Raw genomic sequence first — 55,820 nt, 5'->3', positions numbered from 1 at the left:
CGGTCTGGCCGAGATCGAATTTGCAGGCCAGCATACGTGGCCCGACACGCTGGACATCATGGGGTGGAGCGTCGATCCGGAAGGTCTGGGCGTGATCTTCGACCGTGCGATACCGCCGTTCGCCGAAACTCACGTGCTGAAGGGCGTAACATCCATACTCGCCCGATCAGATCTCACTCCTGACGACGTTGACCGGTTTGCGTGCCACCCCGGCGGATCCAAGGTCATCACCGCCTTGGAAGCGGCACTCAAACTGAGCCAGGGAACCCTCGACAAGGAACGTGAGGTTCTCTCGGATTATGGGAACATGTCGTCGCCAACCGCGCTGTTCGTACTCGAGAAGCTTCTTGCGCACGGACTACCCAGGAGAACCGTCCTGACGGCGATGGGACCGGGCTTCACGCTTAGCTGCCTCTCGTTGAGGGCTGCAGCATGATCCCCTCTATCATTCTTCTCGCCGCGGTCACGCTAGAGCGGGTGGTGACGCGGTTGAGATGGGCGTAGATGAAGTTGAGGCCGGGCGTCGTTCCCAATGTCCGAGAAGGCGGGGCTTGATTTGTTCGGGCCGATGCGGCTCGCGCAGAAGTTGGCGGTCGATGAGTTCGAGTTCGCGCTCGGTCGGCGGTGGGCTGCTATGTTCAAACATGTTCGACCCTTAAAGCCTGTGCCGGCTGATGACTGCGATCGCTTCTTCGGCGATGACTTGTTCCTCGTTGGTCGGAATGACAAGGGCGACGATTTCGCTTTCCCTCGCGCTGATTACGGTAGCATTCATCTTGTTCGCGGGCTCGCTCAACGAGAGACCCAGCCAACCCAGATGGTGCGCGACGCCACTGCGTATTTCCGATTGATGCTCGCCGACGCCGGCGGTGAAGACGACGGCGTCCACCCCGCCTAGAGAGACGGCAAGCCTTCCTATCTCGCCGGCGATCCTGAAGCAGAAGAGGTCGAGGGCTTCCCTGGACGCCGGATTGAAGTCCTCCAGCAGGACCCGGACGTCACCGCTTTTCCCGGAGACGCCGAGTAGCCCGCAACGGTGGTGAAGGAAATCCTCGAGGCTGTCTGCGTCGTGGAAATTGTTGCGCAGAAGGTGGACGACAGCGCCGGGATCGAGCGACCCCGGCCGGGTCGACATCGGAACTCCGCCCAGCGGGGAGAAGCCCATGCTGGTGTCTATGCTCACGCCGTCGACCATTCCGCAAAGGCTCGCGTCGCTTCCAAGATGCGCGCAGATGATACGGCCGGCGGCCAGGTCTGGATCGTGTTTCCTGAGCTCGCCGGCGACGTACTTATAGGAAAGTCCGTGGAAGCCGTATCTGCGGACCCCGGCGTCGTGCAGCTCTCTGGGAATGGCGAGCCGCGCGGCAAGACTGCTCTGCGACGAATGGAATGCGGTATCGAACGACGCAGTCTGCGGTATGTCCGGATATGCACTCCGGACGGCGCGAACGATCGCAAGCGCCGGAGGAAGGTGCACCGGCGCGAGATGCGTCAGGTGTTCCATTCTGAGGACGACGTCTGGCTCCAGAAGAACGGGGCCATCGAAGACCTGTCCGCCGTGGACGATTCGATGGCCGGCCACCACGGGGTCGAATCCTCTGCGGACAATGCAATCGACGACCTGCAATACCAGCCGCGCGTCGATCTCTGTACTGGACGGAAGATCGACAGCCTCGTCCCCGCCAGAAAATCGCAAGGTGAACCTTGGCTGGTCCCCGAGCGTGGCAATACCACCTCCCAGCCGGAGTGCTCGACCGTCCTTCAGGCTGAAGACGCCGACCTTGAGGCTGGAGGACCCGGCGTTGAAAGTGACGGCAACCCTATCCATGGCCCGAAGCCCTGGAGCGTGCCGTCCCAGCAGACTTCGCAGCCACCTTCGTTGCGCCTTGCCTGGCTGCCTCCTTGCTTGCCTCTTCGAAGAACTCGCATGCGTACTCGAGGACGGACGTCTCGTCTTCCGACGACAGACCGAACGGCGCGCACTGCTCCTTCATGGCCCGCAAGACCTTCTTCTTTAACGCAGCGACCGCAAAGGCATTCTTCGAAGCGAGAACCTCCCTCAGGCAGGTTATAGCGACGACCTCCAGGACGGTAAGCTTGCCTTGCACCTCACCCTGGGTCGGTATCGCGAAGCGTTCTCCGCCGCGCTTGCAGTCACGATCCATGATCAACATTGCCGTCTCTCCTCCCTTCGGCAGCCGAAACTTCGTCCGGGTCCAGTGCGCGTCGAAGCCTGCGCAGCACGACCGCGCGACCCTTCTCGTCGGCGACGGATTTCAGACGATCGGACAGGTCCAGAACGAACCGCTGATAGTCGTTGTTCCAGTCTGGCTTGCCGGGCACGACCGGCTTGATACGTGCGGGCCTCGTGTCTTCGATGAGGCGTGCACCCGCCGGTGAAAGCTCGTAGGCATCATCCAGCGACGGGCAGACGACCTTTGCCGAAACTTGCTTCGAGAGACGCGCGGACATCGCTTCACGAGCGCGCTCCTCTCCATGGACAAGGAAGACTGCGTTCCGGATCGGCTCCCGCTCGGCAACCCACGCATCCAGTTCGCTTGCATCCGCGTGTCCGCTGTAGGCGTCGAGCGTGGCCATCCTGGCGCAGACGTGAATCTCCTCGCCCTGGATGCGGATATCGGTAGCGCCCTCCTGCAGGATACGGCCAAGCGTCCCCGCCGCCTGGAACCCGACGAACAGCACAGTGCACTCCGGCCGCCAGAGCCAGTTCTTCAGGCGGTGGCGAATCCGCCCTGCCTCGCACATTCCGCTTGCCGCAATGATGATGTGAAAGCCCCGGACGAGATCGAGCGCCTTCGACTGCTCGGCAGTCTCCGTGAAGCGCACGTTTTGAGCGTTAAGCGCGCGAAGGAACGCCTTGCCGTGACCGAGGTCCGCCGCATGCTTCTTGAATGCCTCGGTCGCTCTCGACGCGAGCGGCGAGTCTATCATGATAGGGCACCGTGGCACCTCTCCTTCGTCCATGAGGGCCACGAGGTCAGTCAGCACCTCCTGCGTCCTCTCGACGGCGAAGGAGGGAATCAGAAGAACCCCGCTGGGGCTGTTCGAAGTCGCGACTACTTCGCGCAGCCGGTCCCGTCGATCTTTCAGAGCGTATTCTTCCCTTTCACGGTCTCCGTATGTGCTTTCGCAGATGAGGTAATCGACATCTGAAGGTGCCCGAGGGAGGTTTTCGAACAATTTGTTGCTCGCGCCGACGTCGCCGGAGAACAAAGATCTTGTCGCCCCGTCGGCGCCTGGCGCCTCGACTTCGATCGATGCGGAACCCATCAGGTGTCCAGCATTCCAATAACGGAACTTCACGCCGCCAACGGTCTCCCGCCACTCACCGTACTCGACGGCAATGAACTGCGGCAGCATTCTGCGGGCGTCGTCGGCGGTATAGACGGGCTCCACCGTCTCTCGCGCCCTTCTCCGATTCCTTCGATTGAGCTGCCGGACCTCCGACTCCTGGATGTGACCCGAATCCTGCAGCATGATCGTGCAAAGGTCGATGGTTGCTGCCGTTGCAAAGATTGGCCCGGCATATCCCGCGTTCGCAAGCTTCGGAAGCAGCCCCGAGTGGTCGATGTGCGCGTGTGTGAGTAGCACGGCGTCGATCCGCGACGGCTCGAAGGGAAATGGTTTGTAGTTGAGTTCCTTCTCCGACTTCGAGCCCTGGAACATTCCACAGTCGATGAGAATGCGTGTGTCACCGCTCTCTAAAAGGAAGCACGATCCGGTCACCGACCCAGCGGCGCCATGGAAGTGAAGGATCGGATTGGCCATGACAGCTCCTATGTGTTGTCGGGTACTTTAAGGCATTCCGGACGAAACCACGTTGACGAAGGTCAAAGACCCGTTCGCGGCTCGCCTGATCGGCAATTTGGGGGTGATGCAGGCCACCGCCAGGTTCGATTGACCAAGCGCAAAGCCAATAATTTTGGATGGCGCATCATACCCCACGAGGCCAACGCGCTTCGGAACCCAACAGGAGGTAAAAATGACGGACTTGGCAATCCAACAGGACATACTCGACGAGCTGGCGTTCGAACCCAGCATCGACGCCGCCCATATCGGGGTCTCGGTGGAAGATGGCATTGCGACCCTCTCCGGTCATGTGTCGACCTACGCGGAAAAGCTGACAGCGGAAGACGTCGCGGCGCGGATGAAGGGCGTCCGGGCGGTGGCTGTAGAGATCGAGGTGCGGCGCGTCGGTCACAAGCAGCATGCGGACGACCAGATAGCATCGCGGGCGATCGACATCATCGCCTGGAACACGGCGCTCCCGGAGGGATCGGTGCATGTAAAGGTCGAGAGCGGCTGGGTCACGTTGTCGGGCGAAGTGCGCTGGCGGTTTCAGAGGACTGCCGCCGAACATGCCGTCAGGAAGCTCGGCGGCGTGGTCGGCGTCATCAATCTGCTGACGATACGGCCGTGCCCGACGGTGTCGGACGTCCGCCGTCGGATCGAGGACGCCCTGAAACGGAGTGCCGAAGTCGACGCTGGAGGGATCACGGTCAAGGTTCAGGACGACAAGGTCGTTCTCGAAGGGGGCGTGCGCGCCTGGCACGAGCGCGGCGTCGCCGAGCGGACGGCCTGGTCCGTACCAGGCGTTGCCGCCGTCGAGAACCACATCCGCATCAACTGAAAAAGAGGGAGGGGCCCGCCCCTCCCTCTCCGCGCCCCACCGTACGCGCCACCCCTCGGCGTAGCGGGGGTTGACCGTCAGGCCGCCTTCACCGTGATCTTCTTGCTGTTTTGCTGCCGCTCGGGTGTCTTCGGCAGCGTCACCTTGAGAACGCCGTTGGAGAACTTTGCCTCGATCTTCTCGCTGTCCACGCCGCGCGGCAATTCCAGGCTTCGGTGGAACGACCCGTAGCGCCGTTCGGAGAGGTAATAGTCCTTTTCCTTCTCTTCCTTGGCCTCGTTCTTCTCGCCCTTGATGGTGAGCACACCGTCGGCGAGCGTGATGTCAAGATCCTTGGCGTCGACGCCTGGAAGCTCGGCCGACAGCTCGAAGGCTTTGTCGGATTCAACGAGATCGACGGCGAGCATGCCGCGCGAGAACGCGGCCGGCATCCTGCTGAAGGCCCGGTCGAAAATCGACGGGCTCCCGAAGTCGTTGAACACGCGGTCGATCTCGGACCGGAGGCTGTCGAGGGGCCACCAGCGGTCGGCGGGGGCCGCCGGCCTTGCTTCGGTCTTAACGGAAAGTTTCGTTGAAGAGTCTGCCATTGTCATTCTCCTTCTCTCAAGAATGCCGTCGTTCACAGGCGGCGACGCGTACATAGAACAGTCCATTGCAATCTCAGTCTTTGATCACCATCAAATCACCCTGGCTTTTGTCATTCGAGTTTCCCAAACTGAGGATTGACTTGGGACAAGGTCCTAACTGCCGGACCATGCGAAGATTTCCTCTCGATCGAGGAGGAAAGCCGCCATGACATCGGGATATTGCGTCCACCTGCTCCACTTGGACGATGCGCTGATCGCCTACAGCCTGATTCAGGTGGCGGCTCCGTGCTTTTCTGCCGACGATTGGGCGCGAGTGGTGGCGAGCGCCGATCGGTGGACGCTCGTCTCGTTAAAGGATCCGGCAGGTTATGTGCGTGGGCTGGCCGTCTACCGGATCGGCACGCATCCGATCGCCGGACGATTGATGGACGTGCCGATCTTCGCGGTGGCGAGCGTCATTGACGACGTGACCATCACGGACCTCCTGTTCACCTCGCTGCGAAGGCGATCGGCGGGATGCGACTACATGCGGTTCTGGGCGCAGTTTCCAGGTGATTTCTCAGAGATGGAAAGCGAAGACCGATTTCGCCGGTGGGATCATGGCCTGATGTTCAGGATCGACCAGAAGCCGTCTCCGGCCTTGCTGTAAAGAGATATCCGACGCCGCGGACGGACTTAATCAGGCTAGGATTGGCCGGATCCGTCTCTATCTTGCGCCGCAGCCTCACGATCAGCGCGTCGATAGTTCGGTCGAAGCCGTCGCGGCCACGCTTGTGCGTCAAGTCCATCAGTATGTCACGGGTCATGACGCGCCCGGCATGGGTGGCGAATACATGCAGCATGTCGAACTCCCCCGTCGACATCGCCACTTCGTCCCCGGCCGGGTTGGTCACCGCTCTCCGTTCTACGTCAAGCCGCCATCCCGCGAAACGGAGCACGCCTTCTTCCGGGGGTGCGGGTTCGGTTGAAACTGTTCGTCTTCGCAGAACCGTCCTCACGCGGGCGAGCACCTCCCGGAGATGGAATGGCTTGCCAATATAGTCGTCCGCGCCGACCTCCAGACCGACGACGCGGTCCATCACATCGTCGCGGCCGGACAGCATGATGATGGGGACGTCCGAACCTGAACGGATTTCCCTTGCGAGTTGGAGTCCGTCGCAGTCTCCCGGCAGGACGACGTCGAGCAGGACGGCGTCGAATTTCGCGCCCGCCATTCTCGCGCGCATCTGTGAGCTGCTGCCTGCCACGTCGACGTCGAATCCCTCCTCGCCGAGGTACTGCGCAAGCATTCTCTGAATCCGGACATCGTCGTCCACGACAAGTATGCGGGTCCGCCTGAGAGTTCCGCTCGTCATTCCGGCATTCTTCGCTTGTTACGGATTGTTACACAATCGCACCAAGTCTTACGCTTCTCGCATTCCGGTGTCATCAGGGTTCGGTCAAATCCAGGCCAAGCAACGGCAGATGGAGGCCACGACATGCAAGCGGTATCAAACATCCATTCACTCGAACGGCCGCGGGCGCATGGAATGATCGACTTCGCGCCCCTGTTCATGCGCCAGACCGTCGAGACTGCCCAGTCGGGAACCACGATCTTCTTCGAGGGCGACGCCGCCCGCCATGTGTTTCGCATCGTCCGCGGGAACGTCCGCATATGCCGGTTCCTTCCCGACGGCCGCCGCCTCATCATCGGTTTCCTTGGCGCGGGCGACCTGGTCGGCTTGTCATTTCGCAACCGCTACATGTTTGCAGGCGAGGCCATCGATGACGTGGCCTTCACCCGGATGAACAAGCGGACGCTGGAAGAGGAACTGCAACTCGTGCCTGATTTCCGCCTTCAGCTTCTGTCGCAACTTCGCGACGAAATCTCGGCGGCACAGGACCACATGCTCCTGCTGTCGCATAAGAACGCCGAGCAGCGTGTCTGCACCTTCCTTCTTCATCAGCTGGAGCGGAACGAGGGGCGGGACGGCCGGACGATCAGTCTGCCAATGGTGCGCGCCGACATCGCCGACCATCTCGGCATGACGATCGAGACCGTGTCGAGGACGCTTACCAAGCTGGTGGCCAAGGGCATACTATTGCCTGCGGACAAGCATCAGTTCAAGGTTGCCAGCCGGTCGTCACTGGCCCGCGCCGCCGACGAAGACCCGGACGACGAGTTCGAAGAGACAGACTCTGGAGCACGCTATGCTGGAATACGCTACCAGTGAAACCGACCTGGACCGGATCGTGCGCATATTCGACGGGGCCAACCTCATCGTCCACGGCTTGGACGGCGTCATCCAGCGCTGGACCTCGGGCTGCGAGCAACTCTACGGATGGTCCGCCACGGAGGCTGTAGGAAAGGTGGTGCACGAGCTCCTGGATACGCAATTTCCGGCAGACGTGGCGGAGATTCGAGCCAATGTGCGTACCAAGGGATCTTGGAGCGGTCAGGTGGGTCACCGACGGAAGGACGGTGTCAGGCTGGCCATTGTGACACGGTGGACCCTCCTCGAACTTGGCGATCCTGACACGCTCATCGTCCAGTCCAACAACGACGTGACACTCATGCAGGAGGTCGAGCACGAACTGCGGGAGCGACAGGCTCACCTCCAGTCCATTCTTGATACGGTCCCAGACGCAATGGTCGTCATAGACGACAGAGGTGTCATCGCTTCTTTCAGCGCTGCGGCGGAGAAACTCTTCGGCTACTCCGCGCACGAGACCACCGGGCGGAACGTCTCCATGCTGATGCCCTCGCCCGACCGGGAGGCGCACGACGGATACTTGGATTCATACATCCGGACCGGGCGCCGCCGGATCATCGGCTATGGGCGCGTGGTCGTCGGTCTCAGAAAGAACGGGACCACCTTTCCGATGGAGCTCTCGGTCGGCGAGGCGATCGTGGGCGGCAAGCGGACCTTCACGGGCTTCGTAAGGGATCTCACGAGCCGCCACCGCATAGAAGCCGAGCTCCGGCAGTCGCAGAAGATGGAGGCGGTCGGCCAGTTGACTGGAGGGCTCGCCCACGACTTCAACAATCTGCTCGCCGTCATCAGCGGCAACCTCGAAATGCTGGAGGCCCGTCTGGCCGAGCCGGGGCAGTTGTCCCTGCTGCGCGAGGCGCAGTCCGCGGCCGACGACGGCGCCAGACTGACCTCGCAGCTTCTGGCGTTCGGAAGGCGGCAAGCTCTCGCACCGAAGGTGCTGGACGTCGGCGCCCTGCTTGGAGAGTTTTCAGACCTCGTCCAGCGAACGCTCGGCGACTCCGTCGAGCTCCGGACGATCATTCCTGGACGGCGGCTGAGCGCAATGGCGGACAAGGCGCAGCTCCAGAGCGCGCTTCTCAACCTTTCGCTCAACGCCAGGGACGCGATGCCTGCCGGCGGCCGCCTGGCGATCGAGATATCCGGCGTCGAGATCGACTCCGACTACGCCGGCATGTACCCGGCGATCCGCCCCGGCAAATACGTCCTCATTTCGGTGACAGACACGGGCACTGGAATGACCTCGGAGGTGATGGAACGTGCTTTCGAACCGTTCTTCACAACAAAGCCGACGGGTTCGGGAACGGGACTTGGGCTCAGCATGGTCTACGGTTTCGCCAAGCAATCCGCAGGACACTTGCAGCTCTATAGCGAACCTGGCGAGGGGACGACGGTACGCCTCTTCCTTCCACGCGCCGACGCCGGAAAAGATTCCCTTCCCGGCGAACAGCGGGCCGAGGACGCCCCGTCTCGAGGCACGGAAACCATCCTGGTGGTCGAGGACGACGCGAGAGTTCGCAGAGTGACGGTCGGCCGTCTGGAGACGCTTGGCTATTCAGTGATCGAAGCTACGAACGGGATCGACGCGTTGAAGGAGCTGGAGGCGGCGCATGACGTAGCGCTTCTGTTCACCGATGTTGCCATGCCTGGGATGAACGGCGACGAACTGGCCCGAAGGGTACGCGAGCGCTGGCCGACGGTGAAAATTCTTCTCACGTCGGGCTTTTCGGAGCCTCATGCTGCGGAGAAGGAGATCGAAGCGGGCGCCGGCTGGCTGAAGAAGCCGTATACGGCTTCGGAGATGTCGGCTCGTCTCAGGCTGCTGCTCGACGCGAGGCATGATCGAGATTCTGCTCGACTGCAGGATTTCAATTTAAAAAAATGAACGCGGCGCGGACGGCGTCGAGGCGCATGTCTGTCTTCGCGGAAGATCCCGCGGGCTACGTCCCCGCCCAAGGCCGTTCTCCAAGAACAACAAAGGTTTCCCTGCACTCGCGACGGAGGCTCTGCATTGGCAAGCACGGAATTTCGGAGACGAGATTTGCGCGCAAGTCGATCTCGGAAATTTGAGGCTATGCAAAGGGCGCTCAGCGGCGCCCTTGCTGCTGAATGTAGGCGGAGCGGCTAACGTCTAGCAGCCCACGATATTCGATCACCCGACCGTCAGCCGATCGTCGAGAGTGCTGATCCCCGGAGCGGACCATGCAGCGCGTTCCGCCGCCTGCCGTTCCGACCAGGTCTTCACCTTGCCTGAGAGGATAACCTTTCTGCCTTTCACATCGATCCTAATTGCATCGGCGTCAAGAGCGGCGTCGCGCTGAAACGCATCCTCTATGCGCTTCTTGACATCCACGGCCGTAACGCGGGGCTTCAGCTCCACGAGATTGGATACCCCCACCACGCCGGCGAGATCGCGCACTGCGTCGTAAGCCGCGTTCTTTTGATATTGCCACTCGACCTCGCCCCGCAGGGTCACCCACCCTGTGAGAACCCGCACCTGCACGGAATCCTTTGGCACGGAAACGTTCCAGTCGAGCATTTTGACAGCTCGCCGGGCGATGTCGTCGTCGTCTGTTTCCTTGGGTCCGAAGATCCGCACTTCAATTTCGGCAGCAATTCCGCGCACGCCCTTGACGCGACGAACCACCCGCTCGGCGGCTTCCTTCTCCGCGTAGGTGCGCACATGACCCGTCAGGGTTACAATCCCGCTGTCGACCGCGACGCCGATATCAGCCGCGTCGATGCTGGGCTCGAATTCCATTTCGTCAAGAATGTTCTGTCTGAGTTGAATGTCGTTCATGACAACCTCCTTCAGGTTTGCGACGTGCCGATCGTGCCAGCGCCGTAGAATTCCGTCTTTGATCTTCATCAAGCAGGTGAGCGACCTTGAGATCTCAGCGGACCGAACATCGTCTGCGAACTCGCTACTGAGTCTGCACGTCGGCGGCCAAGAAGACGCGGTGGCCGTTCCTCACGACGGTGATGAGAGCGCGGGCATGCTCCTTCAAGAGAATTGCGAGAAGTTGCCCGACGTCGGTCACCGGCTGCTGGTCGACAGCGACGATAACGTCGTCCGGCTGCAGGCCGGCCTGTGCAGCGACCGAGCCCTCCGTCGCGACGACGACGCGCGCGCCGAGACCGTCGGGGGAGTTCGCCATCTCGACGTCGGCGAGAGGGCCACGGGAGATATGGATGGTACGAGGAGCGGCCGGTTCGGCGACCGGTGCGGCGGATACCTCAGGAAAGACCTCTATCCTTCGGCTGGCGCGATCGATCTGGAAGGATGGCTTGGACTGCAATGGTAGCGATCCCACAAGCCTGCGTACGTCGGACGCGCCGCGCACCGTCCTTCCGTCGACCATTCGGACGACGTCGCCCGGCTGAATTCCTGCATTCGCAGCCGGCGAACCGGGCCGGACTTCGCTGACGAGCGCCCCCGGCCCTTCATCCACGCCGAACGCTTTTGCAAGACCGGGCGTCAGGTCCTGCGTGACCAGTCCCACCTCGCCGCGTACCAGCTTGCCGGTCAGGATGAGCTGCCGCATCACGATGCCGACGGTCTCGGCGGGCACTGCAAAACCAATGCCGATGCTTCCGCCGGCCGGCCCGATGATCGCGCTGTTGATCCCGACGACGACGCCGTCCTCGTTTACAAGTGCGCCGCCCGAGTTGCCGGGATTTGTCGAAGCGTCCGTCTGAATGAATCCTTCGTACCCCTCCGATCCCACGGCCCGGCGTCCAAGCGCGCTGACGATGCCCATAGTGGCGGTCTGGCCCAGGCCGAAGGGATTTCCGATTGCCACGACGACGTCGCCGACATGGAGCGAGGACGCGCTTCCAAAATCGGCATGAACAAGATGATCGGGTGGAATTTGAACGACGGCGACATCCGTCTCGGGATCGGCGCCGACGAGTTTCGCTTTGAAGCGTCGGCCATCGGAGAGCGCCACCTCGATTTTCGAGGCGCTTGCTATGACATGTTGGTTGGTGACGATGTAGCCGTGGACCTCGTCGATGACGACACCCGAGCCAGCCGATTGGAAGCCGTGCTCTGCCGGCGCGGCGTCGTCAGGTAGTCCGAAAAACTTTCTGTAGAAGGGATCGGCAAGCGTCGCATCCGCGTCGTCGAGTTCCTTGCCCTGCACCGAGATGCTGACGACGCTCGGCACGACACGCTGGAGCATGGGCGCGAGCGACAGGCTGTTTGCAACGGCTGGAGCCGACAACAGGCTCTCACCTGCGATGAAGAGCGCCCCCAGGGCTAGCAACGAACGCGACATCTCTGATCTCCTCGCGGAAGCGCCGCCGGTTGTCGACGGACGTCTTGACGAAGAAGCTTCCGTTTTGCCCGATCGATCCGCATTGATCCTCGTCAACGCGGATGGCGGCTATGGCACGATGATGGCTGCGCCGTTGATGCGGCCTGCCCGCAGATCGTCGAGAGCCTCGTTTGCATGTTCAAGCGCGTAGACGATGGTGACGCATCTGACCTCGGCCGCCTTCGCGATCGAGAAGAATTCCGCCCCGTCGCCCCGCGTCAGGTTCGCCACCGAGACGACCCGCCGCTCGCCCCAGAGCAGACGGTAGGGCATGCTCGGGATGTCTGACATGTGGATGCCGCCGCAGACCACCGTTCCGCCCTTCCGCACTACGTCGAGCGCCATCGGCACGAGCTCGCCGGCCGGCGCGAAGATGATGGCGGCGTCGAGGGGCACCGGCGGCCTCTCACCGGAGAACCCGGCCCAGACGGCGCCAAGATCAAGCGCGAACTTCCGCCCAGCCTCGTCTCCAGGACGCACGAACGCATAGACGCTCTGGCCCCGATGCTTGCACACCTGCACGAGGATGTGGGCGGCCGCGCCGAACCCGTAGATGCCGATCGTCCTCCCCTCGCCCGCCATCTTCAAGGATCGCCAGCCGATGAGGCCAGCGCAGAGAAGAGGCGCGGTCGCCACCGAGTCCGTATCGTTAGGCAATTCGAACGCGTAGCCCGCCTCGACGACCGCATGCGTCGCGAAGCCGCCGTCGATCGAGTAGCCGGTGAAGCCGGGGGCGTCGCAAAGATTCTCGCGACCCTGTCGGCAATATGGGCAGTGGCCGCAGGTGTGGCCCAGCCAGGGTACCCCGACTTTTCGACCGATAAGACGACGAGGAATGCCCTCGCCCGCTGCGATCACGGTTCCCACAATCTCATGCCCCGGAACGAGGGGAAGCTTTGGCTGGGAGAGGTCTCCGTCGCAGACGTGAAGGTCCGTCCGGCAGACGCCGCAGGCCTCCACCTTGACGACGACGTGGCCGGGCGACGCTGGCGGGTCCGGCCGCTCCACTAGACGGAGCTGCTGCCCCACCTCTTCCAGTACCATGGCCCTCACGTTTCCCTCCATCGGCATGGGCATCGCTATAGCCGTATCACCACCTACCGGGCCCTGGCTTGATCCCGGTCAAACATCCGGATTGATACTCGTCAAAGACCGATTGTCTTAGAGCAGATAGGCTCGTGGACACAGCGCCACGACCTCATCCAAAGGAGACGGACATGCGCGAACAAGAAGAGGCACGCAAGACAGCAACCGACGTAGCCACGACCATTCCTCCGGTCGAGCGAACGTCCGCAGACCTTGTTCTCGGACGTCGAGACGAGGATCGCTGGGAGGTGACAGCAGTGACGCCGCGAGGCGAGGCGTGGGCGAGAGACCATTTTTGCTGCGCGCTCCGGCAATCCTTCACTGGCACCAGTGTCTCGACATCATGAGCGCCGATCGGCTTCTCAAGGAAGCGCATGACGATGGGCTGACGACCGAGTTCGTCAGCCTATCTGGAAAGGACATATACTGACATGTTCGCCACCATCGTCTTCGCCATCGGCCGAGGATCCCGGCAACGCATGCTACAGCTCGTCGAAACGGCCCGCGCGCAGCTCGCGCCCAACGGAAGCCTCCACCTCATTCACGCGGTTGAGGGTCTGCCTTGTCTGCCGCGCCGGACGATTGGGCGGTCGATGTGATGGCCGCCGCCGAGAGCAGACTTTCGGAAGCTTTGCGGTCGACCAACACTCCTGCTTTGATACACGTCCGCGCGGGCAACCCGTCTCAGGTCATCATCGCCATCGCGAAGGAGATCGCCGCCGATCTCGTTGTGATTGCCTCTCACCGAGACGACGTGCTCGACCGAGTCTTCGGCTCGGTCGTGGACCATGTCGTGCAGCGTGCCCCATGCTCCGTGCTCGTCTTGCGAACGACCCGGTAAGCCCCGCGGTTCACACGACAGTCTTCGCTTCAGCCTCGCTAACCTGACAGGAGGCGGCGTCACAATACAGTTCGGCGGCGCGCGACAACGTTCTTGACCCGGCCTCGCATAGCCGCGCCGCCTCCCTGGGATACTGCTCCAGCTCGCTCTCAACGTCGTCCGAAAGGACCTCGACCGCATCACCGTTGTCGATGCTGCAGACAAGTCGAGCCAGGAATTCACAGTATCGTAGCCCCGTCGCGCGGCGGACGCCGTCAAATCCGTAGTGACCCTGGCCGACGCGGCGCAGATCTCGTCTTGGATCAGGAACCCCTTGCTAACAATGGGCGGGAGGGCGGGAGGTCGGCGTTGAGCGTTTCGCTGCGATGCAGGCTGGGGGAATTGGCATGTGGTGCTCCGTTTGCGGGATGTGGAATCAGCGCGAGGATTGCCGGTCATTCCGTCCTGACTGCGCTTCGACCCGACACGGCCGTTACGACGATCCCGTAGAAGACGTGAGGAGAGCCGTCGAGCATGGGGAGCTCGTGGGGCTTCATGGAGCCGATCTCCCACCAGTCCGAATACTTTTGGAGAAGCGACCATGCATGGAGCCTTTCGCTTCGTCGCGCGTCGCTGTCAGGAAACTCCTCGAACCTGCCTTCGACGACGACGCTCGTCCACCCGCCTGCGCTCGAACGCTGCTCGACGTGAAGGCAGACCTTGTCGTTTCCCCGCATCCAGTCGAGCTTCTTGCCGGGCATGGTGAAGCTATAGGCAACCCCGCTGGAAAAGGCGAAATAGATCGCCGCCACGTAAGGCTGCCCATCCTTGCAGCAGGCGAGATGACCGAAGCGCTCGTTCTCAAGGATCCGGTAGCACTCACCGGGGTTGATCTCCGTCAGCTTGATCGTCATGGCCGTGTCCTCCAGCTTTAATGAAGGCAAGAACATAGGAGCTTCGTTGCGCCGCGGCCTTGACAAAGCGCAATGCGAACTCTCTCCGCGGCAGGCATCATGACGGCTGTTTAACCTCAGGAGGCCAGCATGAAGCCGCAGTTCCATCTCCCGTTATCGACCTATCCCGACCCCAGTTCCTTCACCATAGTCGACAATGCTATCGGCCTCGCTCGGCAGAACGACGCCGATCTCGTCGCCAGCATCCCGCAAGTCCGGATCCCCCAGGTCCATCAGCCCTTTCCCACTTTTATCGATGTCGACACATGGCGGGAACAAGCAGAGGGGAATAGCCGGCACAGCGGGACTTTGTTGCGGGAACATCTCGATCACGCTGTTTCGGAGACTGGCGTCGAAGTGCGAATCCATGGATTCGAGGCCACGGAGCCGTTCGTCTACGAACGTTTTTCCGAAATCGCCAGGTGTCACGACCTCTCCATCGTCGAGGCCTCGGAACTGTCCCGCCAGTTTTCCGAGACGCTGCTGTTCGGGAGCGGCCGTCCTATCGTACTGTTTCCCGCCACCAGCGTCTGCTCTCGCGTGGACACGATCGCCGTTGCCTGGGACGGCAGCGCCACCGCAGCACGTGCCCTATCCTGCGCCCGCTTTTTCATCGAACGCGCGACCAAGGTGCAGGTCATCTCGATCACCGACGACAAGGAGATCGACGAGGCGAACCGCTCGCTACTGATCTCTTCTTTGAAGCACTCGGGATTCGAAGTGGAAGACGTATCGATTCAGGCAGGTGGAGAGACCGCGACCGCTGCCATCCAATCGGCCGCGCTGGAACGAAAAGCGGACCTTCTGGTCGCGGGCGGATTTGGCCATTCCCGGCTTCGTGAATTCATCCTCGGCGGCGTCACTCGGGAACTGCTCGTCAAGGCCGAGCTACCAGTGCTTCTCGCCCATTAGAGGGCGCGAAGGGCGTTGAGGATGACCGCCACGTCGATGGCCTCCTGAAGCAACGCGCCGCCAACCGGCGGAAGGTATCCCGCTCCCGCAAACCCCATCGCGATGAGCGAGAGACCTATACCCGTATAGATGCTCTGAAGCGCGATTTTGCGTGAACGACGCGCGATGCCGATCGCCTTCACTATCTGCGTGAGGTCGTCCCGGACGAGCACGATATCCGCAGCCTCCGCAGCCGCCGCAAGGTTTTCGACGCCCACCGCGATTCCGACTTCGGCTGCCGCCAGCGCTGGCGCGTCGTTCACTCCGTCGCCGACCATCAGAACTCTCCCGTGGACGCGCTCCTTCTCGATGACTGCGACTTTGTCTGCGGGATCGAGCCTCGCCGCGACGTCGTCCAGGCCCAGAGAGCGAGCTATGGCTGTCGCGATAGGCAGCTCGTCCCCGGAAGCGAGGACTATTCGAGAAATCCCTGATGCCCTGAGCTGGTTGACGAGTTGGACGGCGTCTTTGCGAAGCCGGTCTTCGAGCGTGATCGTGCCAGCCGACGCGCCGTCAAAGAGCACCTTCACACGCATTGCGCTGCTTGAACCGTTCGGCCCGGACGGCGGAGCCTCTCCGAAATAGGTGTCTCCTCCGACGTCGACATGCACGCCATCGACGATTCCGGAGATCCCGGATCCCGCAGTCTCGGTCACCCCCGACGGGCGGGTCAACACTAATCCACGCCTATGCGCCTCGTCCACCAGCGCGCGTCCGACCACATGGCCGGACGCCTGGTCCAGCGAGGCGGCCAGCCGCAGGATTCTGTCTGGATGCTCCGGGCCGTCTATCGCGCCGACTTCGGGCTGTCCTGCGGTGAGCGTCCCCGTCTTGTCGAACACTACTACGGTGGCTTGGGCGAGGGCCTCAAGAGGTCCCGCTCCCTTCACCAGAACGCCCTCCTTGGCGGCTTTTGAAGTGCCGGCCGCAAGTGCGACGGGTACGGCTAAAATCAACGGACATGGCGTGGCGACGACCAGCACGGCCACGATCCGTGACATGTCTCCGGACAAGATTGCCGATAGTCCTGCGACCGCGATCGTAGCGAACAGGAACCAGACCGAGAACCGGTCGGCCAGGCGCATCAGCTTCGCCTTGGATCGCTTCGACGCTTCCACGAGTCTGACTATTCCTGCATAGGTGCTGTCCTCGGCACGGCTTAGAACACGGATTTCAACCGCGTCGCCCTCGTTCGTAGCGCCACTCGAAATGCTTCCACCCTTGGCGATGCGCACCGGGAAAGGCTCTCCGGTTAAAACCGCCTGGTCGATCGTTGCGAATTCGCCGACGAGCGCCCCGTCCGCCGGTACGACGTCTCCCTTGCGTATCAGGAGCACGTCGCCGACTGCGACCGTCTCGATCGGAATTTCTTCGAAGCCACTCCCGGCAAGCCGCAGGGCGGTCCGCGGAACTTGCGCCAGCAAAGCCGACATCCCCTCGTCGGCGCGACGATGTGCGTATGCCTCCAGAAACTGACCGCCGGAATACATGAGGCCGACGATCGCTCCGGCGAGATATTCGCCGAACCATAAGGAGGACCCCATGGCCAGGGCCGCGATCAGGTCCAGACCGTATTCCTCTTTCTGCAGCTTCTTGGCGATTTCAACGCAAAGGGACAGCAGACTCAGGCTGGTGCAGCCCACCAGGATTAACCGATATCCAGGGCCGTGACCCGCGAGATAGAAGGCGAATGCGGCCGCCAGCGCAAGCAGCGACGACAGCGCCAGAAGGCCCGACCGGGAGTCTCCTTCCCTCAGTCGCGACAGCCCGCCCTCAGGCCACGTCCACCTACCAGCCCACCAAGCCGCCGCTGTAGCCACCTCTCACCCCCCATCAATCCAGAAGCCTCAGCGGAACGATTTTGCGCAATCGATGCAGAACGGTGTATAGGGGACCGCCGCGAGGCGCTCCTTGCCGATCGAGCGGTGGCATTTGACGCATCGCCCGTATGTGCCGTCGTTCAGCCGGTCGATCGCCGCGTCGATGGCCTCGATCTGGTCGCGCCCCTCGGCTTGCATCTCGCGAAGAACCTCATCGTTTTCAACCTGGGTCGCGCGCTCCTCGCTGTCCTTCTCGAGCGCGACGCAGAGGTCCGCATCGATCGCTCCGAGACGACGGACAAGGTCATCCTTCATCGTCTGCAACACGGCCTGTACTGAGCTTTTATTCATTTTAGTGCCTTCCAATCTTGCCTAATCAATGCGGGTCCACACGCGGCATCGTCCGGAACCAATCCAAGCGCAGCGCGTGGCCGCACAAAGCCGCGGTCCATAAATCGGCTCCAGCATATCTCAGTTCGATGGAAGCTCCTTGATCCCGGTCAATGCCTCTTGCGCGGGAGCACATAGGCTGTCGGGGGAGCCTTCAATGAAATCGTCGCGACAAGCCCGGAGCCCATGATGAATCTGACGGCGCAGACACCCGCCCCCACGACGCCTGCGGTGATAGGACTGACAAGCATCGAGGCCGAGGAACGCCTCGCCGAGCTTGGACCCAACACGCTGCCCGAGCCTGAGCCCCCATCGCCGCTGCGGGTCTTTCTCCTCCAATTTCGCAATCCGATCATCTACATCCTCTTGCTGGCATCGGCGCTCTCGTTTGCGACCGGCAGAATCGAAGACGGCCTGTTCATTCTCGTCGTGCTTCTGATCAATGCCTCCATAGGCACCTACCAGGAGTATTCTGCGGATCGAGCGGCCGCCGCCCTTCGCAAGCTTGAGCAGCCGTCGGCCAGGGTCATACGGGACGGCGTGGCTTGCAGGATCGAGGCCAAGCGGCTGGTCGTGGGCGATCTCGTTCTTCTGGAATCCGGCGACCGAATCCCTGCCGATCTGATGCTTGTCGATGCAAGTGATCTCCGATGCGACGAGTCGCTTCTGACCGGCGAGTCGATGCCGGTTCCCAAAGGGCGAACCGTCGAAGGATCGTCGAATGAAACCGCCAGTTCCATGCTGCTCGCGGGTTCCTTGGTGACGCGCGGGCGAGCCAAGGGCGTCGTGACCGCTACAGGTACCGCGACCATGCTTGGCGGCATCGCCGCCAAGTTGGGAAGAGCCAGTTCGTCGCAGCCCCCGCTTGTTGCCCGTCTGGCGAAGTTCACGAATGCGCTGGCGGTTTTCGTAGGATTGGCAGCTTTGTTGCTGGTCGTCGCGGGCTTCATGCAGGGCCTACCTATGCACGACCTTGTGATGATGTCCGTTGGACTGGCGGTGAGCGCTGTTCCCGAAGGGCTCCCGATCGCGATCTCCGTCGCGCTTGCCGTCAGCATGCGGCGGATGGCCGCCCGCAACGTCATCGTCCGAAGCATGCCGGCCGTTGAGGCCCTGGGTTCGACTACAATCATCGCCACGGACAAAACGGGGACCTTGACCAGCAACGTGCAGACGGTAACCGAAATTCGCCTGCCGGACGGCACGGACATCGCCCTGGACGCCCATGCAGATCTCGACAAGTGCGAGATCAGGGCGAGCGGCCTGGACAGCGACCTTGTCCGCGAGAGGGCGCGCAGGCTGCTACGCGCCGCACTACTCGCAAACGAAGGAACCCTGGCTCGCCGCGACGATCTCTGGGTCGCCGCCGGAGACACGGTCGACGTGGCGCTTCTTGCAGCAGGACGGAAGGCCGGGCTGGGACAGGAAGAGTTGAACGACCGATACCCGCTGGCGGCAAGGATCGCCTACGAGCCCGAGCACAAATACGCTGCATCCTTCCACCACGGCGGTGATCGGATTCATGTCTTCGTCAAGGGGGCGTCGGAGGTGCTCATAGAAATGTCTGATCGCATGGACTCCGCGGGAAACGTAGTCGAAATCGACCGTACGTCGCTTTTGGCGCAGAAGGAAGAAATGGCCGCTCGAGGCCTCAGGGTGCTCGCGTTCGCCGAAGGGGAAATCGGCGCGTCCCTCGCCGGAAGCCTCGGACACGGTCACCTTGTCGATCTCGTGTTCTTGGGGCTGGCCGGACTGCAGGACCCGGTCCGGCCCGAAGTGCCGAACGCTATGAAAGACTGCCACGCGGCGGGCGTGGAGGTCGTGATGGTGACCGGGGACGACCCGCGGACTGCTGCCGCGATTGCCCGAGATGCCGGCCTGGGCTTTCACGCGGGCCAGGTCGTTTCGGGCCACGACATCGATGAAGCCGCTCGAGCGGGCGACCAACGGCTGGACGAGATCACAAGGGAGGCCCGCATCTACGCCCGCGTGCAGCCAACGCAGAAATCGGCGATCGTCGCATCTCTGATCCGCAATGGCCACATCGTCGCCGTCACCGGAGACGGCGTGAACGACGGCCCGGCGTTGAAGAAGGCGCATGTCGGAGTCGCGATGGGACTCAGGGGAACCGAGGTGGCGAAGGAAAGCGCCGATCTTGTCGTCACGAACGACAACTTTGCATCCATCGTCGCGGGGATCGCAGAAGGCAGGGCGGCCTATCGCAACATCCGCAAGGTGGTGCTGATGTCGGTCGCAACGGGCGCCGCCGAGGTCCTGCTCTTCATGCTCGCGCTGCCGTTCGGCCTGCCCATGCCGCTCCTCCCTGTTCAGCTCTTATGGCTCAATCTCGTGACAAACGGCATCCAGGACGTCGCGCTTGCCGGCGGCAGGCCGGAAGGAGACGAACTGGCGGGGCCGCCACGTTCTCCGCTCGAACCTGTCCTCGACGGGACGATGATCCAGCGCGTCGTCCAATCGACGGTCGTGATCGGCGGAGCGGCGTTCCTGGCATTCCAGTGGATGATTGCGCATGGATATGGCGTTCCCGAAGCCCGCAACATAACGCTTCTCATCTTCGTGATGTTCGAGAACGTCCAGACCCTGGCATGCTCCTCCGAAAGACGATCGATATTCTCCGTCGATATCCTTCGAAACCGCTTCCTGCTCCTCAGCGTGCTCGCCGCCCAGACGATCCACATCTCGGCGATGTACGTGCCGTGGCTTAGCGGAACGCTCGGCCTGTCGCCGATCATGCCTCTCGAATGGGGCCTCAGCATGCTGATCGCTAGCTCCCTCGTTCTCGTGACCGAGGTCGACAAGTTCGTCTCCCGGCGACGCCGCGATCGTTCATCCCATGCTTGACGAAGATCAAAGAACGTCGCCGCAAGTGCCGTTATCCTCTCGATATTCAACAAGAGAGGTGATCGAAATGTCCATTCGCACGGTAATGAGCATCCTGACTTCCAAATATTTCGACGAAGACCTGAAGGCGGCCGTGGAGTTTTGCGGGGCCTCCGGAGCACATCTCAGCGCGGTCGTGCTCTGCATGGGAGCGTCGCCGATGATGGGAGAATACAACTCCCTGTCGACCGTCTGGCTGGAAGAACGCCAACGCGAAATCGAGGAACTCGTCAAGAAAGCCGAAGAGATCAAGGCGTATCTCTCGCGCACCGGACTGTCCTACGATGTGCAGGACGTCTATACGGAATATGCCTTTGCGCGGGAGGACATTGCAGAACGGGCGCTCTATGCCGACGTCGTACTTGTCGGTCGCCAAGCCTGCAAGGACGAGGAGCTCCAGAAACGGGTCATGGATGGCGCTCTGTTCCGGACGCCGACGCCGGTGATCATCAACCGCGGGGGGCGGCCGCTCTCTTCTACTTCCAAATCGATCGTGCTGGCGTGGGATTCGAGCGACGAGGCGTCGCGTGCCGCAAGGCAGGCCCTTGACCTGTTGAAGACGGCCGACTGCGTCTACGTGACGATGATCGATCCAGTCTCGCGAGAGCGGGTGAATGGAGAGGAGCCAGGGGCCGACATCGCAAGCTTCCTCTCCCGTCACGGGGTCAAGGTTCAGGTGGATCGTGTGGCCAGCGGCGGAAACAGGGCTGACGAGATCTTGAGGCAGCATGCGACGGATGTGAATGCCGATTTGATCGTCATGGGCGCATACAATCACCCTCGCTGGCAGCAGACACTTTTCGGAGGCGTGACGCGTAACATGATCGAGCAAAGCAGCATGCCAATATTCATGGCGCATTGACGCAGGGAGCCACGGCCGCGCTCCGTGTGCGGCCGTGCCGGAGTGGTAGCATGTCGCTTTCAGAGACTATGGGGACTGAACATCTGGTTCTCCAGCAACGCCGCCGCTGGGCTCTACGAGATGGTCAACGTGTTGGTGTTGAAAGGGTCGCTCGCTCTTCATACGCGAAGGGTCACTTCTGGCCGGAAGTCGCGGCTCGTCCGCTGTCGAGCCCTTCGCTTGGCGCCCTAGCCCGGCACCACCGTCCCCCAGTGCCGATACAAAATATAAGCAGCAACCACGAAGATAAGCGCTGCGAACAGGCGGTTGAGGATGTTCTTGTAGGCGCTGAGCCGCGCAGCGAGCAGCATGCCAAAAACACCGCCGACAATGCCACCGCCAATGAACTCGGAGGCAAGCCACCAATCTACCAAGCCTGAACTGGCATAGCTCAGGGTCGTCGCCAGTCCGAACGCAGCGACGGAGAGGAGAGATGTCCCGATCGCGTTGATCATCGGCATGCCCGTCGCCAGCATGAGGCCGGGAACGATCAGGAAGCCCCCACCGATGCCGAAGAAGCCGGATGCAGCGCCGGCGGCGAGTGCCACGGCCGCGGTGGCAAGGCACATCTTAAGATCGACGGGCCGGCATTCTATCGATACTGGCTTCCTGGGCTTCAGCATCAGGACGCCGACGACGAGCATGAGGATGCCGAACAGGAAAATCAGGCGATCTCCGTCCATCGCTTTGCCGAGACTGGAGCCGCCGAGGGCGCCGACGACGCCGAGTGCAGAGAAGACGGCCGCGCAGCGCCACCAGACGTGGCCCTTGATCGCGTGGCTGGCAAAGTTTGCGAACGCATTCACCGAAACAGCGAGCGCACCCGTTCCGATCGCGATATGCGGCTGCGTCACCCCCACCACATAGAGCAGAAGGGGCGTTGCCAGGATGGACCCGCCGCCGCCGAGCAGGCCGAGCATGAAGCCGACGATTTCGCCGGAGCCAACTGCCGCCCAAATGGAGGTGTTCACGTCCGTCTGCTCCATACTCTGTCATACAAGGTCATCCCGATCAGCATGGCGACGACGAACAAGAACGTTTGCGGAAGGCCGAGCGATAGGGATGCGACTGCCGGACCGGGACAGAAGCCACCGATCCCCCAGCCCAGGCCGAACAAGGCCGAACCAACGACCAGCGGAGCATCGATCCGACGGTTCATCGGCACGTGGAAGCTGTCGTCGAAGGCGGGACGCTTCATCCGTTTCATCACCTGCACTCCGATAAAGGCGACGACGACGGCGCCGCCGAGAACGAAGGCAAGGCTCGGATCCCAGACGCCGAACACGTTGAGGAAGCCTTGGATCCGGACCGGGTTCAGCATGCCGGACAGGGACAGTCCGAAGCCGAAGACGATACCCGAGGCGAGAGCGGCCACGAATTTGTAGATGTTCCGCTTCATAGTCCGAGACCTCGCAGTATTGCGACGGCGACCGCGCCGGCGGTCAGGAACGTGGCGACCGCGACCATCGATCGCGTAGACAGGCGGGCAAGCCCAAGCACGCCGTGTCCGCTGGTGCAGCCCGATCCCATGCGTGAGCCGAAGCCGACAAGCAGTCCGGCCACGATGAGCAGCGGCCCGCCGGTGGTGATCTGCACGACCGGCCAGCCGCCGAACATGAGCAGGTATGCGAGTGGCCCGAGCAGCAGCCCGAGCACGAACGCAAGATTGGTGGTCAGTCCCACGCCTTGGGCGAGACGGCCGACAATTCCGCTGACCCCGGCAATCCGGCCGTTGAGGAGCAGAAGCATGGCAGCCGATGCGCCGATCAGCATGCCCCCGACCAATGAGGGCAGATACGCGTTCATTTGTCATCCTTCACGCAGAAGATGTCATAGAGGGCAGCGACCAGTTGCGCGGCCTTTTCTTCCGTCAGGCGATAGAAGATCTGTTTCCCCTCCCGCCGGGTTTCGACAATCCCGGAGCCACGCAGTACCGTCAGGTGCTGCGACAGATGCGGCTGGTGGACGTCGAGCTTCTCTTCAAGCTCGCCGACCGAATACTCGCCTTCCACGAGCGAGCAGACGATCATCAGGCGCGCCGGATGGGACAGCGTCTTCAGCAGGTTCGCTACCTCTCCGGCCCGGCTGGCCATCTCGGCGGGGGAAAGCCCCGCCCTCATCATCGCCTTTAGATCGGTCGTCATTCCCATGCTGCTCCCTGCAGTGCATCGAGTGGAAACTTGAGGTAACGCCTGCCGTTGGCCTCCGGCTCCGGCAGACGTCCGCCGCGGATGTTCACCTGCAGGGCATGAAGGATGAGCTTCGGCATCGGCAGCGTCTTGTCACGCCTCGTCCTCAGCGTCACGAATTCCTCTTCGGTCACGCCGGAAAGATGCGGGTTGGACTTCATCTGCTCCACCACCGTGCTTTCCCATCGAGGCGCTCGACCGTCCGGCTGGTAGTCGTGGCCCGTGAATATCCGCGTCTCGTACGGGAGCGCGAGGATCTCCTGTATCGACTTCCACAGGACGCGGGCGTCACCGCCGGGGAAATCGGCGCGTGCCGTACCGCTGTCGGGCATGAAGAGCGTGTCGTGCACGAAGGCCGCGTCGCCGATCACATAGGTGATGGAGGCGAGCGTATGTCCCGGAGAGAAAAGCACTTTGGCTTTGATCGAGCCGACCTCGAAGGTCTCGCCATGGGCAAACAGCCGGTCCCATTGGGAGCCGTCGGTGGCAAGCTCAGGCCAGTTGTAGATGCCCTTCCACAGCTTTTGGACGTCCACGACGCGTTCGCCAATCGCTGTCTGCGCGCCAGTCTTCTCCTTCAGATACTCGGCCGCCGAGAAGTGGTCGGCGTGCGGGTGGGTGTCGAGGATCCACTCGACCGTCAGCCCGTTGTCGCGGACGTAGTCGAGGATCGCGTCGGCATTGATGGTCGCCGTCGCACCGGCCCTCTCATCGAAGTCGAGCACCGGGTCAATGATGGCGCACTTACGGGTCGCGGGATCGGACACCACGTACTGGACGCTCCAGGTGCGCTTGTCGAAGAAGCCCTCCACCTGCGGCCTGCGGGCAGCATGTTGCACGAGCCAGGCTGCGGCGGCGCTGGTGTCGAAGCCGCGGCTGCGTCCGAATTCGACGACCTCGTCGGCAGACATGCGGCCGTCAAGGACCTCGCCGATCAAGTAGAGGCTTAGCGACCGAGTGCCGGTCTTGCAGTGGGCGAATACGGGTCCCTCGGATTTGTCGACCGCGCGCTGGAACGCACGCACATCCGCCTCGGTGATCGTGCCAGCCGTGACCGGCACAAACGCATAGGACAGGTGGCAGTGCTTCGCCTCCTGGCTTTCGGCTTGCGTTCCAGGCTGGGCAAGATCCTCGTCGTCCGGTCGGTTGTTGATGAGTGTCTTGAATCCTTTGTCATGAAGCGACTGGATGTCCTCGATGCTCGGCTGCGGCGAGATCGATAGTTTCTCGGATATTATCGTGACAGGCATGACTAGCTCCGCGTCCAATTCATTATACGATCTAATATAATATATATTGATTTATCTTCAAGGTGAGGCACGGAACTTTGTGCTCACCCAATGGCTCCCGCGAAGAGGAGATAGCAACCATGGCCACGACGACGAACCGGGTGAGAACCCAGACATCCGACGAGATCAACCGGCGCCTGCGCTGGCAGATGGAGGAGAGGCTCGCCTAAATCGCCGCAGCGGCGCCGTGGCTGCTGTTGCGCGCTCTGCGCGCCTTCGCTGACGGCGGAGCAGACAGGCTTCTGTTCCCAAACTCACTGATTGGCTTCGGTGGCTGACACGTTCTCGACAGTGCCCTCTCCCACTCCATACTCGGAATCCACTGAATCCGGATGGACGTCGAAAACCAATCATTCTGGGAACTCCTGTGGTTCGCGGTGTTCGGTCTTGTGCCCCTGGCGCTCGGGATGCTAAGGCGCAGAAACGGCAAAGGAGACGGCTGCTGACCTTGCCCCGGCAGGCATATCGATCTAATCGGCGCCTTCACGCCCGATATGCGTGAGGCGGATGACGCGCTGATCGCCGCCGGGCTTGTTTATGTGGATTTCATGGAGACGGTGATGGACCGGATCGGCGAAATGATGCAGCTGATCGCGGCCGGCGCCATCGAACGCTCGCATGTGCGGGGAGATCTCTACGATCTCGTGGCAGCGGGTACTACAAGCCGCCAGTCCGACGACCAGATCACCGTTTTCAAGAATGGCGGCGGCGCGCATCTCGATCTGATGATGGCGAGCTACGTCGTCGATGCGGTCAATGCTTAGGTCTGCAGCGCGGATGGCGGTTTAAACCGGCAGGAAGCCAAACAAGCTTTTGCTTGCGCGTGCCGCCCAGGAGGGCTTCACCGTCCCGGCCGCCAAGGGCGGGCCGGAGGATGGCGCCAGCGGCGATTGATAGAAGCGATTGAGCATCGCGTCGCAGACATAGTGCCCCCAATTCGTCAGAACCTCCGTTTCCCTGGCGCCGAGGAAATGAAGATAGGTGCCGACCTCGGAGGGAACGACCGACGATGGCGGCAGCGTGTAGGAAGCATAGGGCGCGAGTTCGGCATCCCTGCTGTCGATCGACCAATAGACGCCGCGCGTTCTTGCGCGCAGAGCCGATTTCGAGGGAGCATCGAGGCCGAGCAGATCAGCCTTTTTGGCCGCCTTGAAGCCGCCGATCAGGTCTCGCCGCCTCAGCGCCCTCACCTGATTGTCGGTCGTGTGGAGCACGCGCTTGAGCTGGCTGAGATAGTTCCAGTATCCGCGGGTGGAGGAACGCCAGGGCGCGCCGGCATCGCTGACGAGCAGGCAGTCGCAGCGCTTCAGCGCCGGCTCGATGCCGTGATTGTCGTAAACACCGCCGTCGCTCAAGATTGCCCGGCCCGGAGCGACAGCTTCGCCAACCGTATCATCGAGTTTTTCCCGCCTCCACGAAAACTGTGACAGGTCCACACGCAGCGGTGACAACACGGGCGGGAATGCGGCGGAGGCAGCAACCGCGGTCGCGAGCGACAATGCCGGATGAAACGACACGCCGATCCGGTAATCCGCGATATAGCGGTTGGACATGCGGAAGAGCGAGCCGGTGCTGAGATTGCTGGCGCAGAAGACGAACCAGGGCGATCCCGGCAGGTCTTTCAGGCTTGGCGACTTTCCGTCGAACAGATGTCGGTCGTAGAGTTTGGCGGCTTCCTCCGCCGCACTCGAGAAAGGGTTGAACACGCCCTTCAGGAAGCTTGGCCCATCCGCAAAGACCTGGCTGAAGGCCAGGATGCGATCGACATATTCCGTCTTGAAGTTGACGGCGACGTCATTCTCAAAGATTAGCCGCGGCCACACATAGGCGAGCAGGCCGGAGGCGATCGATCCGCCGGAGACCGAGGAGATCATGTCGAGCTTCGCCAGAAGACCGGCCTCGTTCAGCCCTACCAGCGATCCCGCATGGAAAAGCATGGCTCGATAACCGCCGCCGGAAAGGCAGAGGCCGAGTTGGTAACGTTCGGCCGGCTTCTCGGGTTCGTCGGATGCCGGCAGCACGGAGTTCGATTGGGAATGCTCGTTTTCTGACATGCTCGGCCTCGCTCAGGAATGTGAGTTTCCCAACATTTCTTCCTCCGGGCAACGACCGGTCGCGCTACCTGCTCGTATGTCGGCGGGAATTAGCATCGCATTTTTGCCACTCCCAGTTTATTTCGGCTTCGCCTTCATGGCCGTAGCACCAGTCGACACGATTGAGTAGCGGACCGAGCTCGTCGCGCCGTTTGCACGCGCGCTGCGTCTCGGGGGCCTCGCGATCGACACTTGTGCGGCAGATGTCGTCCAGTCCACTGATGGATCAACCGGTCCGGCGCCTTGGCCCCCTTGTCCGTGGTGAGTATCTTTCCGGTCTCGGACTCGATCTGCAGAGAGGCCGTGTTCCACACGAAGGAGAATTCCGCCATGCCGGAGGACGTCTTACCCGTGTCCCTGTTTCCGGCAAACCACTCGACAACTCCCGACATTTCGCATTTTCCCGCACAACTGGCAGTGACGGAGCCCGGCTTGACGCTGTAGATGCGCTGCGGCCAGCGTTGGGCGAAGGTCGCCTTGTCCTTTAGCACGACGTCTTTATCGACCGGGTTTCCGAAGAAGGAGACCTCGTCGGCATAGACGCCCTTCATGAAGGCCAACGCCGAGGCGTTGTCTTTCGACCATTCGTCATTGTATCGGTTGACGAAATCAACCGCTTCCGTGGTCAGGTCGCCGGGTTCGGATGCGGCCGCCTCCTCGGAAGCGCTTGAGTCCGACGGCGTGACGGCGGGTGTTGCGCTCACCTCAGGCGCCGCGTCCTCAGGTGGCGACGCGCTTTCTTGCGGCGCGGGCATGTCCTCGGGCGTGTTGATGTTCCAGTTCCGCATTTCCGCAGCAGTGAGATACCTTATATCGGTGCTGTCGATCGACAGGCTGAGCTGCAGCAGATTGGGGCTTACCCCCATGTCGGTGAGATAGCCGATGATCTCCCCGGTCATCACTTGAACGGTCGAGACTGCCAATTTGTTGTCCATGGGAACATCGTCGGACAGGGAAACGCGATGTACGCCGATGGAGCCCGGCTCGGCAAACCGTTCGACGCCACCGACGAAGGCGAAGGCGCAGGCCGACGCACATTCCAGGGCTCTGATCTGCAGCGTTTTTGCATTAAACGCGCGGATGGCGCGGCCGAACCTGATCGCAGCGACGACGTTTCCGCCGGGCGAGTCAAAGCTGATGTAGTCCGGACGGTACTGCGTATATTCGTCGACAAGCGTCATCGGATCGTCGAAGAATTCAAACACACCCTTTATCACCAGACCACGCTCTCCCGGGGCGCCGTCCAGACGTTGGTAGGAAATGGCTGCATGCCCCTCTCCGGCCATGGCGACGAACGCCAGCAGCATCGATATGAATGAGACGGATCTGCGCATTCTTCCCCACCCCTCGAGCACCTCTACCTGTCCTGTCGTCATTCGCAGCATAGCTTGCCCAGGGTGTGGCCGGATGACCAAATCACCTGCCCCGTGAATCCCGGCGTCCGCGCTCAGCCGACGCCGATTGCGTCTGCAGAACAATAGCTTCGCAGAAATGTTGATAGCGACCCCAGCAGCTTAAGATCAATGCACAACGGGCGATCGTCTGGCAAGTGTCACAATCAGAAGTGTTGAGACAAGGTAAATGCCGGTCCTCGCCGGAAAGGATCACGGTTCGCAAGACATCATAGACCTATTCAATGAATATCGGCTATGTCGCCTGCACCGAAGCAGTTGACCAACGAGGCACTTCGTGACTTCTATTTATGGCAATCACGCCCTTGACCTGAGGAGCGATCCCGATTTCTTCTCCCTCCTCGCCGGCAGCCACCTGCGCATTATCGGTCGTCCTCTTGTTCAGGAGGGGCAAGGGCCGGACTGGCTCTACAACCTCGCGCCTTTCGTGGTCCTCGCGCACAATGCCCTGCCCGACCCGCGCTTCATTTATGCGAACCGCATCGCGCAGACCTGCTTCGAATATAGCTGGGATGAATTCATTACGCTGCCCTCGCGGCTTTCGGCCGAGCAGCCGGATCGCGCCGAGCGTCAGCGGCTGCTGGACAGCGTGACCCGCGATGGTTTTGTCGAGAATGGCCGCGGCCTCCGGATCGCGAAATCGGGGCGGCGTTTCTGGATCGAGGACGTGACCGTCTGGCAGCTTATCGACGAAAGCGGAACGCGACTGGGCCAGGCGGCGACGTTCCCTTCGTGGCGGGACGCGTAGTCTCTCCGCCCAATCGCCGAGCCTCAGCCTGCGTTGTACCCGGGCGGTGACGTCACGGCTTTACGCGATCGGGATGCGCTGCCTGGAAGGCCGGTAGTTCGGCGCATCGGGCGTCGACATCGACGATGCGTTTGAGATGCGTGAGATCAACGCCCCAGCGACGGGCGTTATAGACTTGCGGGACAAGGCAGAGGTCGGCCATCGTTGGCTGATCGCCGAAGCTGAAGGTTCCGCCGGCGTCATCGATCATCGCCTCCAGTTTGCCAAGCCCGTCGGCGATGAAATGCTTCATCCACTCCTCGCGGGCGTCAGCCTTCTCGGTCACCTCAATCAGATGCGCCACGACATTCAGGTTGCAGATCGGATGGATGTCCATGGCGACCGCATAGGCCAACACGCGTACATGCTGACGGTCGGTGATGTCCGATGGTAGCAATCGACATTCCGGGCGCAGCTCGGCCAGGTATTCGATGATGGCCAGCGACTGGGTCAGAACTTGCCCGTCGATCACCAGGGTCGGCACGAACCCCTGCGGATTGAGCGCGAGATAGTCCGGCTTCCGATGCGCTCCCTCCAGAAGGTTGACTGGCACCGTCCTGTAGTCGATCTCCAGCAGGTTGAGCGCGATGCGGACACGATAGCTCGCCGACGATCGCCAGTAGTCGTAAAGAACGACCTCGCTCATTGCGGCCTCGCTCCGCCATAGCGTTCGACGGTCTGCTCGATCGCCCCGAAGATCGAATGGCCGGCACGGTCCTTCATCTCGATGCGGACCTGGTCGCCGAACCGCATGAAGGGCGTAGTCGGCGAACCGGTTTCGATCGTCTCGATCATCCGGATTTCGGCGATGCAGGAATAGCCGTCGCCACCATCTTCGACCGGCCGGCCCGGGCCGCCGTCCCGCTTGTTGGACACCGTTCCCGAGCCGATGATCGTTCCGGCCGCGAGACTGCGGGTCTTGGCGGCATGGGCAATCAGCTGGCCGAAATCGAAGGTCATGTCGATGCCGGCATTGGCCTTGCCGAAGGGTTTGCCGTTCAGGCTGACGAGCAGCGGCAGATGCAGCTTGCCGCCATCCCACGCCTCCCCCAGCTCGTCCGGCGTCACCGCAACAGGCGAAAAGGCCGAGGCCGGCTTGGACTGGAAGAAACCGAATCCCTTGGCCAGTTCCTCGGGGATCAGGCCGCGCAGCGACACGTCGTTGACGAGCATCACTAGGCGGATGGCGTCGCGGGCGGCCTCAGAGCTTGCCCCCATGCCGACGTCGCCGGTGATGACGGCGACCTCGCCCTCCATATCAATGCCATGAGCCTCGTCGGCCGCGACGATCGGATCGCGCGGCGCGAGGAAGACATCCGAGCCGCCCTGGTACATCAGCGGGTCGGTCCAGAAGCTTGCCGGCATCTCGGCTCCGCGGGCCTTGCGCACCAGTTCGACATGGTTGACGTAGGCGGAACCGTCGGCCCATTGATAGGCCCGCGGAAGAGGTGACGTAGCGTCATGCTCGTGAAAACGGAGCGTCGGCTGGGCGCCGGTCTCGATGCCTTCGGCAATCAGCCGGAGTCTCGGCGCCACATGCTCCCAGTCGTCGAGGGCTGCCTGCAGCGTGCGGGCGATGTGGCCGACTTCCGAGCAGCGGGTCAGGTCGCGGGACACGACGACGAGGCGGCCGTCCCTGGTGGAGTCCTTCAAGGTCGCAAGTTTCATGTGTCGATTCCGATGCTATCACTTGATACCGGGGGTTCCGTCGAACTTGCGTTCCAACCCGTCCCAGCACTCGAGATAATCGTCCTGCAGCGTTTCCAGCTCGGCGGCGTATTTCGTCAGTTGCTGCGGGTATCGGGTCTCGAACATGAAGGCCATGGTGTGATCGAGCTTCACCGGTTTGAGCTCGGCATTGGCTGCCTTTTCGAAGGCGAGCGCATCCGGCCCGTGCGGCAGCATCATATTGTGCAGGCTGATGCCGCCGGGCACGAAGCCCTCCTCCTTGGCGTCATACTGGCCATGGATCAGCCCCATGAACTCGCTCATGATGTTGCGATGATACCAGGGCGGACGGAAGGTATGCTCGGCCACCAGCCAGCGCGGCGGAAAGATCACGAAATCGACATTCGCCGTGCCGGCATCTTCGGTCGGCGCGGTCAGCACCGAAAAGATCGACGGATCGGGATGATCGAAGAGGATGGCGCCGACCGGAGAAAATGTCCTGAGATCGTATTTGAACGGGGCATAATTGCCGTGCCAGGCCACGACATCGAGCGGCGAATGGCCGATCTCGGTGACATAGAATTTTCCGCACCACTTCACATGCACGCGGCAAGGCTTCTCCTTGTCCTCGTAGGTGGCGACAGGCGTCTTGAAATCGCGCGGGTTCGCCAGGCAGTTGGCGCCGATCGGGCCACGTTCCGGCAGCGTGAATTTGGCGCCGTAGTTTTCACAGATGTAACCGCGCCAGACCGGCTGCTCGCCGATCCTGAGGACCTTGAACATCATGCCGCGGGGGATGAGGCATATTTCCAGCGGCTCCACATCCATGATGCCCATTTCGGTGAACACCCTGAGGGCGCCGAGCTGCGGCACGATCAGCAGTTCGCCATCGGCGTTGAAGAAGTAATCGTCGACCATGTCCTCATTGAAGACATAGGCATGGGCCGACATGCCGACCTGGGTCACGGCATCGCCTGCCGTCGTGATCGTCCGTACTCCTTCCAGAAAATTCAGTCTTTCGGTCGGCGCGGGGATAGGGTCCCAGCGAAGCTGGCCGAGAGGGAGCGAATGCTCGTCGAGGCAGGGCGCGGTCTTCCAGAGCGGATAGGAAGCGTTGGAGAAGCGGCGGGTGTGACGCACGCTCGGGCGGATGCGGTAAAGCCAGGACCTCTCGTTCGTGCCGCGCGGGGCGGTGAACGGCGAGCCGGAAAGCTGCTCGGCATAGAGGCCGTAATTGCATTTCTGCGGGCTGTTCTGGCCCTGCGGCAAGGCGCCGGGAAGCGACTCGGTTTCGAAGTCGTTGCCGAAACCCGGCATATATTTCAGTGTGTCCGTCGCCGCGGCTTCACCGCCGGACGTCTGGATCGATGTCTGGTCCATGCTCAACTCCTCCCATCACTCTCGCTGCGCCGCGCGTCTTTTCAGACGTGCGAGAGAGTTTACTCCGCCGCCGTCCCGATGACACCACGCTTGATCTGATCGGCCTCGATCGACTCGAACAGCGCCCGGAAATTGCCTTCGCCGAAGCCTTCGTCGCCCTTGCGCTGGATGAATTCGAAGAAGATCGGGCCGATCACGGTTTTCGAGAAGATCTGCAGCAGGATTTTCGTCATGCCGCCATTCACCACGCCCTCCCCGTCGATCAGGATGCCGTGCTTCTTCATGCGCTCGATCGGTTCGCTATGGCCGTTCACCCGTTCATAGGACATGTCGTAATAGGTCTCCGGCGGACCCGGCATGAAGCGCAGGCCGTTGTCGGCAAGCCGGTCGGTGGCGCCGTAAATATCCTCGGTGCCGACGGCGATGTGCTGGATGCCCTCGCCCCGGTACTTCTTCAGATATTCCTCGATCTGGCTGGTGTCGTCCTTCGATTCATTCAGCGGAATGCGAATCTTGCCGCAGGGCGAGGTGATGGCGCGGCTGACCAGACCGGTGATGCGACCGTCAATGTCGAAGAAGTGGATCTGCTTGAAATTGAACAGCTCGCGGTAGAAATCCCACCACTTGTCCATATTGCCGCGGAAGACATTGTGCGTGAGATGGTCGAGATAATAGAAGCCGATCCCCTCAGGACGCGGATTGCGCTCACCAAGCCAATCGAACTCGACATCGTAGGCCGATCCCTTGGCGCCATAGGTCTCGACGAAATAGAGCAGCGAGCCGCCAATGCCGACAATTGCCGGAACATCAAGCATCTTGTCGTCACCTTCATAGGGAACGGCGCCTTTCGACACGGCATGGTCGAAAGCATGTTTGGCGTCGACGACCCGCCAGGCCATCGATGCGGCGCAGGGACCGTGCTTATCGACAAAGTGAGCGGCATGGCTGCCGGGCTCGGCATTGACGACATAGTTGATGTCGCCCTGGCGCCAGACGGTGATGTCTTTCGTCTTGTGCCTGGCAACGGCTACATAGCCCATGCGCGTGAAAAGTTCGCTGAGCTTCTCGGGTTCGGGATGCGCGAACTCAACGAATTCGAAGCCGTCGGTGCCGGCCGGGTTGTCGGCGGTGATTTCGGATGGCGGCGCATCATGCGGGAAAGGACCCATTTTCTCCTCCTGACGAGATGGAGTTTAACTGTGCAAAGTGTGGCGCAAAACACGTGCAAAATCCTTGCATTCTTCATATCAAGAGAAGATATTATGCACGGTTCGTGAGCAATGTGGAGATTTCTTGCAATGGATGAACAGCTCGACAAATTGGATTTGCGCCTGCTCGAGGAACTGCAAAAGGACGGCAGGTTGACGAATAACGAACTGGGGGATCGTATCGCGCTTTCACCGTCGCAATGCTCGCGCCGGCGCACGCGGCTGGAAGCCGAGGGCTATATTCGCAGCTACCGGGCCTATCTCGATCGGGAGAAGCTGGGCCTGGATATGCTGGTGGTCATTTCCGTGACGCTTGCGACCCACAATAGAGACAATGCCCGCCGATTTTCGCAGTTGATCAACGGGCTGCCGGAGGTTCTCGAAGCCTATGCCTTGACGGGTGAAATGGACTACCACCTGAAGGTGGCGGCCCGCGGCCTCGCCGACCTTTCAAAATTCGTCAACGACGTTCTCTTGCCGCACGAGTCGGTCCAGCACGTGAAGACCTCGATCGTGCTCGACACGCTGAAGACATTCGAGGGCTTTCCTGTGCACATGCCGGGCGGCCGGCATGGCGACAGCATGCGATAAGTTTGAAAACATCCCCGCCCCGCCGGCGGCAGGCGTCAGAGCGGCAATTCGGTCGAGAATTTCAGTTCGCGCAGCACGAAGCTCGAGACCACGGTGCGCACGTGCGGGTTGCGCATAAGGTAGCGCGTCATGAAGGCTTCGTAGCTTTCCACGTCCCTCGCCCGGATCTTGAGCATATAGTCGAAGGCGCCCGACAAGGCATAACACTCCATGATCTCCGGCCGCTCCAGCACCACCGTAGCGAAAGAGGCGACTGCCTCTTCATGGTGATCTTCCAGCGTCACATGCGCGATCACGCAGAGCTTGAGATCGAGTTTGCCGGGATCGAGCAGCGTCACCCGCTTGCGGATAACACCGTCGGCTTCAAGTTCCTGGATCTTCCGCCAGGCGGAGCTCTGCGACATGCCGGCCTTCTCAGCAAGATCTGCCAGCGACAGGCTGCCGTCGGCCTGGATGAGCTGCAGAAGGGTGCGGCGAAAATTCCCAGTTTCTTTCATTTCTAGCCCCAGGCTCGGGAAAATTTGCCACCATTATTGCAAGACCCAAGATGAAAGAAAAGAAAATCCGCCGAAGCTGGAGGATAATGGCAACCATATCGTCGTGTTCCGGGAGGATCAGCCTATGACCAAGGAAAGCAGCTACACCGCTAAATTGCCCGGCCCGGACGGCCTTTATGACTACACACCCGAGGAAGACGCGATCTGGGGCGAACTCTACCGGCGCCAGATGAAGATGCTGGCCGATACTGCCTGCCGCGAATATCTAGACGGCGTCACATTGCTGGGGCTCAAGCCGGAGAAAGTGCCGCAGCTTCTCGATGTGAACAGGCGCCTGAACGAGACCACCGGCTTCGGCGTCGAAGGCGTGCCGGCGCTCATCCCGCCCTCGCGCTTTTACGAGCTTCTGTCGCAAGGCAAATTCCCGCTGGCAACCTTCCTGCGCCGCCGCGAGCATATCGACTATATCGAGGAACCTGACCTCTTTCACGAGGTGTTCGGCCATTGCCCGCTGCTGACCAACCAGAGCTATGCCAATTTCGTGCGCCATTTCGGCGAAACCGCCGTCCGTCTCGGCAAAGGTTATTCCTGGCACCTGTTCCGCATCTTCTGGTTCACCGTCGAATTCGGGCTGATCAACACGCCGCAGGGCCGCCGCTGCTTCGGCGCAGGCATTGTCTCGTCGCCAAGCGAAGCGAAAGCGGCAACCGAAGGCACGACCTGCGAGTTTCGGCCGTTCGATCTGCTGAGTGTGCTGAGGACGCCCTACCGCATCGATATTCTCCAGCCGATCTACTACGTCATCGACAGCTTTGCCGATCTGGAGGCGATCGTGGAGCAGGATATCGAGGGCACGATTCTCAAGGCGAAATCGCTCGGTGATTTCGCTCCCGCTTTCGAAGCCAAGGCTTCGTAAACGCCGACGGAGCGAAACGAGGGCGGGGATTTGGCGATCTCTTCCCTCTCACTTCGGAGCGGCTGAACTTCGATCGACGAAATCGACCAGGATGCCCGGCTTGACCATGCCGGCCAGTTCTTCAACGTCCCAGTTCGTCAGCCGCACGCAGCCATGCGAGCCAACCTTGTCGATCAGCTTTGGCTCAGGTGTCCCATGTATGCCATAGGTCGGCTCGGTCAGATCGATCCAGACGGTGCCGACCGGGCCGTTCGGCCCTTTCGGAATGGTCAGGACCTTGTCGTTCTTTCCCTGCTTGAAGTTGCGCTTCGGGTCATAGCGGTAGACCGGCATTCTCGCGACGCCCTTGACCTTGTGTTTGCCCGACGGCGCCGGGTTGTCTTCGCTGCCGATCGTCGCGGGATAGACTGCAAGCAGCGCTCCGTCCTCAGCATAGGCGAGCACCTGGCCCGTCTTCCTGTCGGCCTCGATCCTCTTGACCTTGCCTTTCCTCGGGGGACCGGGATTCACCACCCAAACCGTGTCGCCAGGCGCAAATTGCGAAGCCGGGTTGAGCGCATTGACGAGATCGATACCCATGTGGAACCGCTCGGACAGCTTTTCCGCAACGCTGGTATATCCCAGGCTCTGCATCTTGGCCTTCTCGCCATAATCCTCGGGTATCCGATCGACGAGGCCCTTGGCATCGTCCGCCGAGACGACATAGCTTTCAACGATCGGGATCAGGGCATCCTCTTCCAACCGGGAAACGACGTTCGGATCCGGCCTGCCATCGACGGGCAGGTTGTTCATGGCCTCGAAACCGGCCACCGCCTTGTTGACGTTCTCGCCGGCGAGCCCGTCAATGACGCCAGGAGATGCGCCTGCCCGGTCGAGAAGGACCTGGAGGCGGACGATTGCCGGGTCCGGATCTTCGGACGAGCGCTTTTCTGTTTTGATTGATGCAATCGAAGCGGCGTTGATCGCATCGGGTTTGAGTTCCGCCGCGACACCATCGCCAACGGAGATGATCAAAGCGAGCAGCGACATCGACAGGGCTGTTTTCATAGACGACAAATGGCCATCGCCGAAACTTGTTCCATCGAGCAGAGATCCTCGGACTTTAGGCTTAGCCGCTTATGTCCTCCTTCAAATCACAGGTGCGTCCCACGCCTCCTGGCTTCCCGCGATCTTGCCGCGCGCCGCGCCGGCCTCAGTTCCGCAATCGTCGGCAGCCACCACTCGGCGCCTTGAACGGCAGGCGTTTTCGCAGGCCAGGTGCGGAGGAGTTCTTCGAGCGTGGGCGCCCGCCAATATCCCCAGACGTGATCCTCGGTCACGCCGGGATAGAAATCCGCGACGATATCCGGGTCGGCCAGTTCGCCGGTGATCTCAGTAAAGATGACAATGCCGTAGGAGATGGCGACCGGTCTTCCCAGCGGCGGCAGGTCGTTGCCGGGAAGCGGGTAGCGATGACGCTTTCGTTCCGCAGAGCGCAGCTTGCTGCGCTTTTCCAATTCCGTCCCTTTCCGCTCCTCGGCCCGGCGCCGTCTCTCTTCCGGCTCGTTTCTGCGAGCCGCCGCCTCGATATCGGGCCATCTGCGCCTGAGGTCCTCATAGGATCGGAAAGGAACGTGCCATATTCTGAGATCGCCGTCCCAGCGAGAGAACGGCACCTCGCGCAGTTCGTCGACGACGGTTTTCGAGTATGGCGTGCGGATTCGAAAACCTGCCTTGCCGAGTTGAAGATATGGGCTGTCGATCGGATCGAAGGAAAAAGAGTCGCGCCCCTTGGCATCCGCATGGGCGTCGGCTTCGGCCTCCAGCTCCGCAAGCCATCGGCCGATGCGGCGGGGCGCCGTCCGGCCGGGGACGAACCAGGCCTTGCGAGCGTCGCTCCAGCGGGCACGGGGGAAACGCTTTCGGAACTGCTCGATGGTCATCCTGTCGTAGGGGAAGGACACGTCGGCACCGGACTTGGGATCATCTCCGCCGGCCGGCACCTCGTCACGATCTGCCGGGGATTTTGTTTCGGTCATGGACAGAGAACGTTTGCACGAAGGGATCGGTTTCCAGTGGACGGCCGGAAGCGACCAAATTTGCACTTGGAAAAACGAGGCCGCGAAAAGACTGAGGCCAATTCCTCTTCAGTGAATTGTCTTCAATCGCGTTTCCGCTTGTGAACCATCCTGCAGTGTCGCCATTAGCTTTTCAAATTCGTTCAGGACACGATTGAATTCGGCGTCGGGCATGCCGGTGATCTCCGCTATCGTCGAGGAAACGGAGGCAATGAGCCTGTCGATCCAGATGCAGCGATCGGCCGGTACATGGCCGAGAACCTCACGCCGATGGGTCTGCAGTTCGCGCAGAATGCGGACGATAAGGGCGCCTCGGTCCGTCCTGCTCAGGAACCGGAGCCTTGCCTGCGCCCTCTGAATTTCCGTTATTAGCGTCGTCGCCATCCCCTGATCTCCGACCCTCAATGCAACCGATATCACAACCGTAGCGTTTGAAACACGGACTTAGGTCCGACATTGACGCGGCATGGCGATGATCAATTGCTCGCCGCCACGATGACCGGCGCGTCGCAGTTGCGCCGCGGCCCGCCCCACGGCTGATATGTATTGTCCTCAGGCCGATACGACCTGTAGCGAGCGGCGCACCAGGCCGCCGCCTGCGGGTTCACTTGCGGGCTCGCGCTTTCATCGGCCGCTGCGACATCAAGCTGGTGCGGCGAAGAGCAGGCGCGGATCTCACCGCTATAGGATCGATAGCTGTTGGTCGCAGGATCGAAGGAGCGGTAGCGTTGCGCGCACCAGGCAAGGTGCTCGGCCGAAAATTTTGGTTGCGGCGGCGGGGGTTCGGTTGACGGGCTGGTGGGATCCGGCTTCGCCCTTGCCGTCATGACGGCCGGCGCCTCGGTGACATAGCTGGAATAGACGGGCGCAATCCGTTCATAGCGCTGCCGATGGGGCTCGACTTTCACCGGCCCTGTCGTCCAAAGATCGGGCTCGGCGAGGTTCTGCAAGGCATGCGGTTGGGAATCCGCCACGACGTGGGAGGCAACGGATGCGGCGGCTATGCAGGCCCCGACCGAGCTGACAATGCCGAAAGCGACGGATGCGAGGCCGTTCATTGTCCTGTTCCCTGCTGTTGAACCTGTGGAACCCAGACGCGGCCAGCCGTGCTGCCTTGTCGGCCGCCGGTGACGACAAGTATGGCGAGGATACCGGCGATCGCCAGCAGAATGGCGATCAGCGGCAGAGCCAGGCCAGCGGATTTCTCTTCGGAATAGATCATGTTCCTCTCCTCATCCCGGCTGCGCAAGGCCGCCGGGTGCCGGCTGCTATGCCGAGATGATGTAGACGATCGTCAACGCAGAGGGATCGACGATGACGATCCGGCCGTCGGCGAGGATGAAGAAACGATAGGCCTTGTACTGCGGAACGATTTCCACGATCCGCGGCGGCAGCGGCTCGAGCCTGATCTTCTTCGGGATGGCCGTGCCGACCGAAACCGTGAAATCCGTCTCACGAACCGGCTCGACATGAACGTCCTTCACGACAGTCCGGATTTCCGTCTGCTGCTCGACCGAGATGTTGACGTTGGTCGTGTTGTTCGCCTCGGTCTTGGCGGTGTTCTTGGTGTTGCTGTCGACGGACGTGTTGTTGTTCTCGACGTTCGTCTTGCTGTTGGACTGGGTCTCGGTCGAACTGCCGGAAGACTTCGCGGCATCGCCGGATTTTTGGGTTTCGCCACCGATCGAGGTGCCGGTGGATGTCTGGGAGTCCTGGCTGCCGGCGGGCTTCTGGCTTTCCGTCGAGGACTCTTTCGACTTGGGCGTCTTCGAGCTGTCAGAGCTTCTGGACTGCATCTTTGCGCCCGGCTCGGTTGCCGTCTGACCGGAGGATCCATCGGTGGCGGCCCCAGAGGATGCGCCCGACGAGCTTCCGTCGGAGCCTGAAGGTTGCCGCGTGCCCTGGCTTGTCGATGTGCCCGCACCGCCCGCTTCCGGCTGCTGCGCGGCACCACCGCTGGACTGGTCGTTCTGAGCCGCACCCTTCTTAGGCAGGATCGGCGCATCCTGCGCCGAGGCGGATATGATGCCGATTGGCGAGACGCCGATCGAGAGTGCCGTCATCAGGACGGCGGGTATCCTGGTCTTCATAACAATCTCACTGATTTTGTCCGCACGACGTCGCTACTGCGCGCCGTGCGGCCGTTCTAAACGATGATTTCGGGAGTGAGCCGCGGAACGGGGCCGCGGAGAGGATCAAGTCACTTGATAACCTGGATCACCTTGCGGGATGACGGTTCGACAATGACACGTTCATCATTGACCACCGCGTAGGCATATGTCGGATCATCCGGAATGGGCGTCACGACGACCGTTTCCGGCAGCGGTTGTCCGACGACAACCTTCTCCTTGACAACCACGCGCGCCGATGGGGCCGGAGCCTCGCGGACATAGGTGACAACCTTCTGCGGCGGCGGATCGATCGCGGTGCCCACGACCGCGCCGGCAACCCCGCCGACAGCAGCGCCGACGGGACCGCCGACGATTGCCCCAGTGACCGCACCGCCGGCCGCGCCATTGACGGTCGAGGACTGGGCGAATGCAACGCCTGACATAAGAGCCGCGGCGGTTGCCGCGCCGACAATAAGCTTGGAGAGCATATTTTCCTCCTTCTGTTTTGAAGCGGCCTTGGTGACCGCTGCCAAACCAACCAGTTGGAAGCGGGGTCGTTCCACGCCCCGGACCTCAGTCCGATCGATCCCGGCCTTTGGTCCTAAACGCATTTCAATGTTCGTTGCGGGCGCTACTTTCAGATCAAAAGGCGTTGTCGTTCCGGGCCTAAGCAGGAGAAAGAACGAGATGGCACGATCCAACCGCAGGGAGGCGGGACGCAGACGCCTGGCGATGCGGCTGCCGGAGATGCGGAAGCCGATCATGGAAACGCGCGACCCACGGCTGCTCCAGCTTTTCGAGGCGTACCAGATGGCCGTCGAAGCGCGCGACGCCATTCGCAAGCGGCGGTTCGATTGGAAACTGGTGCGGGAGTACGACGAGACCTGTTTCGAGATCGAAAAACATGTCATCCGCGCCATACACGAACCTCCCCTTGCGAACAGACAGAAGGCCGGCGAGCCGTCATAGCGTGCCGGATAGGCCTTTGAACATAGCGTGTGGAGGGTGATTGGTGCGCAGCCCCCAGGGAACTACGAAACGCTGCCGGCGACGACCAAGGCGCTCATGCCGCCGCTAGGACGAGCTCCGTGACGCGCTTCCACGCGCTCGGCCACCTCATCGACGATCTCGGACATGCGTTCCGGCGCCCGCCATTCGATCTCGCCCCGCAGAAGCGTGCCCTGGCAGAATGCGGCTGCGACGTCCTGGGCGCTGGCCGCGACGGAGGTCAATTCGAGCCGGTTGCAGGTCACTGCCTTAAATCCTGCCGACGACATCTGCGCCTTGATGGCGCCGGGGTCGAAGTAGGAGTACGGCAAGCGCCGGAGAAAATCCGGAGGGTCGGATGGGAAGAGACCTGCCAGACATTCGTCGACACAGCTCGCGAAGTCATTGGCCGAAAGTGAATCCCACGTCGAAAACAGAAAGCGGCCTTTGCTGCGCAACACTCTTTCAGCCTCGCTATAGGCCTTCACCTTGTCGGGAAAGAACATTGCGCCGAACTGGCAGATGACCAGATCGAACATCTCAGGCGCGAAGGGAAGATTTTGCGCATCGGCGTGCATCCAGTGGGTCCGCGACATCGTCACCGTTGGCGCGCCGATATCGATCATCGCCTGGCTGAGGTCGGTGGCAACGATTTCCGTGGGCGGATCAAGCGTTGCGCGCAGAGCGCGCGTCAAGGCGCCCGTCCCCGCAGCGAGTTCGAGAACGCTTCCAGGTTTCGACTGGTCGGCGGCGATCGCCATCTCCGCCGCATAGGGCTCGAAGAGGATGGGCACCAGGAGGGTCTGATATAGCTCGGCCATACCTTCATCGAATGGTGGGGCAGAAGTGGCAAATGCGGCGGCAGCGCCGTTCTCGATGTCAGCAGAAATTGTCACTCGCAAATCTCCAGAACCCCGAACCTTTCAGTGCTGAAATATGACTGAATCTGGTGACGTCCACGGGGGCCGGACCTAGGTCCGAGGCCTGTCAGACCGAAGTCCCGGGGGTGGAACGCGGACAGGACCGCGCCGTTTCGAAGGGGTGAAGGAGATCCTGAAATGGCTCAGACTAACAGATCCCGCGTCAATGACGCCTGCAACGTGTGCGTCGTCGCCCTTGTCGTCGTCATGGCGGCTCTTCTCTACGTTTTCGGTGCAGCCATGTCCGGCGATACGCTCCAGCTGACGAAAAGTATAAGAGGTGCCGAAATCTTCGATACCAGGGATGTCCCCTGACGCCGTCTGGAAAAATTTCGAGGAAGCGATAGGTTAGTCGGCAAGTCTCTTACCGGTATCACAATGAATTGGCTTCGCCGCTGGAATGCCCGCTCACTCGCCTCCCAGTTCTTCATCGCAGGTGGGTTGATCTCGATTGCCGCCATGTTCCTGGTGGGCATTCTCGTTACCCATCTCATCGAGGAGGCGGTCATCCACAATTCCGGTGCGGCAACGGCCCTCTATGTCGACAGCGTAGTCGCGCCGCTGCTTCCAGACATGCAAACGGCATCATTTCTGGATGAAGGCAGCGCGCAGGCTCTGGACGAAACACTTGGTCAGGGCGCGCTCGGCAGGCGGCTTGTTTCGTTCAAGCTGTGGCGAAGCGACGGCACCATCCTCTACTCGAACGAAAAGGAACTGGTCGGCAAGACCTTTGCGGTCAACGACAAGCTCCGAAATGCCTTCGCAGGGTCTCTCGTTGCGCGCTACGAAATCGCCGACGATCCGGAAAGCGAGAAAGAGCGCGCACTCGGCAAGCCGCTGATGGAAATTTACAACCCTGTGCTCCAGCCATGGTCCGGACAGGCCGTCGCCGTCATCGAATTCTACGAGACCGCGGAAGGACTGGGCGACAGTCTGGCAAATGCCAGGCTTCGGAGCTGGGCCGCCGTCGCCGCTCTGACAGCAATCTTTTTCCTGGTTCTCGCCGTCCTGGTGTTTCGGGTCAGCCGCACGATCGAAGCGCAAAGGAAAGATCTCAAGGAACGGGTCAACGACCTGTCTGCGCTGCTGGCGGAAAACCGTGGGCTGCAGCGGCGGCTGCAGCGCGCCTCCCAGCGCGTGGCGGCGCTGAACGAAACATATCTGCGCAGCATCGGCGCCGATCTGCACGACGGCCCGGCCCAGCACATTGCCTATGCCTCACTGCGGCTGGACAGCGATATGTTGATCAATGCCTCGACACCGCCCGAAGCGCGGGAAAAGGAGCTCGCATGGATACGTTCGAGCCTTGCCGAGGCGATGACCGAGATTCGTAATATCTGCAGCGGGCTGGTGCTCCCGCAGATCGAAAAATCCTCGATCAGCGAGATCGTCACCCGGGTGGTCGAAGCGCATCAGCACAAGACCGAGACTCGTGTCGAAACAATTATCGACGACGATGGACCCGAACCCGCACCTGCCGTAAAGATCTGTATCTATCGCTTCGTTCAGGAAGCCTTGAACAATGCCTATCGCCACGGCGGCGGTATTCAGCAGACTGTAAGCGCCGCCTCGCACAATGGACATGTTCATGTCGAGGTCAGCGACCGCGGCGATGGGTTCGACCCGATGGAGGTGAGGCCGACGAGCCTCGGCCTGGTGGGGCTGCGCGAACGGATCGACAGCCTGGGAGGATCCTTCGACGTCAAGACGGGCGAAGGAGGGACGACGGTCACCATGACCTTCGAGCCTATGGAAGTGGGAGATTAGACATGACATCCATCACGATCGGCGTCGTGGACGACCATCCGCTTTTTCGCGAGGGCGTAACCCGGAGCCTATCCGAGATCAGCGACTTTGCCGTCGTTGGGGAAGGCGCCAGCAGCGATGACGCTGCGATGATCGCTGCGAACAACCATCCCGACATCATGCTCCTCGATGTCTCGATGCCCGGCGGCGGGCTGTCGGCGATCAGCGATGTGCTGACGCGGAGTCCGGCAACGAAAGTGCTGATGTTGACGGTATCCGAAGAGGTGGACACGCTGATGGCAGCCCTGCAACGGGGCGCAATGGGCTATGTTCTCAAAGGTGTCGGTTCGCGTGGTCTCGCTGAAGCCATCCAGACTGTCCTGAGCGGATCACGATATATCTCGCCGACGATGTCGACAAAGGTCATGGAGAATTCGCTGAATGGCAGCGCGACCGAGAAGAACGGTCTGACGCCACGGGAACGCGAGGTGATGGATCTCGTCGCTCAAGGCTTGTCAAACAAGCATATCGGCCTGCGTCTCAGCCTGCAGGAAAAGACGGTGAAGCATCATATGACACAGATTCTGAGCAAGCTCGGCGTTTCGAACAGGACTGAAGCGGCTCTACAATGGCGCCAGCAGCGCTAGACCAGATGTCCGCATCCCCGCTTTGGGCTTTTTAGCGAACGTAGCGGCCGAGCCGCCGGGCATCGTTTGCGGTCGCTTGCCGGCTTATGATCGTCCTGCCCTTTCCGTCCTTCATCACGTAGCGGCCACGCCTCAGGGTTTCAGTAATGCCGTTCGCGTGGCGGACGTCGATTGAGCCATCGGACGCTTCGGTCGCTGTTGCCCCCGATTCCTGCGAGGCGCTCGCGGAGGAAGAGGCAGAGGATCCGGCACCATTGCTGGAGCTTCCACCGGCACTATTGCCCGAACCGCTATTGCCGTTGCTGCCACTGTTGCCGCTACCGTTGCCTCCGCCGTTGCCGTTGCCGCCGCCGTTTCCTCCGCCGTTGCCGTTTCCATTGCCATTCCCGTTATTGCCGTCCTTTGCCCGGGCGCTTTCTACCGCCAGAACAGGAAGGAAGCCGTCAAGGTTGAATGTGGCCGGCGATGCGGCTGCGACGAGAGCAATGGCCGCGCTGCCGCCCAATCTCAGAAAATCACGTTTCGAGAACGTCATACCATAGCCTCGTCCGCTCTTCGCCGTCTTACGCAATATAGACGCTGGCCAATTTTCGCCGTTCCGGCGGATAAATGCAACCGGACCTAGGTACTAGATCGGGCCGGACTTTGGTCCCGCCCGCCGGATTGCCGGGGCTATCAGCGAGGAAAAGTCCGAACGACTGTCGCTGGTGCTGGATTGCCCAGCGCGCCATCGGCGATATTCGCCTCCTCGTCAATACATGGCCGCATCAGGCGAATGCATTTTTCTGGAACTTCTTTCCTCGTCACCGATTTGATTGTCGAAGAGCAACAGAGGAAACAGTGATGGCAAACCCGAACGAATCCCCCGCAGTCCAATCCCTGCGAAAAGAGCAGGCAGAGCAGCAAAGAAGGGCTCGAAAGGGTGAGCTCGACAGAGGCATCGAGGGCACCTTCCCGGCCTCCGACCCAGTGTCGGCCACCCATACCTCGATCCCTGCCGGCCGCAGCGATATCGAGGCGGCTGAGCGGGTAAAGCGGGAGCCCGATCCGACCAGGCTCGACGAGGCGTATCCGCTCGTCGACCAAGCGCTGCGCTCGACCGGCGAAACCGGCGGCTTCGCCGAAGCCTCCGATTTCGATCGCGGCGAAAGGCGCACGCTTCAGAGAGAAGCCGGCCGCGTGGCGGAAACCGCTTCGGAGGTGGCTTCCGGGACGGCTCGTCTGGCAAAGGCGGAAGCGCGAAGCTTTGTCCAGGACGTCGAAGATCGGATACGCCAGCAGCCGTTGACGGCGGTCGCGATTGTTGCCGGCATTGCCTTCGTCTTCGGAGCGACGCGTTGAGCGATTAGCGTGAGAATTGCAACCTATAACGTCAACGGGATCAATGGACGGCTGGCCATCCTATTGCGCTGGCTCAAGGAGGATGCGCCTGATGCGGTCTGCCTGCAGGAACTGAAGACAGACGACGCCGGGTTTCCGCGAAAAGAGATCGAACGATCCGGCTACGGCGCCGTCTGGCACGGGCAGAGATCCTGGAACGGGGTTGCCATATTGGCGAAGGGCAAGACGCCGATCCTGACGCGGCGCGGTCTTCCCGGCGATCCCGACGACACCCACAGCCGCTATATCGAAGCCGTCATCGGCGGCACCGTGATCGGATGCCTCTATCTGCCGAACGGCAATCCCTTCCCAGGCGCCAAGTTCGACTACAAGCTTCGCTGGTTCCGTCGCCTGCACGACTACGCCGCCGAACTCCTGGAACTCGGCGTGCCGTCGATCCTGGCCGGCGACTTCAACGTCATGCCGACGGAGATCGACGTCTACAAGCCGGAACGGTGGCTCGACGACGCGCTTTTCAGGCCGGAGGTTCGCAAGGCCTATGCCAATCTCGTCGGCCAGGGCTGGACCGACGCCGTCAGGCATCTGCATCCAGACGAGCGCATTTACACCTTCTGGAAATACTGGCGCAACAGCTTTGAACGCGACGCGGGGCTACGGATCGACCACTTCCTGCTCAGCCCGGCCGTCGCGCCATGGCTTCGATCGGCGACTGTCCGCAGAAAGCCGCGAGGCTGGGAGCATACCAGCGATCATGCGCCCGTCATGATCGAACTCGACGTTCCCAGCGCTGCAGCCATTTGAGCCGCTATGCCGGCTCATTCATCCGCGCCGAGATCATAGATGCGGCCTGTCAGCCAGGCTGGCCAGTCTCGCTCGAAGAAGGATTTGGCATTTTCATCCAAAGTGCGGTTTGCACGCTTGGAAAGCCTGACCTCATCGCCCTCGAGTCGAACGACGATCTGCTCGTGCCTATGCGCGTCGCTTTCCTTCCGGAAGCGATATTCCTCCAACGGGCCTGCCTTCGCATGCGGAAGGGATTCGCCCTCGCCATCGCATACCGCCCGCGCTCCGCGGCTGCCGCCGCCATCGCGGATGAAGAAGTCGAGCGCGGTGAGCACCGCTTCCGAGGCGAGCGCCATATGCCGCCATTGCACGCCCCGGACCGCCTCGGCGGCGCGGCCGTAGGCGATACCTTCCGCGCGAATGTCGGCATTCAGCTTACGCGCTTCGATCAAGGCCCGGCTGACGCTCTCCTGATCACAGATGATGCCGGCCTTCTCGCTCATCCGCGCCTGCACCTCCGAGCGGATCGATTTGACGGTGAGCGGGCTCTCTGAGCGAAGAGCGGCCAGCAGTTTTGTGATGCCTGCTTCTGCTATAGCTGAGATCTCACCCGCGGCGGCCCGCTTCGCTCTTCCGCTTGCGCTGATATGCTCGGCCGCCCGGGTGCCGAAGACTTGCCCCGCATTCAGCGCCGCTCCACCGGGCCTTGTTACCCCATGTGTGCCCGCCGCTTCGCCGACCGCGTAACAGCCTGCAAGATTGCTGCGGCCCCAGGTGTCGACCATGATGCCGCCGTTCATGTGCTGGTTGTTGACGGCGAATTCCAGCGGCTCGGCGGCAATGTCGATTTTGTAGCGGCGGTAGAGCTCGATCGCGAGCGGGTTCATGTGCTTCAGTCGATCGATCGGCATGTCCTGGCCGGCGCCGGCTTTGCCGAGATAGAGGCGGACGTCTTCGTCAACTCTTTCCAAACTGAACGGCAAGTCGCCCGGCACCGGCGGCGGATTGCGGTTGAAGTCCATGAAGACACGCCGTCCCGCGGCCGTCTCGCAGTGGATGGCGAGGTCTACCAAGCTCGAGCCGAAATCGAGCATGCGCGTTGCATGAAACGGCCATTGATAGCCCTTGCGGAAGACGTTCGACGCCAATTCCTGCGTGCTGCGGTAATATTGCACCAGGAAATGATGTTCGACGCCTTCGGCATCGACCGAGTAGAGATGCGGGATTGCCTGGACGTAAGTGCCCGACAGATTCCACGGGAAGCCTTCTCTGCGCGTTCCGATGCCGAACTGGCTTTCGGTCAGGTTAACGAGCTCGACGCCTGCCTCGAGCGCCAGCCCGAGCGAACCGAAGCAGCCATTGGGATAGACGCTGTCGCGGTAAAGCTCGCCCGGCCCGCCCGCTGCAAGCACGATCACGTCGCTGACGAACAAGGCGATGCCCAGCGGGTTTTCTTCCGTGCGGTCGCCGGCGCGCATGGCGAGTATGCCGACGCCATGGCGGCCCGCTCCCTCACCCTCGGTGAGGATTTTGACTGCGGTGGTCTGGTTGTAGAAGGGCACATTGAGACGGAGCGCCTCCTCGGCCAGCACTTTGACCATCAGGCGCGAGGTGCGCGGGCCGCAGCTGGTGGCGCGGCCGACCTCGTCATGGTCGGTCTGATATCGCAGCGTTCCGCCAAGCGGATCCTGCGGCAGCGGCAGGCCCAGGAACTGCAGCGATGCCATCATCCGCGACGAGCCGATCGCTTCGACATAGGCCGTGTCCTCGTCCATGGCACCGCCGCTGCGGATGGCGCGGGCCATCGCCTTGTAATTGTCGCCCTGATCCGCCGTGTTGGCCGTGTGCAGGGTCTGCTTGTCCGAACCGGAGCAGGCCGAGGTTCCGCCCCAGGCGCTTTGACTGACGATGACGACATCATCGCCGCGCCGCTTCATTTCCACGGCCGCACGCAGACCTGCCGCACCGGATCCAACGACGACACAGCCGGCTCGATAGATCGGCACGTCGACACCGGCGAGCCGAGCCATTGCCGGGGGACCGGCTTCAAGCGGAAGCCTGGGCATATCGACATCGGTCAGCGCGTCGAGAATTTCCTGCGGGACGTCTATGGTCATCGGCATTTATCCGAGCGGGATGTCGACCCAGCGCTTCTGCCGGGAGGACTCCATGCATGCGTCGACGATCTGGCAGATGTGGTGGCCCGTATCGAAGGTCGGCCACATCGGCTTGTCTGCAACGATCGAGCGGATCACCTCGGCCACCTCGATGATCTTGCTTTCGTTATAGCCGATGCCGAAATTCGGCAGCGGCAGGAAAGCGCGGAAGGTGGCATTTTCCGGGCCGACGTCGATCTCCCGGAAGCCACGCCGCCCCGTGCGGTCGTCGTTGGAGTAGAAGAGCAGCCGGTTTATCTCGTCATAGGTATAGGCGATGCTGCCTTTGGTTCCGTAGACCTCGTAGGTCTGCATGAATTTGCGCCCGGTCGCGACACGGCTGAAATCGACGATGCCGCCGGCGCCGTTGGCAAACCGGCACAAGAGGTTCGTCGCGTCCGGGTTGGTGATATCGGCCCAGGATTCGTTGCCTGTCAGTTTCACCTGCTCGCCATAGGCAAGGCCCTCGACGACGGGCCGGCGCGGCGTGACGATCAGATTGTCGGCAATCAGCGAACTGACGCGGCCGACCAGGAAATCCATGAAGCTGAAGATATGCGAGCCCGTGTCTCCAACGATCCCGGTCGGCGCCAGCTTGCCGTCGGCGCGCCACATGAAGGGGGCCAGGGGATCGCCGTACATGTCGACGTGCTGGCAGCCGCGGAACAGCTTGATCTCGCCGATTTCGCCGGATTCTATGATGTCTTTTGCCAGGTCATGGACGGGATTGCGGGGAAAGGCGTGTCCGACACGGGTGATTACACCCTTCTCTCTGGCGATGTCGGCAAGTTCCCGCGCCTCATCGGCGCTGTTGGCCAATGGCTTCTCGCAATAGACATGTTTGCCGGCGAGCAGAGCCGCCTTCGCCACCTGATAGTGCAGGTGATCGGGCAGGCAGATATCGATCAGGTCGACCTCGGAATCGGCGACCGCCAGCTTCCAATCCTGATAGATCCTGGCGCCCGGCGCCCTGTTGCCAATATCCTGCGCTACGTCAGGGTTGCTGTCGACCAGCGCCACGATCCGCGCCGTTCCCTCCGAGACGCCGAAGAAATGCGGAAAGGTCTGATAGGCCATCGTGTGGACCTTACCCATCCAGCCCGAGGCGCCAAGCACTGCAACTCTCACTTCAGACATCGTCATTCTCCTTAGCGGATTTCTGCGCGGGCTCGAGGCCTGATATCGTTGCGCTCATACGCGAAGATCGCCGACGGCAGCGCAGGCAAGCCCTTGATAATATCCGATCCCTTTTCGCCGACCATGATCGTTGGCGCGTTGGTATTGCAGGACGGCACGCGGGGCATGACCGAGGAATCGCAGACCCTCAGGCCATCAAGGCCGTGGACCTTGAGATCCAGCCCGACGACCGCGTCCGGCCCCGTTCCCATCTTGCAGGTGCCCACGGGATGATGGTCGGTCTTTGCGTTGGCGCAGCCATAGTCGAACAGCTGCTCGTCGGTCATGACTTTCGGCCCGGGAAGCCGTTCGGCCATGACAAAGGGCTTCAGCGCCGCCTGCTGCATGATCTCGCGCGCAATCTTCAACCCCTCCAGCGACATCTTCCGGTCGTGCGGATCGGACCAGTAGTTGGGATCGATCAAGGGCGCGGCACCTGGGTCGGCGGATGACAGACGCACCGTCCCGCGCGAGCGCGGATGCAGGTAGGCGGAGTTCAGCGTCACGCCCGCATTTTTCAGCCGCTCGACGCCGGCTTCGATGCCCGATCCCAAGCCGAGATGAAACTGGATATCGGGAGAGCGGGCATCGGGATCGGCATACCAGAAGCCGCCGGTCTCGAAGAGCGACGAGGCGACCGGACCGGTGCGGAACAGGACATATTGAACCCCGGCCCAGAGTGTGCGGTGAAACTTCGCGACGCCGTCATAGGTGTGATCGCCGGTGCATTCGGCGATGACGAAAAGATCCAGGTGATCCTGCAGATTGCCGCCGACGCCGGGCAGATCGTGGTTCACCTTGACGCCCGCCGATTTCAGATGATCGGCCGGCCCGATGCCGGACTGCAGAAGAAGCTTCGGCGATCCGATCGCACCTGACGACACCAGGACCTCGCGTTCGGCGCGCACGATCTCCAAGCCACCGGCGGTTGTGATCTCGACGCCTGTTGCTCGGCCTCCTTCGACGATGATCCGCGTAACGCGCGCGCCTGTTCTGACCGTCAGGTTCTTCCGGTCCCTGATCGGCGAGAGATAGGCGAGCGACGCCGAAGACCGGCGGCGATTGCGCTGCGTCAGCTGATAGAATCCAACGCCCGCCTGCTGGCGGCCATTGAAATCGTGATTATAGGGAATGCCGAGCTCCTGCCCTGCCCGGATGTAGGCATCGCAGATCGGCAGGGATGCTGCCGGCATCGAGACACCCAGCGGGCCGCCATAGGCGTGATAGTCGTCGGCGAAGCGCTGATTGTCCTCGGCGCGTTTGAAATAGGGCAGGATCGAGCGATAGTCCCAGCCCTCACAGCCGTCTTCGCTGGCCCAGAGATCGTAGTCGGCCGCGTTTCCGCGCGTATAGAGCTGGGCGTTGATCGACGAGCCGCCGCCGATGACCTTCGCCTGGGTGTAACGGAGCACCCTGCCCTTCATGTGCTTCTGGGGGACGGTTTCCCATCCCCAGCTGGCCACGCCCTTGGTCATTTTGGCAAAGCCGGCCGGCATGTGGAAAAGCGGATTCCAGTCGCCGCCGCCCGCTTCGAGAAGCAGTACTTTGACATCCGGGTCTTCGCTGAGCCGGCTTGCCAGGACGCAGCCTGCAGGACCGGCACCGGTGATGATATAATCGAATCCCATCTTACTGTCCTATTTGAGAGCCGGAACGCGCCAGCGGATCTGCATTTGCCTGCAGGTCCTTCGATGCGATGTGATCTGCAACTCTCAGCGCTTGGCTGGCGACGGTCAGCGCGGGATTGACCGCAGCCGAGGTGGGCAGAAAGCCGGCGTCGACGACGAAGAGGTTTTCGTGATCGTAGGACCGGCAGTAGGGATCGAGCGGTGCCATCGCAGGGTCGTTGCCGATCCGAACCGTTCCGCACTGATGGGACGGCGTGCGCTTGTCGAAAGGCCGCGACAGCACGACGGGAAATCCGATCGACCGCAGGATCGACTTCAGCTTGGCGACGAGCGCCAGATGAGCGTCCCAGTTGGTCCTCTGCCATTGAAGAATGATCCGATCGCCATCGACCATGACTCGGCTTTCGGGATTGGGCACGTCTTCGCTCATTGCGTAGAAGTCGATGGCATGGCCGGTGATGAAACGGAGAAGCCATTCCGGAGCCTGCGGCAGAGAGCCCTTCAGAACCTTTTCGGAGATACGACCCAGGAGCTGGACGTTGCCGAGCGGCGGTCCCCCCTCTCCGTCGGAAAGGTAGAAATCGTTGAAGGCAAAGGTCTTCTGGTAGACGGCGGTGTTCCTGAACCGTGGCGAAACGCCGATCACGGCTGAGGCGTTGTGGTTCATGAAGTTGCGCCCCACCTGATCGGAAGAGTTGGCGAGGCCCCTGGGGAAGCGATCGTTCTTCGACCGCAGCAACAGCGCCGACGATTGGACCGCCCCGGCCGAAAGGATCACGATGTCAGGCGAGACAGTCAGCGTCTCACCGTCCTTGATATAGGTGACCAGGTCGATCCGGCGGCCTGATCCGGTGTCGAGCCGCGCCACGCGCGCATTGGTTTCGAGCCGGACGTTCTTATGTCTCAACGCCACCGCAAGTGCGGCGGTTTCGGCGTCCATCTTGCCGTCTCTTGCATTCGGATGGGCATCCCATGGCGTGCGCGCCTTGGACAGCCACGCGTCGAGATCCAACCCGAGCGGCAGGGAAGACGGATGCAGGCCTTTCGCCTTGAGGCGGGCCCTGACATCGGCGACCGGCGCCTCGTCGGGCACGGGCGGGAATTCGTAGGCAGTCGAGTGATACGGTTCGGTTGGATCGTCGCCGAGACTGCCGCGGACCTGATACATCCGCTCCGCCTTGGAGTACCAGGGCTCCAACTCCTCATAAGGAAAGGGCCAGGCCGGCGACACGCCTTCCCGGTGCTCGATCACACCGAAGTCTTCTTTGCGGTAGCGCGACAAGACGGCGCCGTAGAATTTCGAATTGCCGCCGACATTGTAGTAGTTGCCGGGGTTGAAACCCTTGCCGCTCGCCTCGTACCAGATTTCCCTAGGGCGGAAATGACCTCGCTGGAAGATAGCGCGCTGGTCGCGATTGACCGGAAGATCGGCGATCTGATCGCCGGCTTCGAGGATCAATATGTCAGCGCCGGTCGCGGCCAGGCCGGCGGCGACAGTGGCGCCGCCGACGCCTGAGCCGATGATGACGATGTCTGGTGAACTGCTCATCTTAGCCTCTGACCATCAGGCGATCCGCATCTGGCTGTCGGGATCGAAGAACACGGCCTTGTCGAGATTGAAGGCAAGGCGGGTGTTTTGTCCGGGCGCGATGCCGGCATCGGCGCGCAGGCGGGCGACGACGGATTTGCCGCCGAGCTTGGTGACGGCAAAGGTGTCGGAGCCGGCCGGCTCGACGACCTCGATCAGGCAATCGTCCTCGGTCAGCGAGCGCGCCTTGCGGTCGGCGCCGTCGGGATCGGTCAGCGCCTCGGGGCGGATGCCGAAGATCACTTGGCGGCCGGCATAGGAAGACAGGCCGTGATTGCCGGAAACAACTGGCAGTCTTAGCGGCGCGCCATTCGGCCGCTCCAGTGCGACGGCAAGGCCGCCGGCGCCGTTCTCGACGGTGGCGGTCAGCAGGTTCATCGCCGGCGATCCCATGAAGTCGGCGACGAAGAGATTGGCCGGGCTGTTATAGATCTCGGCCGGCGTGCCGAACTGCTGCAGCACCCCGTCCTTGAGCACGGCGATCTTGGTCGCCAGCGTCATCGCCTCGATCTGGTCGTGGGTGACATAGACGAAGGTGGTGCCCATGCGCTGATGCAGCCGCTTGATCTCGGTGCGCATGTCGACGCGCAGCTTGGCGTCGAGATTGGACAAGGGCTCGTCGAACAGGAAGACCTGCGGATTGCGCACCAAAGCCCGGCCCATGGCGACGCGCTGGCGCTGGCCGCCGGACAGCTGGCTCGGCTTGCGGTCGAGCAGATGGCCGATCTGCAGCATGTCGGAGACCTGCTTGATCGCCTTGGCCCGCTCTTCCTTCGGAACGCCGCGGATCTCCATGCCGAAGGCGATATTGCCCGCCACCGTCATGTTGGGATAGAGCGCATAGGACTGGAACACCATGGCGATGTCGCGCTTGGACGGATGCAGGCCGTTGATGGCGCGCCCGTCGATCCTGATATCGCCAGAGGTGATCGTCTCCAGCCCGGCAATGGTGTTGAGCAGGGTCGACTTGCCGCAGCCGGACGGGCCGACCAGCACGAGAAAGCCGCCCTTTTCGAGTTCGAGGTCGATGCCCTTGAGAATGTCGACGGCGCCGAAGCGTTTTCTGAGACCGGAGATTTCCAGGAAGGCCATGACTTACCCTTTGACTGCGCCCGCCATCAGACCGCGCACGAAGTAGCGGCCGGCGAGGATATAGACGATGAGCGTCGGAACGGCCGCGATCATCGCCGCCGCCATGTTGACATTGTATTCGACCACCCCCGTTGAGGTGTTGACGACATTGTTGAGCGCCACCGTCATCGGCATGGAGTCACCGGTGCCGGCATAGGCCGAGGCAAACAGGAAGTCGTTCCAGATATTGGTGAACTGGTAGATCACCGTGACGACGATGATCGGCAGCGAATTCGGCAGCATGATGCGGCGGAAGATCTGGAAGAAGCTGGCGCCGTCGACCTGGGCGGCGCGGACCAGCTCGGTCGGGAAAGCCTCGTAGAAATTGCGGAAGAACAGCGTGGTGAAGCCCAAGCCATAGACGACATGGACGAAGACCAGGTTGACGGTCGAATTGCCGAAGCCGAAGTTCCAGCCGGTGGCGTTCTGCAGCGTCACCCCGAAGCGGCCGAGCGAGCCGAGAATGGTCGCCATCGGCAGAAGCACCGACTGGAACGGGATGAAGCAGGCAAACAGCATCAGCCCGAACACCAGCGTATGGCCGGGGAAGCGCCATTTGGTCAGGATATAACCGTTCAGCGCCCCCATGATGGTGGAAATCGCCACAGCCGGCACCACCATTTTGATCGAGTTCCAGAAGTAGCCCTTGATGCCGGCGCAGGTCAGGCCGACGCAGGTCTCGCCCCAGGCCTTCACCCAGGGATCGAAGGTCGGCGCCTGCGGCAGCGCCAGCATGTTGCCGCCCTGGATCTCGTCCATCGTCTTGAACGAAGTCGTGAGCATGACGAAGAGCGGCATCAGATAGAGGATGGCGAAGATCGTCAGCAGGCCGTAGATCACCAGGCGGCCGATCCAGCGTGTGTTGTTATTTCTGCTGTCGCTGCTTTGTGAAAGCGGTGCGGTCGAAGGTACGGTCGAGGCGGTGACACTGCTCATCGGGCCTTCTCCTTCAGTTCGGAATAGAGATAGGGGACGATGATCGCCGAGATCGTCATCAGCATGATGATGGCGCTGGCCGAGCCGACGGCCATTTCGTTGCGCTTGAAGGTGTATTCATACATGAAGTTGGACGGCAGCCAGGCCGAGCCGCCCGGCCCGCCCGAGGTCAGCGCCACCACCAGGTCGTAGGACTTGATCGCCATATGGGCGAGCACGATGAAGGCGGAGAGAAAGATCGGCCGCAACAGCGGAATGACGATGCGGCGATAAAGCTGCAAGGGCGAGGCGCCGTCGATCTGCGCCGCCTTCATGATCTCGCCGTCGATGCCGCGAAGGCCTGCCAGGAACATCGCCATGACGAAGCCAGACGCCTGCCAGACACCGGCGATGACAACGGTGTAGATGACGAAGTCCTTGTTCTTGATCCAGTCGAAGTGAAAGCTCGTCCAGCCGAAGTGGTGCAGCGTCTGCTCCAGCCCGAGGCCGGGATCGAGGAACCATTTCCAGGCAACCCCGGTGACGATGAAGGAGAGCGCCATCGGATAGAGGAAGATCGGCCTGAGCAACCCCTCGCCGCGGATCTTCTGGTCGAGCAGGATGGCGAGCATCAGGCCGAGCGCCAGGCAAATGCCGACATAGAGGAAGCCGAAGATCGCCATGTTGGTGATCGAAGTATACCAGGAAGACGGCGGATCGCTCTCGAAGGTCCAGCGCCACAGCCGCTGATAGGCGCGTGGCCCGGTCAACGCATAAGACGGGAAGGTCTTGGAATTGGTGAAGGACAGGTAGGCCGTCCAGACGATGAAGCCGTAGACGAAGATGAGGGTGATGACGAAGCTCGGCGCCAGCACGATCTTCGGCAGCGCATCCTGCAGCCGGCCCCGCAGCGAGATCGCCGTCGAATGCCGCGGCGTCAGAACCGGATCGGTGGTGGCAACTGTGCTCATGG

At 61.6% G+C, this 55,820-nt stretch carries 57 protein-coding genes and 1 pseudogene (1 of these 58 running past the window's edge); 19 read left to right on the top strand and 39 right to left on the bottom strand.

Annotated features, from left to right (window positions below; genetic code table 11):
* On the top strand, positions 1–436 hold the 3' end of the coding sequence (locus OS035_RS28750) for a type III polyketide synthase (RefSeq protein ID WP_183853855.1). The gene continues 617 nt to the left of window position 1, outside the view; only the last 436 of its 1,053 coding nucleotides appear in the window; its start codon lies beyond the left edge, outside the window; the stop codon is at positions 434–436.
* A 219-nt stretch (positions 437–655) separates the two neighbouring features.
* Here the strand turns inward: OS035_RS28750 and OS035_RS28745 are convergent, their stop codons facing one another.
* The 3 genes from OS035_RS28745 to OS035_RS28735 are packed head-to-tail and all read right to left on the bottom strand — an operon-like array spanning position 656 to position 3,789.
* On the bottom strand, positions 656–1,828 hold the full coding sequence (locus OS035_RS28745; protein WP_097625202.1) for an acetate/propionate family kinase: 1,173 nt from the start codon (positions 1,826–1,828) through the stop codon (positions 656–658).
* Positions 1,821–2,174 (bottom strand): hypothetical protein, encoded by a 354-nt coding sequence (locus tag OS035_RS28740; RefSeq protein WP_097625201.1) that lies wholly within the window; start codon positions 2,172–2,174, stop codon positions 1,821–1,823. The genes OS035_RS28745 and OS035_RS28740 overlap by 8 nt, the downstream gene beginning before the upstream one ends.
* Positions 2,155–3,789 carry an MBL fold metallo-hydrolase gene (locus tag OS035_RS28735; protein WP_097625200.1) on the bottom strand — a complete coding sequence of 545 codons (1,635 nt, stop codon included), beginning with the start codon at positions 3,787–3,789 and terminating at the stop codon, positions 2,155–2,157. Before OS035_RS28735 ends, OS035_RS28740 begins: the two co-directional genes overlap by 20 nt.
* Positions 3,790–4,003: 214 nt before the next feature.
* Here OS035_RS28735 and OS035_RS28730 point away from each other — a divergent pair, with 214 nt between their 5' ends.
* A complete protein-coding gene (locus OS035_RS28730; RefSeq protein ID WP_183777773.1) occupies positions 4,004–4,651 on the top strand; it encodes a BON domain-containing protein in 648 nt (215 codons plus the stop codon).
* A 77-nt stretch (positions 4,652–4,728) separates the two neighbouring features.
* Here OS035_RS28730 and OS035_RS28725 read toward each other — a convergent pair whose 3' ends face one another.
* Positions 4,729–5,238: an Hsp20/alpha crystallin family protein gene (locus OS035_RS28725; RefSeq protein WP_165503981.1), complete on the bottom strand. Its 510-nt coding sequence runs from the start codon at positions 5,236–5,238 to the stop codon at positions 4,729–4,731.
* Positions 5,239–5,443: 205 nt separating this feature from the next.
* On the opposite strand from OS035_RS28725, the gene OS035_RS28720 reads away from it, so the two are divergent.
* Entirely contained in the window at positions 5,444–5,887 is a 444-nt protein-coding gene (locus OS035_RS28720; protein WP_097625197.1) for a hypothetical protein, read from the top strand.
* Here the strand turns inward: OS035_RS28720 and OS035_RS28715 are convergent.
* The gene (locus OS035_RS28715; protein ID WP_097625196.1) at positions 5,850–6,593 is read right to left on the bottom strand and encodes a response regulator; all 744 of its coding nucleotides are present in this window, start codon (positions 6,591–6,593) and stop codon (positions 5,850–5,852) included. The genes OS035_RS28720 and OS035_RS28715 overlap by 38 nt on opposite strands.
* Before the next feature lie 174 nt (positions 6,594–6,767).
* Here OS035_RS28715 and OS035_RS28710 point away from each other — a divergent pair, with 174 nt between their 5' ends.
* Both OS035_RS28710 and OS035_RS28705 read left to right on the top strand, forming a co-directional pair.
* Positions 6,768–7,451, top strand: coding sequence for a helix-turn-helix domain-containing protein (locus tag OS035_RS28710; RefSeq protein ID WP_331814357.1), 684 nt, complete (start codon positions 6,768–6,770; stop codon positions 7,449–7,451).
* Complete coding sequence (locus OS035_RS28705; RefSeq protein WP_097625194.1) at positions 7,429–9,375, top strand: hybrid sensor histidine kinase/response regulator; 1,947 nt, start codon at positions 7,429–7,431, stop codon at positions 9,373–9,375. The genes OS035_RS28710 and OS035_RS28705 overlap by 23 nt, the downstream gene beginning before the upstream one ends.
* Before the next feature lie 267 nt (positions 9,376–9,642).
* Here the strand turns inward: OS035_RS28705 and OS035_RS28700 are convergent, their stop codons facing one another.
* The 3 genes from OS035_RS28700 to OS035_RS28690 form a co-directional block, all read right to left on the bottom strand.
* Entirely contained in the window at positions 9,643–10,290 is a 648-nt protein-coding gene (locus OS035_RS28700) for a BON domain-containing protein (protein ID WP_097625451.1), read from the bottom strand.
* A 124-nt stretch (positions 10,291–10,414) separates the two neighbouring features.
* A complete protein-coding gene (locus OS035_RS28695) occupies positions 10,415–11,770 on the bottom strand; it encodes a trypsin-like peptidase domain-containing protein (RefSeq protein ID WP_331814354.1) in 1,356 nt (451 codons plus the stop codon).
* Between the two features lie 108 nt (positions 11,771–11,878).
* On the bottom strand, positions 11,879–12,862 hold the full coding sequence (locus tag OS035_RS28690) for a zinc-dependent alcohol dehydrogenase family protein (protein WP_183777776.1): 984 nt from the start codon (positions 12,860–12,862) through the stop codon (positions 11,879–11,881).
* Positions 12,863–13,457: 595 nt separating this feature from the next.
* Between OS035_RS28690 and OS035_RS28685 the strand changes: the two genes are divergently transcribed.
* On the top strand, positions 13,458–13,736 hold the full coding sequence (locus OS035_RS28685) for a universal stress protein (protein WP_331814352.1): 279 nt from the start codon (positions 13,458–13,460) through the stop codon (positions 13,734–13,736).
* A gap of 434 nt (positions 13,737–14,170) precedes the next feature.
* On the opposite strand, the gene OS035_RS28680 is transcribed toward OS035_RS28685, so the two are convergent.
* A complete protein-coding gene (locus OS035_RS28680) occupies positions 14,171–14,629 on the bottom strand; it encodes a pyridoxamine 5'-phosphate oxidase family protein (protein ID WP_165503982.1) in 459 nt (152 codons plus the stop codon).
* A gap of 129 nt (positions 14,630–14,758) precedes the next feature.
* Between OS035_RS28680 and OS035_RS28675 the strand changes: the two genes are divergently transcribed.
* Positions 14,759–15,580 carry a universal stress protein gene (locus OS035_RS28675; RefSeq protein ID WP_183777778.1) on the top strand — a complete coding sequence of 274 codons (822 nt, stop codon included), beginning with the start codon at positions 14,759–14,761 and terminating at the stop codon, positions 15,578–15,580.
* Here OS035_RS28675 and OS035_RS28670 read toward each other — a convergent pair.
* Together OS035_RS28670 and OS035_RS28665 are read right to left on the bottom strand one after the other, a co-directional pair.
* The gene (locus tag OS035_RS28670) at positions 15,577–17,439 is read right to left on the bottom strand and encodes a heavy metal translocating P-type ATPase (RefSeq protein ID WP_331814349.1); all 1,863 of its coding nucleotides are present in this window, start codon (positions 17,437–17,439) and stop codon (positions 15,577–15,579) included. The two genes, OS035_RS28675 and OS035_RS28670, sit on opposite strands and share 4 nt — an antisense overlap.
* A gap of 27 nt (positions 17,440–17,466) precedes the next feature.
* The gene (locus OS035_RS28665; protein WP_097625187.1) at positions 17,467–17,790 is read right to left on the bottom strand and encodes a TraR/DksA family transcriptional regulator; all 324 of its coding nucleotides are present in this window, start codon (positions 17,788–17,790) and stop codon (positions 17,467–17,469) included.
* 225 nt (positions 17,791–18,015) lie between these two features.
* Between OS035_RS28665 and OS035_RS28660 the strand changes: the two genes are divergently transcribed.
* Together OS035_RS28660 and OS035_RS28655 are read left to right on the top strand one after the other, a co-directional pair.
* The gene (locus tag OS035_RS28660) at positions 18,016–20,691 is read left to right on the top strand and encodes a cation-translocating P-type ATPase (protein WP_183777780.1); all 2,676 of its coding nucleotides are present in this window, start codon (positions 18,016–18,018) and stop codon (positions 20,689–20,691) included.
* Between the two features lie 67 nt (positions 20,692–20,758).
* Positions 20,759–21,592, top strand: a complete 834-nt coding sequence (locus tag OS035_RS28655) for a universal stress protein (RefSeq protein WP_097625185.1) — start codon at positions 20,759–20,761, stop codon at positions 21,590–21,592.
* A gap of 227 nt (positions 21,593–21,819) precedes the next feature.
* Here the strand turns inward: OS035_RS28655 and OS035_RS28650 are convergent, their stop codons facing one another.
* Genes OS035_RS28650 through blh form a run of 5 tightly spaced genes read right to left on the bottom strand, consistent with a single transcriptional unit; the run spans position 21,820 to position 25,070 of the window.
* Positions 21,820–22,617, bottom strand: a complete 798-nt coding sequence (locus OS035_RS28650) for a sulfite exporter TauE/SafE family protein (protein ID WP_097625184.1) — start codon at positions 22,615–22,617, stop codon at positions 21,820–21,822.
* Positions 22,599–23,030 carry a YeeE/YedE family protein gene (locus OS035_RS28645; protein WP_097625183.1) on the bottom strand — a complete coding sequence of 144 codons (432 nt, stop codon included), beginning with the start codon at positions 23,028–23,030 and terminating at the stop codon, positions 22,599–22,601. The genes OS035_RS28650 and OS035_RS28645 overlap by 19 nt, the downstream gene beginning before the upstream one ends.
* On the bottom strand, positions 23,027–23,437 hold the full coding sequence (locus OS035_RS28640; protein WP_097625182.1) for a YeeE/YedE family protein: 411 nt from the start codon (positions 23,435–23,437) through the stop codon (positions 23,027–23,029). Before OS035_RS28640 ends, OS035_RS28645 begins: the two co-directional genes overlap by 4 nt.
* On the bottom strand, positions 23,434–23,781 hold the full coding sequence (gene bigR / locus OS035_RS28635) for a sulfite-sensing transcriptional repressor BigR (protein ID WP_097625181.1): 348 nt from the start codon (positions 23,779–23,781) through the stop codon (positions 23,434–23,436). Before bigR ends, OS035_RS28640 begins: the two co-directional genes overlap by 4 nt.
* Complete coding sequence (blh, locus tag OS035_RS28630; protein ID WP_183777781.1) at positions 23,772–25,070, bottom strand: bifunctional sulfur transferase/dioxygenase Blh; 1,299 nt, start codon at positions 25,068–25,070, stop codon at positions 23,772–23,774. The genes bigR and blh overlap by 10 nt, the downstream gene beginning before the upstream one ends.
* 503 nt (positions 25,071–25,573) lie before the next feature.
* On the opposite strand from blh, the gene OS035_RS28625 reads away from it, so the two are divergent.
* Positions 25,574–25,873, top strand: coding sequence for a hypothetical protein (locus OS035_RS28625; protein ID WP_331814387.1), 300 nt, complete (start codon positions 25,574–25,576; stop codon positions 25,871–25,873).
* 21 nt (positions 25,874–25,894) lie between these two features.
* On the opposite strand, the gene OS035_RS28620 is transcribed toward OS035_RS28625, so the two are convergent.
* Together OS035_RS28620 and OS035_RS28615 are read right to left on the bottom strand one after the other, a co-directional pair.
* Positions 25,895–27,163 (bottom strand): patatin-like phospholipase family protein, encoded by a 1,269-nt coding sequence (locus OS035_RS28620; RefSeq protein WP_183777782.1) that lies wholly within the window; start codon positions 27,161–27,163, stop codon positions 25,895–25,897.
* A gap of 64 nt (positions 27,164–27,227) precedes the next feature.
* Positions 27,228–28,557: pseudogene (locus OS035_RS28615) on the bottom strand (hypothetical protein).
* Positions 28,558–28,891: 334 nt separating this feature from the next.
* Here OS035_RS28615 and OS035_RS28610 point away from each other — a divergent pair.
* Positions 28,892–29,362, top strand: coding sequence for an MEKHLA domain-containing protein (locus OS035_RS28610; protein ID WP_183777783.1), 471 nt, complete (start codon positions 28,892–28,894; stop codon positions 29,360–29,362).
* Positions 29,363–29,414: 52 nt separating this feature from the next.
* Here OS035_RS28610 and maiA read toward each other — a convergent pair whose 3' ends face one another.
* From maiA to hppD, 4 genes are read right to left on the bottom strand one after another with little or no spacing between them, the layout of a single operon-like run.
* Positions 29,415–30,047, bottom strand: coding sequence for a maleylacetoacetate isomerase (gene maiA, locus OS035_RS28605; RefSeq protein WP_183777784.1), 633 nt, complete (start codon positions 30,045–30,047; stop codon positions 29,415–29,417).
* Positions 30,044–31,069, bottom strand: coding sequence for a fumarylacetoacetate hydrolase family protein (locus OS035_RS28600; RefSeq protein ID WP_183777785.1), 1,026 nt, complete (start codon positions 31,067–31,069; stop codon positions 30,044–30,046). The genes maiA and OS035_RS28600 overlap by 4 nt, the downstream gene beginning before the upstream one ends.
* An 18-nt stretch (positions 31,070–31,087) precedes the next feature.
* Positions 31,088–32,449, bottom strand: a complete 1,362-nt coding sequence (gene hmgA, locus OS035_RS28595) for a homogentisate 1,2-dioxygenase (protein ID WP_097625174.1) — start codon at positions 32,447–32,449, stop codon at positions 31,088–31,090.
* 59 nt (positions 32,450–32,508) lie between these two features.
* Complete coding sequence (hppD, locus tag OS035_RS28590; RefSeq protein ID WP_097625173.1) at positions 32,509–33,618, bottom strand: 4-hydroxyphenylpyruvate dioxygenase; 1,110 nt, start codon at positions 33,616–33,618, stop codon at positions 32,509–32,511.
* Between the two features lie 129 nt (positions 33,619–33,747).
* Here hppD and OS035_RS28585 point away from each other — a divergent pair, with 129 nt between their 5' ends.
* Positions 33,748–34,248, top strand: coding sequence for an Lrp/AsnC family transcriptional regulator (locus OS035_RS28585; RefSeq protein WP_097625172.1), 501 nt, complete (start codon positions 33,748–33,750; stop codon positions 34,246–34,248).
* Positions 34,249–34,283: 35 nt separating this feature from the next.
* Here OS035_RS28585 and OS035_RS28580 read toward each other — a convergent pair whose 3' ends face one another.
* Complete coding sequence (locus tag OS035_RS28580; RefSeq protein WP_097625171.1) at positions 34,284–34,745, bottom strand: Lrp/AsnC family transcriptional regulator; 462 nt, start codon at positions 34,743–34,745, stop codon at positions 34,284–34,286.
* Positions 34,746–34,869: 124 nt separating this feature from the next.
* On the opposite strand from OS035_RS28580, the gene OS035_RS28575 reads away from it, so the two are divergent.
* Positions 34,870–35,661 (top strand): phenylalanine 4-monooxygenase, encoded by a 792-nt coding sequence (locus OS035_RS28575; protein WP_097625170.1) that lies wholly within the window; start codon positions 34,870–34,872, stop codon positions 35,659–35,661.
* A gap of 48 nt (positions 35,662–35,709) precedes the next feature.
* Here the strand turns inward: OS035_RS28575 and OS035_RS28570 are convergent, their stop codons facing one another.
* The 7 genes from OS035_RS28570 to OS035_RS28540 all read right to left on the bottom strand — a co-directional run bounded on the left by OS035_RS28570 (position 35,710) and on the right by OS035_RS28540 (position 40,317).
* Complete coding sequence (locus tag OS035_RS28570) at positions 35,710–36,717, bottom strand: L,D-transpeptidase family protein (RefSeq protein ID WP_179867098.1); 1,008 nt, start codon at positions 36,715–36,717, stop codon at positions 35,710–35,712.
* A 77-nt stretch (positions 36,718–36,794) separates the two neighbouring features.
* Positions 36,795–37,679 carry a hypothetical protein gene (locus OS035_RS28565; protein WP_097625168.1) on the bottom strand — a complete coding sequence of 295 codons (885 nt, stop codon included), beginning with the start codon at positions 37,677–37,679 and terminating at the stop codon, positions 36,795–36,797.
* 108 nt (positions 37,680–37,787) lie between these two features.
* Entirely contained in the window at positions 37,788–38,102 is a 315-nt protein-coding gene (locus OS035_RS28560; RefSeq protein ID WP_097625167.1) for a hypothetical protein, read from the bottom strand.
* Between the two features lie 92 nt (positions 38,103–38,194).
* The gene (locus OS035_RS28555) at positions 38,195–38,776 is read right to left on the bottom strand and encodes a BA14K family protein (protein ID WP_097625166.1); all 582 of its coding nucleotides are present in this window, start codon (positions 38,774–38,776) and stop codon (positions 38,195–38,197) included.
* A complete protein-coding gene (locus OS035_RS28550; protein WP_165503983.1) occupies positions 38,773–38,940 on the bottom strand; it encodes a hypothetical protein in 168 nt (55 codons plus the stop codon). The genes OS035_RS28555 and OS035_RS28550 overlap by 4 nt, the downstream gene beginning before the upstream one ends.
* Positions 38,941–38,986: 46 nt before the next feature.
* On the bottom strand, positions 38,987–39,808 hold the full coding sequence (locus tag OS035_RS28545) for a DUF1236 domain-containing protein (RefSeq protein ID WP_097625165.1): 822 nt from the start codon (positions 39,806–39,808) through the stop codon (positions 38,987–38,989).
* A 110-nt stretch (positions 39,809–39,918) separates the two neighbouring features.
* Entirely contained in the window at positions 39,919–40,317 is a 399-nt protein-coding gene (locus OS035_RS28540; protein ID WP_097625449.1) for a DUF1236 domain-containing protein, read from the bottom strand.
* 199 nt (positions 40,318–40,516) lie between these two features.
* Between OS035_RS28540 and OS035_RS28535 the strand changes: the two genes are divergently transcribed.
* The gene (locus tag OS035_RS28535; protein ID WP_097625164.1) at positions 40,517–40,798 is read left to right on the top strand and encodes a hypothetical protein; all 282 of its coding nucleotides are present in this window, start codon (positions 40,517–40,519) and stop codon (positions 40,796–40,798) included.
* A 62-nt stretch (positions 40,799–40,860) separates the two neighbouring features.
* Here the strand turns inward: OS035_RS28535 and OS035_RS28530 are convergent, their stop codons facing one another.
* The gene (locus tag OS035_RS28530; RefSeq protein WP_097625163.1) at positions 40,861–41,712 is read right to left on the bottom strand and encodes a class I SAM-dependent methyltransferase; all 852 of its coding nucleotides are present in this window, start codon (positions 41,710–41,712) and stop codon (positions 40,861–40,863) included.
* A 162-nt stretch (positions 41,713–41,874) separates the two neighbouring features.
* Here OS035_RS28530 and OS035_RS28525 point away from each other — a divergent pair, with 162 nt between their 5' ends.
* From OS035_RS28525 to OS035_RS28515, 3 genes are all read left to right on the top strand, one after another.
* Complete coding sequence (locus tag OS035_RS28525) at positions 41,875–42,051, top strand: hypothetical protein (RefSeq protein WP_165503984.1); 177 nt, start codon at positions 41,875–41,877, stop codon at positions 42,049–42,051.
* Positions 42,052–42,114: 63 nt separating this feature from the next.
* Complete coding sequence (locus OS035_RS28520) at positions 42,115–43,503, top strand: sensor histidine kinase (RefSeq protein ID WP_097625162.1); 1,389 nt, start codon at positions 42,115–42,117, stop codon at positions 43,501–43,503.
* Between the two features lie 2 nt (positions 43,504–43,505).
* Positions 43,506–44,129 (top strand): response regulator, encoded by a 624-nt coding sequence (locus OS035_RS28515; RefSeq protein WP_097625161.1) that lies wholly within the window; start codon positions 43,506–43,508, stop codon positions 44,127–44,129.
* Between the two features lie 31 nt (positions 44,130–44,160).
* Here OS035_RS28515 and OS035_RS28510 read toward each other — a convergent pair whose 3' ends face one another.
* Positions 44,161–44,664: a hypothetical protein gene (locus tag OS035_RS28510; RefSeq protein WP_097625160.1), complete on the bottom strand. Its 504-nt coding sequence runs from the start codon at positions 44,662–44,664 to the stop codon at positions 44,161–44,163.
* 308 nt (positions 44,665–44,972) lie between these two features.
* Here OS035_RS28510 and OS035_RS28505 point away from each other — a divergent pair, with 308 nt between their 5' ends.
* Together OS035_RS28505 and xth are read left to right on the top strand one after the other, a co-directional pair.
* Positions 44,973–45,470, top strand: coding sequence for a hypothetical protein (locus tag OS035_RS28505; protein WP_097625159.1), 498 nt, complete (start codon positions 44,973–44,975; stop codon positions 45,468–45,470).
* Positions 45,471–45,479: 9 nt separating this feature from the next.
* Complete coding sequence (gene xth, locus OS035_RS28500; protein ID WP_331814338.1) at positions 45,480–46,271, top strand: exodeoxyribonuclease III; 792 nt, start codon at positions 45,480–45,482, stop codon at positions 46,269–46,271.
* A 14-nt stretch (positions 46,272–46,285) separates the two neighbouring features.
* Here the strand turns inward: xth and OS035_RS28495 are convergent, their stop codons facing one another.
* Genes OS035_RS28495 through OS035_RS28465 form a run of 7 tightly spaced genes read right to left on the bottom strand, consistent with a single transcriptional unit; the run spans position 46,286 to position 55,818 of the window.
* Positions 46,286–48,370: an FAD-binding protein gene (locus OS035_RS28495; RefSeq protein ID WP_331814336.1), complete on the bottom strand. Its 2,085-nt coding sequence runs from the start codon at positions 48,368–48,370 to the stop codon at positions 46,286–46,288.
* A gap of 6 nt (positions 48,371–48,376) precedes the next feature.
* Complete coding sequence (locus tag OS035_RS28490; RefSeq protein WP_097625157.1) at positions 48,377–49,546, bottom strand: Gfo/Idh/MocA family protein; 1,170 nt, start codon at positions 49,544–49,546, stop codon at positions 48,377–48,379.
* An 11-nt stretch (positions 49,547–49,557) separates the two neighbouring features.
* Positions 49,558–51,213 (bottom strand): GMC family oxidoreductase, encoded by a 1,656-nt coding sequence (locus OS035_RS28485; RefSeq protein ID WP_131711841.1) that lies wholly within the window; start codon positions 51,211–51,213, stop codon positions 49,558–49,560.
* 1 nt (position 51,214) lies between these two features.
* Positions 51,215–52,762, bottom strand: a complete 1,548-nt coding sequence (locus OS035_RS28480) for a GMC oxidoreductase (protein WP_097625155.1) — start codon at positions 52,760–52,762, stop codon at positions 51,215–51,217.
* 15 nt (positions 52,763–52,777) lie between these two features.
* Positions 52,778–53,893, bottom strand: coding sequence for an ABC transporter ATP-binding protein (locus OS035_RS28475; protein WP_239620369.1), 1,116 nt, complete (start codon positions 53,891–53,893; stop codon positions 52,778–52,780).
* 3 nt (positions 53,894–53,896) lie between these two features.
* Complete coding sequence (locus OS035_RS28470; RefSeq protein WP_131711868.1) at positions 53,897–54,868, bottom strand: carbohydrate ABC transporter permease; 972 nt, start codon at positions 54,866–54,868, stop codon at positions 53,897–53,899.
* Positions 54,865–55,818 (bottom strand): carbohydrate ABC transporter permease, encoded by a 954-nt coding sequence (locus OS035_RS28465; RefSeq protein ID WP_331814328.1) that lies wholly within the window; start codon positions 55,816–55,818, stop codon positions 54,865–54,867. Before OS035_RS28465 ends, OS035_RS28470 begins: the two co-directional genes overlap by 4 nt.
* Positions 55,819–55,820: the final 2 nt, after the last annotated feature.

It is taken from the genome of Rhizobium sp. 268 (genome assembly GCF_036571585.1).
Classification (GTDB): domain Bacteria; phylum Pseudomonadota; class Alphaproteobacteria; order Rhizobiales; family Rhizobiaceae; genus Rhizobium; species Rhizobium redzepovicii.
Note: the sequence above shows the minus strand (reverse complement) of the source record. Positions and strands in the feature narration are given on the sequence as shown.

Coding starts and splice junctions, on each gene's coding strand:
- OS035_RS28485 (WP_131711841.1), bottom strand. CDS start 51,213: ATGGGATTCGATTATATCATCACCGGTGCCGGTCCTGCAGGCTGCGTC.
- OS035_RS28700 (WP_097625451.1), bottom strand. CDS start 10,290: ATGAACGACATTCAACTCAGACAGAACATTCTTGACGAAATGGAATTC.
- OS035_RS28695 (WP_331814354.1), bottom strand. CDS start 11,770: ATGTCGCGTTCGTTGCTAGCCCTGGGGGCGCTCTTCATCGCAGGTGAG.
- OS035_RS28650 (WP_097625184.1), bottom strand. CDS start 22,617: ATGGAGCAGACGGACGTGAACACCTCCATTTGGGCGGCAGTTGGCTCC.
- OS035_RS28560 (WP_097625167.1), bottom strand. CDS start 38,102: ATGGCGACGACGCTAATAACGGAAATTCAGAGGGCGCAGGCAAGGCTC.
- OS035_RS28740 (WP_097625201.1), bottom strand. CDS start 2,174: ATGTTGATCATGGATCGTGACTGCAAGCGCGGCGGAGAACGCTTCGCG.
- OS035_RS28675 (WP_183777778.1), top strand. CDS start 14,759: ATGAAGCCGCAGTTCCATCTCCCGTTATCGACCTATCCCGACCCCAGT.
- OS035_RS28710 (WP_331814357.1), top strand. CDS start 6,768: ATGATCGACTTCGCGCCCCTGTTCATGCGCCAGACCGTCGAGACTGCC.
- OS035_RS28600 (WP_183777785.1), bottom strand. CDS start 31,069: ATGAAACTTGCGACCTTGAAGGACTCCACCAGGGACGGCCGCCTCGTC.
- OS035_RS28645 (WP_097625183.1), bottom strand. CDS start 23,030: ATGAAGCGGAACATCTACAAATTCGTGGCCGCTCTCGCCTCGGGTATC.
- hppD (WP_097625173.1), bottom strand. CDS start 33,618: ATGGGTCCTTTCCCGCATGATGCGCCGCCATCCGAAATCACCGCCGAC.
- maiA (WP_183777784.1), bottom strand. CDS start 30,047: ATGAGCGAGGTCGTTCTTTACGACTACTGGCGATCGTCGGCGAGCTAT.
- OS035_RS28515 (WP_097625161.1), top strand. CDS start 43,506: ATGACATCCATCACGATCGGCGTCGTGGACGACCATCCGCTTTTTCGC.
- OS035_RS28490 (WP_097625157.1), bottom strand. CDS start 49,546: ATGTCTGAAGTGAGAGTTGCAGTGCTTGGCGCCTCGGGCTGGATGGGT.
- OS035_RS28535 (WP_097625164.1), top strand. CDS start 40,517: ATGGCACGATCCAACCGCAGGGAGGCGGGACGCAGACGCCTGGCGATG.
- OS035_RS28580 (WP_097625171.1), bottom strand. CDS start 34,745: ATGAAAGAAACTGGGAATTTTCGCCGCACCCTTCTGCAGCTCATCCAG.
- OS035_RS28555 (WP_097625166.1), bottom strand. CDS start 38,776: ATGAACGGCCTCGCATCCGTCGCTTTCGGCATTGTCAGCTCGGTCGGG.
- bigR (WP_097625181.1), bottom strand. CDS start 23,781: ATGGGAATGACGACCGATCTAAAGGCGATGATGAGGGCGGGGCTTTCC.
- OS035_RS28655 (WP_097625185.1), top strand. CDS start 20,759: ATGTCCATTCGCACGGTAATGAGCATCCTGACTTCCAAATATTTCGAC.
- OS035_RS28465 (WP_331814328.1), bottom strand. CDS start 55,818: ATGAGCACAGTTGCCACCACCGATCCGGTTCTGACGCCGCGGCATTCG.
- OS035_RS28680 (WP_165503982.1), bottom strand. CDS start 14,629: ATGACGATCAAGCTGACGGAGATCAACCCCGGTGAGTGCTACCGGATC.
- OS035_RS28550 (WP_165503983.1), bottom strand. CDS start 38,940: ATGATCTATTCCGAAGAGAAATCCGCTGGCCTGGCTCTGCCGCTGATC.
- OS035_RS28520 (WP_097625162.1), top strand. CDS start 42,115: ATGAATTGGCTTCGCCGCTGGAATGCCCGCTCACTCGCCTCCCAGTTC.
- OS035_RS28480 (WP_097625155.1), bottom strand. CDS start 52,762: ATGAGCAGTTCACCAGACATCGTCATCATCGGCTCAGGCGTCGGCGGC.
- OS035_RS28540 (WP_097625449.1), bottom strand. CDS start 40,317: ATGCTCTCCAAGCTTATTGTCGGCGCGGCAACCGCCGCGGCTCTTATG.
- hmgA (WP_097625174.1), bottom strand. CDS start 32,449: ATGGACCAGACATCGATCCAGACGTCCGGCGGTGAAGCCGCGGCGACG.
- OS035_RS28525 (WP_165503984.1), top strand. CDS start 41,875: ATGGCTCAGACTAACAGATCCCGCGTCAATGACGCCTGCAACGTGTGC.
- OS035_RS28640 (WP_097625182.1), bottom strand. CDS start 23,437: ATGAACGCGTATCTGCCCTCATTGGTCGGGGGCATGCTGATCGGCGCA.
- OS035_RS28735 (WP_097625200.1), bottom strand. CDS start 3,789: ATGGCCAATCCGATCCTTCACTTCCATGGCGCCGCTGGGTCGGTGACC.
- OS035_RS28470 (WP_131711868.1), bottom strand. CDS start 54,868: ATGAGCAGTGTCACCGCCTCGACCGTACCTTCGACCGCACCGCTTTCA.
- OS035_RS28565 (WP_097625168.1), bottom strand. CDS start 37,679: ATGACCGAAACAAAATCCCCGGCAGATCGTGACGAGGTGCCGGCCGGC.
- OS035_RS28725 (WP_165503981.1), bottom strand. CDS start 5,238: ATGGCAGACTCTTCAACGAAACTTTCCGTTAAGACCGAAGCAAGGCCG.
- OS035_RS28715 (WP_097625196.1), bottom strand. CDS start 6,593: ATGACGAGCGGAACTCTCAGGCGGACCCGCATACTTGTCGTGGACGAC.
- OS035_RS28505 (WP_097625159.1), top strand. CDS start 44,973: ATGGCAAACCCGAACGAATCCCCCGCAGTCCAATCCCTGCGAAAAGAG.
- OS035_RS28730 (WP_183777773.1), top strand. CDS start 4,004: ATGACGGACTTGGCAATCCAACAGGACATACTCGACGAGCTGGCGTTC.
- OS035_RS28620 (WP_183777782.1), bottom strand. CDS start 27,163: ATGTCAGAAAACGAGCATTCCCAATCGAACTCCGTGCTGCCGGCATCC.
- OS035_RS28745 (WP_097625202.1), bottom strand. CDS start 1,828: ATGGATAGGGTTGCCGTCACTTTCAACGCCGGGTCCTCCAGCCTCAAG.
- OS035_RS28475 (WP_239620369.1), bottom strand. CDS start 53,893: ATGGCCTTCCTGGAAATCTCCGGTCTCAGAAAACGCTTCGGCGCCGTC.
- OS035_RS28545 (WP_097625165.1), bottom strand. CDS start 39,808: ATGAAGACCAGGATACCCGCCGTCCTGATGACGGCACTCTCGATCGGC.
- OS035_RS28495 (WP_331814336.1), bottom strand. CDS start 48,370: ATGACCATAGACGTCCCGCAGGAAATTCTCGACGCGCTGACCGATGTC.
- OS035_RS28720 (WP_097625197.1), top strand. CDS start 5,444: ATGACATCGGGATATTGCGTCCACCTGCTCCACTTGGACGATGCGCTG.
- OS035_RS28665 (WP_097625187.1), bottom strand. CDS start 17,790: ATGAATAAAAGCTCAGTACAGGCCGTGTTGCAGACGATGAAGGATGAC.
- OS035_RS28510 (WP_097625160.1), bottom strand. CDS start 44,664: ATGACGTTCTCGAAACGTGATTTTCTGAGATTGGGCGGCAGCGCGGCC.
- OS035_RS28575 (WP_097625170.1), top strand. CDS start 34,870: ATGACCAAGGAAAGCAGCTACACCGCTAAATTGCCCGGCCCGGACGGC.
- OS035_RS28585 (WP_097625172.1), top strand. CDS start 33,748: ATGGATGAACAGCTCGACAAATTGGATTTGCGCCTGCTCGAGGAACTG.
- OS035_RS28705 (WP_097625194.1), top strand. CDS start 7,429: ATGCTGGAATACGCTACCAGTGAAACCGACCTGGACCGGATCGTGCGC.
- blh (WP_183777781.1), bottom strand. CDS start 25,070: ATGCCTGTCACGATAATATCCGAGAAACTATCGATCTCGCCGCAGCCG.
- OS035_RS28660 (WP_183777780.1), top strand. CDS start 18,016: ATGATGAATCTGACGGCGCAGACACCCGCCCCCACGACGCCTGCGGTG.